Origin of the sequence: Aquidulcibacter sp. (assembly GCF_044346625.1) — a bacterium.
In the GTDB taxonomy this organism is placed as follows: domain Bacteria; phylum Pseudomonadota; class Alphaproteobacteria; order Caulobacterales; family Aquidulcibacteraceae; genus Aquidulcibacter.
The window spans coordinates 57,672-114,249 of record NZ_JBIIYV010000003.1; the positions used below are offsets into that span (position 1 = coordinate 57,672).

Genomic DNA, 56,578 nt, shown 5'->3' on the forward strand with positions numbered 1-56,578 from the left:
GTCTATTATGATCTGTTTGAAGAGCGGGAAAAGCGCGGATTGAACGATGTGGTGATCCTGCGCGTTGAACAGCTTTATCCATTCCCTGCCAAGTCGATGATTGCTGAGTTGTCGCGTTTCCAAAATGCCGATGTGGTTTGGTGCCAAGAAGAGCCGAAGAACATGGGTGCTTGGAACTTTATGGAACCCAATATCGAGTGGGTTCTTGGCAAAACAAAGAATAAAGCCAAGCGTGCGGCTTATGTTGGTCGTCCAGCTTCGGCTTCTACTGCTGCTGGCTTGATGAAGAAGCATATTCGCGAACTTGAGACCTTCCTCAATGAAGCGATGACCTACTGATCATCTGGCTAAACCCGTTTACGATCCTTACATTGGGGCCTGTTGCCCCTTCACCATTCTGACTCCGCTGGAGGTTTTATGCTCGATATCGTCGTCCCCGTCATGGGAGAATCCGTTGCCGAAGGCTCGATTGGTTCTTGGTCGAAAAAGGCCGGTGATGCGGTCAAGAAAGATGAGATTCTGGTCGAGATTGAAACCGATAAGGTCGCTCTGGAAGTCGTGGCACCTGCCGATGGTGTTTTGGCTGAAATCTTGGCGACCGACGGCGCAACCGTAACCCCCGGCATGGTGATTGGGCGGGTAGAAGCCGGGGCAGCAGCAAGCGCTGCAGCCAAGCCTGCGGTCGTCCCCATGCCAACGCCTGCCCCTGTGGCGGCCCCAGTTGCAGCGCCAGCCCCAACTGCAGCCCACGACCCGATGCCATCCGCCGCACGCGCTTTGGAAACTGCTGGCGTTGCCGCCAGCTCGGTGACGGGTAGCGGCAAGGATGGCCGGATTACGAAGGGAGACGCTTTGGCTGCTGTGGCAGCTTTAGCAGCAGCGCCTGCGCCCGCCGTGGCAGCCCCGTCGGCCCCGCGCGCTTTGGGTGCCCGTGAAGAGCGCGTGAAGATGACGCGCTTGCGTCAAACCATCGCCCGCCGCTTAAAAGACGCGCAAAACACTGCAGCCATGCTGACGACGTTCAACGAAGTCGACATGACCAATGTCATGGCCGTGCGCAACAAGTACAAGGACATCTTTGAGAAGAAGCACGGTGCCAAATTGGGCTTCATGAGCTTCTTTGTTAAAGCCTGTCTTGTTGCCCTCAAAGACGTCCCTGCGGTGAATGCCGAGATTGATGGCACCGACATCATCTACAAAAACTTTTATGACATTGGCGTCGCCGTCGGCACCGAAAAGGGTCTGGTTGTTCCGGTCCTGCGTCATGCGGAAGACCTTGGTCTTGCCGGTATTGAAAAGGGCATTGCCGATCTCGGCAAAAAGGCCCGTGATGGGGCTTTGAGCATTGATGATATGCAAGGTGGCACCTTCACCATCTCTAACGGTGGGGTTTACGGCTCACTCATGTCGACGCCGATCCTGAATGCCCCACAATCTGGCATTTTGGGCATGCACAAGATTCAAGATCGTCCGATGGTTGTCGGCGGTCAAATCGTGGTTCGCCCGATGATGTATCTCGCTTTGTCCTACGACCACCGGATCGTGGACGGCAAAGAGGCTGTGACCTTCTTGGTGCGCGTGAAAGAGTGCTTGGAAGATCCTGAGCGCATGTTGCTGGACATCTAACAAGGCCGCGCAAGTCGTGGCCGTGGCATTAGGGCTGGGATGGATTGAATGCTAACCCTCGCCGGGATCATCGTATTTCTCTATGCTGTCTCCAGCATTCTGGGACTGTGGCTCTCGTCGCAGGTCACCAAGGTGCTGGAAGGTGAGGGGGAGATCCCGGAGGCGCTTGCGGAGACACCGCAACATCACCTCGACCTCATGGCTAATTACAGCATGGGCTGGCGGGCTGCGGCATGGCGCACCTCGATTGCGGCTTTGGTTACAAGCCTGGTAGCACTGGCCTTTTCCAGCTCTCTGGCTTTTTGGGCCTTGGGTGTGGCGCTGGCGATTGATTGTGTCCTGTTCATGACCTGCCGCGATATCCGCCTCATTTTATACAAGACCACCTCAATGGAGCGCCTGGTCGATGCTGCACAATGCGTGGCGCTCTTGGCAAGCTTTACCCTCTTCTTCTGGCTCACGCTGACAGGCGCTTTGGCTTGAAGAGATTTGAACGGGGCCAATTACAGAATTTGGTCCGTCCCTATGTAGCGATTGCACCCCAAGGGGCGTAAGAGCGGTCGTTGAAACCATCCAATCAGGAGCTTTTTTCATGGCAGAACAATTTGACGTCGTCATCATCGGCGGGGGACCAGGGGGCTATAATTGCGCCATTCGGGCAGCCCAACTGGGACTGAAGACCGCCATTGTTGAAAAGCGCGGTCGCTTGGGCGGAACCTGTTTGAATGTCGGATGCATTCCCTCCAAAGCCCTCCTGCACGCGTCAGAGGCCTATGAAGCCGCTCAACACCACTTTGCGGATATGGGCATTGAAGTCACAGGCGTCTCGCTCAACCTCGCCAAAATGTTGGCGCAGAAAGATGATGCCGTCGATGGTTTGACCAAGGGCGTTGAGTTCTTGATGAAGAAGAACAAAATCACCTATTTGATTGGCATGGGCGCGATTGCGGGGCCTGGCACGGTGAATGTGACAGCAGCCGATGGCGTGGTTTCTGCCCTAGCTACCAAGAATATCGTCATTGCCACAGGCTCTGACATTTTGTCTCTGCCCGGCGTGACCATTGATGAAGAGCGGATCGTCTCTTCCACGGGCGCTTTGAAGCTGGCCGCTGTGCCAAAGAAAATGATCGTGATTGGCGGGGGCTATATCGGCCTTGAGATGGGCTCGGTCTGGCGTCGTCTGGGTGCCGAAGTGACCGTGGTTGAGTATCTCGACCGCATTACGCCCACGATGGACGGCGAAGTCTCTACCCAATTCATGCGCATCTTGAAGAAACAGGGCCTGATTTTCGAGCTCGGCACCAAGGTCACCCAAGTCGAAAATACTGGTACTGGCGTGAAAGTGACGGTAGAGCCCGCCAAAGGCGGCGACGACAAAGTACTGGAAGCCGATGTCGTGCTCGTTTCCATCGGTCGCAAACCCTATACTGAAGGCTTGGGGCTGGAGACAGTTGGGGTTGCGACCGATGCGCGCGGCTTTATCCCCTCCACCCATTGGGCCACGACCGCCCCCGGCGTTTATGTGATTGGCGATGTGACCTATGGCCCGATGCTAGCTCATAAGGCGGAAGAAGAAGGCGCTGCGGTGGCCGAGATCATGGCGGGCAAGTCTGGCCATGTGAACTTCGACGTCATTCCAGGCGTGGTTTATACCAATCCGGAAGTCGCGAGCGTCGGCAAAACCGAAGAAGAGTTAAAGGCTGCGGGGACCCCCTACAAAGTCGGCAAATTCCCCTTCATGGCAAACAGCCGTGCCCGCACCAATCACGAGACCGATGGTTTTGTGAAAATTCTCGAGCATGCCGAAACCCGCCGGATCCTGGGCGTGCATATGATTGGCGTCGGCGTTGGGGAGATGATTGGCGAAGCCTGCCTCGCCATGGAATTTGGCGCTTCTGCCGAAGATATTGCCCGCACCTGCCATGCCCACCCCACCATGTCGGAAGCCATGCGCGAAGCCAGTAAGGCCGTTGATGGCTGGGTCATGCAAATGTAGTCTGCCCGGCAGGGCTCTCTGGTTTCAGCCAGTTGAATAGAACAAGCGGGAGTTCGGCAATGGCCACGACAATGATCCAAACCCCTCTCACGCTTCCGTGCGGGGTGGTCCTTAAAAACCGACTGGCCAAGGCGGCTATGACCGAAGGCTTGGCCGACAGTCAAGGCGTGGCGACCATCGGTTTGGTTCGCCTGTATGAAGGCTGGGCGCAGGGCGGTTGCGGCCTGTTGATTACGGGCAATGTGGTCATCGATGCCGATCACTTGGAGCGGCCGGGCAATGTCGTCTTGTCAGGCTCCCCATCGCCAGAGGCCGAAACGGCGTTGCGGGCTTGGACGCAAGCGGGTACCCGCCACGGCACCCAGCTTTGGGCGCAAATCAGCCATGCCGGGCGACAAACCCAGAAACTGGTCAATCCCAATCCTAAGGCACCCTCCGCCGTGAAATTGGGCCTTCCCGGTGGTCAATTTGGCGAGCCCCAAGCCATGACCGCTGACGAAGTCGAGGCTGTTATCCAAGCCTATGTGCAAGCGGCCCTGACCTGCCAAAGTGTTGGCTTCACTGGCGTGCAAATTCATGCCGCCCATGGCTATCTTTTGTCTTCTTTCCTTAATCCCTTGGCCAACCAGCGCGCCGATCTCTACGGCGGCTCGCTCGAGAACCGGGCGCGGCCCTTGTTGGAAGTGGTGCGCCAGACGCGCGCTGCAGTCGGCCCGCGCTTTGCCATTGGCGTGAAGCTCAATTCGTCGGATTGCCAAAAGGGCGGGCTGACCACAGAGGATTCCGTGCAAGTGGCCAAATGGCTGCAAGATCTGGGCGTAGATTTGCTGGAGGTCTCCGGTGGCAATTATGAGGCTCCTGAAATGATGGGGATGGAGGGCTTGGACCCGACAGCTCCAAGACCCACCAAAAGCGCTTCGACTTTGGCGCGCGAAGCCTATTTCATCGACTTTGCCCGCTCATTGCGTCGCGAAGTGACGATGCCGCTCATGTTGACTGGTGGTTTGCGCACCTTGGCTGGCATGCAAGCCGCATTAGACGAAGGCGTCGACGTCATTGGCATCGCCCGCCCGCTGACCATCGACCTTAAAGCCGCCAATGCCTTGTTAGATGGCACGCAAGATCATTTGCCGGCTTGGGAACGACAGCTGCAGGAGCGGCCAGGCTTCTTTGGGCCAAAGTCCCCAATTAAACTCATCCGCACGATCCAGGGCTTTGCTGGTATTTATTGGTATTATAGCCAATTCTACCGCCTTGGCCGGGGGCAGCCGGCCGAGCCAAACCTGTCACCCTTGAAAGCCATGGACGAGGTGACGGGCCTGTCCAAGCGCTTGATCCAAGCCCGCCGGGGTGGACCACCGGTGTCGCCGGTTTGAGGACCGCTAGCCACGGCTGCGAAGCGCTCCTTTACTTTTTCACGCTCGCCTGCTGACGCGGGGCAGCGGGGGTCATGATGAACTCAATCTTCTCAGGATGGTCGACCCAAACGCTGGGGCCGTTGGAATTGCGCACATAGCCGCGCACGCGGATGGTCCGGCCCTGAAGCGCGAGAATATCGGGTGAGCCATCCCCCCACCGCGCGGCGATTGCCGGCATTGGTGTGAGCGCGCGCCAGACCACTTTTGCGCTAGGTCGATTGGGCCTAGACCGCCTCTTTGCCTGGGCCCTGCGGCACAAAGACATGGGCGATAGCCCGGCCACGCCGGTCGCGCCGCAGGCTATCATGGCGCAGCTCAACCTTCTTGCCCAAGACCAAGCGTTCTAGGTTCTGCATGGCCCGTGGCCCCAAATGTCAACGGGCCGGACACCGCTGGGCGCACCTCAAGCCCAGAGTCGAGAACAAAGCTATTCCCGTCGAGCACCTTGCTGACTTGGCCCGTTTCCCCGCGCTCAAGATTCCGGGCAGCAGCCGCAATTGCCAAAAATAGGCCAAGCAAACTGATCAGCGTCATAGACTTCGTCAATCTCATCACAGGCTTTGCCTCCTGCTGCGCTGCAATTGAGACGAGCCTATGTGACTGTTTTGATCTTGTCGGATCTTACTTTGGTTGATTATTACAAATTTGCTGATTTTTGGATTTAACCATATGAAATACCAGTTAATTTTTCTGACAGTGCCCAGAGGTCGCGAGCGGCATCTTGGTCCACAGCATGATCGCGCACTTCACCATGGGCTTTGCCGCCGGCAACATGGCGCACCGCGATGTCGCAATCTTCGCAATAGACCCCGCCCATGCCATCCAGTTGCGGAGACGTCGCACACCAGACGCTGGTGGCGGCACCTTGCTCTGTCGTTTTGAACAGAGGGTTTAGGTTACCTTCTTTGTCCATCCAGCCCATCGCGATCATTTCTTCTTGCGGCAAATGGCGTTGAAGGTTCGTCATGATCCCGCCGGGATGTAATGAGAATGCGCGGATGCCATGAGCCTTGCCGCGTGCGTCCAACTCCACAGCAAACAGGCTATTGGCGCTTTTGGCGCGGCCATAGGAGACCCACTTGTCATAGGGCGTAGTCTCAAAATTGGGGTCGCTCAGGTCTGGCGCGCCGATGCGGTGACCGATTGAGGACACGGAAACAACGCGTGCGCCTTTGGCTGCGACCAGATTATCCCACAAGCGGCCGACCAATTGGAAATGACCCAAATGATTGGTAGCAAATTGGCTTTCGTAGCCGCGGCTGTCGCGTGTCAGCGGGTTGGCCATAATGGCGGCATTATTGATCAGGATATGAACTGGTCCGCTCAAGTTTTCGCCAAAAGCGTCAATGCTGGTTGGGTCGCCTAGGTCGAGTGCGGTAATCTCGATCTTGCCAGCGATGCCTGCGAGTTCCGTGGCAGCCGCATCTGGGCGGCGCGCTGCAACAATCACACGGGCCCCGGCGCTGGCGAGAGCTCGAACTGTTTCCAAGCCAAGACCGGAATAACCGCCCGTCACCACGGCCGTCTTACCGGTCAAGTCAATGCCTTGGATCACATCCATCGCGGAAGACCGCATGCCAAAGCCTGAATTGAGCGGTTTTTGTAATTCTGAGATGTGTGCCACTTTCGTCTCCCTCACAGTCTATTTTCCTAAGTTTGTGGACCAACTCAGGCGCGAAGCAAAGCCAAAACGTGTGTGTCGTCTGTGCACAATGCCTGCAGTGGCCAACCACATATCCATTGGTCTGGCCGAATCGTGGTGTTAGAGTGGGCGCAACCAAGACAGGATTAGAAACTTTATGGCTGACGGACATTTTTCCCCTGCAACAGAGACGGCTCCTGCAAACCATGCAGACCGTGTTTATCAGGCCCTGCTGGCCGATATCTTGGAAAATGGCCAAAAGCGCGAGGATCGCACAGGTACGGGCACGTTAGGCGTATTTGGTCGCCAGATGCGGTTTGATCTCGCCGACACTTTCCCGCTGTTGACGACCAAGAAGCTGCATACCCGCTCCATCATCATCGAGCTTTTGTGGTTCCTGCGCGGGGAAACCAATATTGCTTGGCTGAAAGAAAATGGCTGCTCGATTTGGGATGAATGGGCTGATGCTGAGGGGGAGTTGGGCCCAGTTTATGGCAAGCAATGGCGGTCTTGGGCAGCACCAGATGGTCGCTCTATCGATCAAATTACCCAGTTAGTTGCCGCCTTAAAGGCCAATCCCTGGTCTCGCCGCCATGTGATTTCTGCGTGGAACCCCGCTGATGTGGACGATATGGCCCTGCCGCCTTGCCACTGCTTGTTCCAGTTTCACGTCTCAACCGACGGCAAATTGTCTTGCCAATTGTATCAGCGTTCAGCCGATGTGTTCCTCGGCGTACCGTTCAATATCGCATCCTATGCTTTGTTGACCCTAATGATGGCGCAAGTCACAGGCCTCAAGCCTGGCACCTTTGTGCACACTTTGGGTGATGCGCATCTTTATCTGAACCATCTCGATCAAGCGCGCCTACAAATCTCGCGGGAGCCTTTGGCCCTGCCGCGCATGAAGCTAAACCCTGACGTTCAAGACCTGTTTGCCTTCAACTATGGCGACTTCAAACTTGAAGGCTATCAAGCGCATCCAAGCATCAAGGCTGATATTGCAGTCTAAAGCGCGTTAGAAGTTCAACCAGGATTTTTTGCCAGACGGTGGTGTTTCATCCTCGTCCGCGCCGAGGCCATCGAAAGCCCCAATACCTGGATCATCGGGCACCAAAGGCTGGGCATCAGAACCCTGCGTGCCCGGTGCCAGCGTGCGCTCGGTCAAAGCGGCAAGCTCTGGGGCCACCAAACGCTCAGTATCTGACCGTTCAAGGCGGGGATGGATCAACAGGCCGCGCTCGCCATAGGATTCGATCAAGCGTGCCCAGTCGGCATCTTCATAGGCAAAGGCGCTGCCATCTGGGTCAAGGTCAGACCAATCGGGTTCGCGCGGCGCATTCGCTCCCTTGGCCAGCCATTCACGTGCGCCGGCTTCATCACCTGCGGCTTTGGCCGCCGCAGCCCGTAAGGCCAAGACACGTGAGGTCGGGCGTTCTGCCAGCAGAGGGTCTAGACCTTGAATGGCCGTCACCGCATCTTGGTTCAGCAAGGCTTGTTCGACGGCAAGAATGCGGCTTTCGCGATGATTGGGATTTAGGCGAATGAGACCATCTAGCCAGCGCGCTTGCGCCTGAGGGGTCTCTTCGCTCTTCAGGTCCTTATAGGCAATCGCCAACGCAGGGTGTGGGGCAGCCTCCCAAGCGGATTCCAAGGTGCCCGCTGCTTGCCATTGCTTGCCGATAATGGCTTGGAGCCGGGCCGCCATCACAGCGGCCGGGGCAAAGCCCGCCGCAAATTTGCTAGCACGTTGTGCCAATTCTAATGCTTGGGCTGGCTCCATCATGCGCTCTGCACGGTGGGCTGCTGCTGCCAGAACCACAGCCCGCCTGCGAGTGGCCGTCTTTTGACCAACCAAGCCACGCTTCTCCGCATCATCAAGGGCCGCCAAAGCACCATCCCAATCGGCGGCCAAGACGCGACGATTGAACAGGAATTCAGCTGGCCAAGGCGCTTTTTTCGAGCCTTGCAAGGCCGCTTCAGCGTGGGAAATGGCGGCCGCCATATTGCCGCGGTTTAGCGCCAGCTCTGCCAAACCGCGACGGGCTGCGACGCCATAGCCCGCCACATCGGTCAATTCGCCATAAAGGCGTTCGCCCGCGGCACCATCGCCCGCCACGACCGCAGACTTAGCGGCCAAGAACTTGGCACTTGCGGCATCTGGGGCAAAGCCCAACGCCTTTTGCGCCTGACGACGGGCTTCAGAAATCTCGCCACTTTCGAATGCCGCCATCGATAGGCCCAGGGTGTCCAAGCACTTTTTACGCGCATTTTCTTGCTGGGCGCGCTTCATGCGCCCGGGCAAGCTCCAAAGCCAGCCAATGATGCCCCAAGTGGCGGTCATTAAAATGGTGGCCGCCATCAGCATGGCAGCCGCTACGCCTGGGCCGACACTGACCTTCTTTACGCCGTCATTATAAACAATTTCGCCGGGCTGACTGGCCAGAAAAACAAAGCCTGCCAGCATCGCTAGTCCTAAAATGATCAGGAGGATCAGTCGGATCAGTTTCATGGCAGATTTCCTTGCTTCTGTTGGGCTGCCGGTGCTTTAGGAGAACCAACAGGGCCCGGCGCTGCAGGAATGATGCCAACAGGCGCGCTTTGCGCGGCGGGTTGCACGGCGGCGGGGGCTTGCGGGGGTGGCACGCGCGTTCCGCGCTCAACAGCGCCACGCACAGCCGCCAATCGGCTCTCAAGGGTCAGGCGGTTTTGGGCTCCTTCTATCCATTCGGCTGCGACAGCGGGAGCAGGGCTGATGGCTTTAACTTCCTCAACGGCGGCGGCTAAATCACCTTGATCGAGCTTGACCTTAGCACGCAACAAACTCGACTGCGCGCTGGTTCCATTGACATCGGCCACTTTCTCAACCCGCACGAGGTCTGTAAAGAAGCCCTTGATCCAACCCCAAAAACCGCTCTCCTTTTGTGCAGCGCGGTCGCTCGCGACAATGGCGGGCTCGAGTGCGGCAAATCGTTCTTGCAACAGGGTGCGTGTGGGCACGCCTTTGCGGGCAAAGTCTTCCAGGGCCGCCACTTCGGGCAGGCCGGGCAAAGCTGCACGCACGGTCTCAAACTCGGGCCAGAAGGGGCCGGGCCGACTGGCGGCTTCAACCAGATTTATGACGGCAAAAGTCACGCCCGGTGACGGGGCTTGTGCGGCTTGGCTTTGCAGGGTCTGGACCATAATCTTCAGACCGGCAATTTCAGCCTGAAGGCTCGCGATAATGGCCCCACCTGCACCGGTTGGGTCCAACGCTGCCAAACGGGTTTCAATTGCCGTTACGCGGCCTGAAACACCTTTAAGCTCGCCATCTAGGGCTGCTGTATCCACTGCTGGAGCAGGTGCTGGGGCTGCAGGATCAATGGGGGGCGCTGCTTGGGAAGCCGGTTTTGGCCCTTCTAGGCGGGTGACGCGGCCCTCAAGCGCGGCCAAGCGCGCTGCGACGGCGGCCATTTGCTGCCCAGCTTGGTTTGGATCGGCCTGCGTTTGGGCGACCAGCTGGCCCAACCCAACTTGTTTCATCAAGCCCGGTTGGCCAAGGGCCACTAGCGCGAGAACCGCACCACCACAGGCAGCAGCGGTCGAGAAAATCAAAACCGTGAATAGTCCAACGCCGCCACGCCGTGCGCTTGGCGTTGCCGGTGTTGAAGATGGGAAGACTGGACTGCTCGCGCTGGGCTCACTCATCTTTGCACTCGCGCTACCAGAGCCAACTGCCCGCAATTGGGCGTCCAGAAACGGGTCTGAAACAGGTTTCTTCTCGACCTTCGGCTCAGGCGTTACAGTCGAATCAAGCGGGTCTGGGGGAAGTTTTTCATCAGCCATAATCTAGTTAAACTCTGCTGCGCCCATTCACTCAAGGCTTTGTTTTTCAACTTCGTCGCGCAAAGTCGCCATCAACGCCTCTTCGTCGGGTGAGTCAGCGACATTTATAGACTTAAACCCTAATTCTTCCAGTGGTTTAATGCATGCAGATGACAGCCCAACCACATGCCAAGCGCCCAAGTTCATCACCGAATCGCTTACAGCGGCAGCAAGCCGTCGGCCGCCAGCTGGCGAGTGGATCAAGATAAACCCACTTTGGTCGGTCAGTTGCTCTGAAATACTGGTTTTGAAATCAGGATTGTCATGGGTGGCATAGACCTCAACATGGCGCGCTTCAAAGCCACAAGCACGCAGCATACCTGTGACATCACCGGCAACTTCGCGGCCACGCAAATGCAACAAGGCCCCATTTCGTGGGCTCATGCGGTCTGCGGCCAAGACGGCCAAGGTGGCCCCATCACCGCCAGCCGAGATGACGTTTTCAAAGCCCGCGGCAACAGCCGCTTCAGCGGTCGCATCACCTACCGCATAAAGTGGCAAAGCCTTCAAAGTCTTTGTGACCTGAATGGCGCGCGCGGCTGCCGCACTCGTCATCAACAGCGCTTGCACGCCTGTCAGATCAAGGGTCGCAGGGGTTATTTCGACCCGCGCTGCTGGCATGATCAACGGGGTCAGCCCAAGCCCACGCACTGCCTCTGCAGTGGCATGGGCACCTGGCTCCGTCCGTGTAATCACACAGGCTTTCATGTCATCCATGCGCCCCGGCAAAGGCATTGCCGGCCATTTCTTTGACCTTGTGGCCGAGCTCTGTTCCCAGCGCTTTTGCTGTGTCCTTTGTTGCATGGGTCAGCGTTCCGTCGCAGCGCCAGCGCTCTTGCCCATCGGCTTGGAGGGCTTCCCCGATAAAGGTCAGGGTGCCTGCAGCATCAAGGCTTGCCAATGCGCCAATGGCGGTGCGGCACGACCCGTCTAGGGCGGTCAAGAAAGCGCGCTCTGCGGCTACTTCAATCTCTGTCACCGGGTCAGCTATCTTGGCGAAAGCAGCTGCGGTTGCCGCATCGCCCGCCCGTGCCGTAATGGCCAAAGCCCCTTGGCCAATCGCCGGTGGCATAGCGACAGGGTCCAACAAGACATGCGGCACGTCGCTATAGCCCAGTCGCGCCAAACCTGCTGCGGCCAACAGGGTTGCATCGCATTGGCCAGCTTTAAGCTTTTCAAGCCGCGTGCCGACATTGCCGCGCAAGGACACGATGGTGAGGTCCGGGCGGGCATGCAACAATTGTGCGGCACGTCGCAAGCTGGCGGAGCCGATCACAGCGCCCTGCTTTAAGTCACTGAGTCCCATGCCTGCGACCGTCACCAAGGCATCACGTCTATTCTCACGCTCTGGCCCGGCCAAGAGCACAATGCCGTCTGGCAATTGGGTGGGCACGTCTTTGAGAGAGTGAATGGCGCAATCGATGCGGCCTTCTAACAGGGCGTCATCCAACTCTTTCGTGAACAGGCCTTTGCCGCCCGCTTCGCTCAAAGGCCGGTCTTGAATCCGATCCCCGGTGGTGGTGATCGGTATGATGGGCAGGCGATCTTCGATCTCTGCGCTTGGAATACCCAAAGCTTGCGCCAAAAGGGCGCGGAGTTGGCCGGTCTGGGCCAGCGAAAGAGGGGAGCCGCGAGCACCAATACGCATGATAGGTTCCAGTTCAGAGCGTTGCATCTCATACTAATCACCCCTAGTGGCAAGGCAGGTCAAGCTTCGGAGCCAGCATGAGCGGACAGATCCTCCATTCGGGTCCACAAATTGTCCTTGGACTAGAAACAAGTTGCGATGAAACGGCTGCCGCAGTGGTTGTCTTGCAGGATGGTCGTGCGCGCGTTTTGTCCAGCATCATCGCCAGTCAGATCGACGCGCACGCCCCCTATGGCGGTGTGGTTCCCGAAATTGCGGCCCGCGCCCATGTCGACGTGATTGATCATGTGATTCTGCAGGCCATGAGCAAGGCTGGATTAGGGTTTCAAGATCTGACAGGCGTGGCAGCAACCGCAGGTCCTGGCCTGATCGGTGGGGTTATGGTGGGCCTGTTGACCGGCAAGGCGATCGCTTTGGCGCGGGGTCTGCCACTGGTCGCAGTCAATCATTTAGAGGGGCATGCGCTATCGCCGCGCCTCGAAGCCGATGTGCCCTTTCCTTATTTGTTGCTGCTGGTATCTGGCGGTCATTGCCAGTTGTTACGCGTGGCGGGCCTAGATGGGTGTGAGCGTTTGGGCTCCACGATTGATGATGCCGTGGGCGAAGCATTTGACAAGACGGCCAAAGTTCTGGGCCTCGGCTATCCCGGTGGACCAGCGGTGGAGCGTGCCGCGCGGTCGGGCGATCCCAGGAGGTTCGATCTACCAAGGCCCCTTAAGGGCCGACCCGGATGCGATTTCTCATTTGCTGGCCTCAAAACCGCTGTTGCACGCGAAGCCGCCGCAATGGGCTCGTTGAGCGAGCAAGACATTGCTGATCTATGTGCGAGTTTTCAGGCCGCTGTTGGCGATGTCCTTGTTGATCGCACGCGTCAGGCGATGGCGGCGATGGTGCTGCCCGAGGGACAATGTGGCCGATTTGTCGTGGCAGGCGGTGTTGCGGCAAATCTGGTTTTGCGTAGCCGGCTTGAAACCTTGTGCGAAGAATTTGGCTGGTCCTTTTTTGCCCCGGCTTTGGCCTATTGTGGCGACAACGCTGCCATGATCGCCTTGGCGGGGGCAGAGCGCTTGGCACAAGGCATCTCAGACGATTTGGACGCGCCAGCCCGGCCACGCTGGCCATTGGATGCTGAAGCTGCCCGCGCTGCGCCCATGTATAAGACCGGGCGTAAAGGGGCGAAGGCTTAAGCCTTCTGCGCCGCGAGCTGCTTCTTTTGTGCGGCTGCCCCGTAAAGGCCAACGCGGAACGGGCCGAACCAGAAGACTTTGCCAAGCCCGCGCCACATCTTGTCATAGGCCCAGGCCAAACGGTCATGCCGCGCGATCCATAAGAGCGCGACCAAGGGGGCCAAGGCCAAGGCTTGGGCGACCCCTTTGAACATCGAAATGACCATCCGGACATAGTCCCTGTCGGCCCGATTATACCATTGGCCCGTGGTGTTATGACCAAAGGCAAAAGCGCGCTTGGTCAAATAGGCCCAAGTCGCACGGCTTGGCGGCACGTCTTCATACACCCACGCATCCTGTGCCCAGCCGAAGGTGCCACCGCTGGCAACCACTTCCCGCCACAAGATATCGTCCTCGCCACCCGTTTCATTGGCAGCAGGATTAAAGGGCTCTGCCTTTGTCAAAACCGTTTCGCGCTTCAACAGGCTGTTGCCACATCCGTAGGGGGTCTCAATCAAGCGCGTTGGCCCGTCTAGGCGGCGGGAAAAGAAGTTTTGAAAATAGGTGTGGGGCACGTTGTGCTCCGCAGGTAAGCGGGCCTCAATCGGGCCGAAAACCACATCGGCACCTGTCTCTTGTTGCGCGCGGATCAAGTTCGCCAGCCAATCTGGCTTCGCCACTTCATCATCATCCAAGAAAACAACAAACGTCCCACGGGCCAAACCAACCGCCTTATTGCGCGCATTGGCGACCCCAGCTGCGGGCTCCACGGCATAGGTGAAGGGCGTTTGGCCTGCTTCCAGTGCCAATTGGTCGGCAATGGGTTTGCAGGATTGATTGGCATCATTGTCGACCAGAATGATCTCCAGCGATGGCGCATGCGTTTGCACCAAAACAGAGCGCACAGCCGCCAAGGCACCGTCTGGGCGGTGAAAGGTGGGTATGATCACGCTGAGGGTGAGCGCTTCTGACGCAGATTTGGTCACGACAAACATGCCTTTGTGGCGGGTAGGGGCGCGGGGTAGCCCGCAGCTGGCAATCCTAATCGCACAAAAGCGTCGCTCATTTCTTACCAAGCTTTGGGTCTAGCACATGAAAATGCCGCCAAAGCATCAAGCTTTGGCGGCAGAGTAGCACGTCTGATTTGGGGGGGGAGACGTGGGGCTTGGAAAAGGGTTCTGGCAAAGCCGAGCCGGGTGGACCCCAGCTTTAACTGCTTAGTAGCCAGCTGCCCGCGCTGCCAACTCACCAATTGGGGTGAGGATAGAAGCGACGAGGAAAGTTGCGAGCATCAAGCTCCAAAAATGTGGGTTCGAATTTGTGTTGGTCATGGGGAGGATCCGTTTCTGTTTCTTTGTTTGTGCAGTCTATATAGGGAAACGCTGCACGCTTGTCAATGAACAATTTGCATATCGTTCATTAATTATTGGAAAGGTACAAATAAGCCCGGCCTTTGGGGCGCGGGCTTGTTCGATTTAGCGCTTCAGCAGGCCCTTGTAGATCAGGTCCATCGTGCCTTCGAGCTCACGTCGAAGCACATCAATGCGGAAGCAATTATAGAGTTGGGGAAAACGAAACTTCATGGTCGCGCATTGGATCATCTCTGCAAGCTCGTCGAGACTGTCGTGCTGCTCAAACAGACCCTCCGCGATGCCATCTTCTAACATACGCACCAGATAGACACGCTCAATCGCCAATCGACGATTGGAATAGGCCGGGCGCTCGCGCGAGATGGCTTGCGCCAGCTCGAAAATCTTCTTGCTCTCGTCGATCAGCTTGAAGGTGTGCTCAAGGATCACGCGATGGAATTCGCGCAGCCGGATACCGGCGGAGCAGCCAGATGCCACGATGGCTTCCATCATCGCGTCCTCGTCGCATTCATGTGCAAGGGCGTGTGCCTCAGCAATGTCGAGCTTCGAAGGGTAGAATCTGTAAAGATTCCCCGTTGACATCTTGAGATCGGCGGCGATCTCCGACATCGTGGTTTTGCTATAGCCGTAATGCTCGAAGCGCCGACCTGCGGCTTCCAAGATACGATCGCGGGTTTCTGCTTTCTCATCCATGCGAAACCCCTTAGACTGGAAATGATGAACAATCAACAAAATGTTCAGTCTTTACAAACCTGACGCCAGCGTCAAATTTACACAGGGGAAGCGGGCTTAACATGGCAGAAATTGGCATCCTTGGGGCAGGGGCTTGGGGTACGGCTTTAGCGCAAGTTGCGGCCACCGCTGGGCACGATGTCTGCCTGTGGGCGCTGGAGCCGGAAGTGCTGGACAGCATCCGTTCTACTGGCGAAAATAGTCTTTTCTTGCCGCAGGTTAAGCTGTCACCGCGCATTAGGGCCACGGGGCATTTGCCTGACTTGGCCTCTGCAGACGCCATTCTAGCGGTGGTGCCGGCCCAGTTCATGCGCCAAACCTTGACCGTGCTCGCGCCCCATGTGCGCGCAGGCACGCCCATTGTGCTGTGCTCGAAAGGCATTGAGCAAGGCACGCAAAAGCTGATGACCGATGTACTAGCAGAGGTCTTGCCCGACTGCGTTGGGGCTGTTTTATCGGGGCCGAGCTTTGCAAAAGACGTCGCTATCGGCCTGCCAACGGCAGTCACTTTGGCTTGCAGCGACCCTAGCGTTGGCGCGCGCTTGGTCGACTTAATCGGCATCTCGACTTTCAGACCCTATCTGGCAACAGATTTGGTCGGCGCAGAAATCGGAGGCGCGGTCAAAAACGTCCTAGCGATAGCTTGTGGGATGGCCGAGGGCCGGGGCTTGGGGGAAAGTGCGCGCGCGGCTTTGATCACACGCGGCTTTGCCGAAATGACCCGGCTTGGCGTCGCCATGGGTGCCGACCCGCGCACATTGGCGGGCCTATGCGGCTTAGGCGATCTCGTTCTGACTTGCTCTAGCGCCACTTCGCGCAACTTTGCTTTGGGCTATGCCTTAGGCCAGGGGCAGAGCTTCGAAGCGGCAGCAGCGGGAAAACGTAGCATTGCCGAAGGGGCCTCAACCGCCCCAGCGCTCCTCGACCTTGCCGCCAGCAAGGGCGTTGCCATGCCGATTTGTGAGGCCGTCGCTGCCATCTTGGCTGGACGCGTGGATGTGGCACAGGCCATTGGCAAACTTCTTTCGCGCCCATTCAAGGTGGAGGTAGACTAATGACTTTATTTCTTTTGACATGCTTGGATTATGAGGGTGCCTTGGATAAGCGCATGGCCACCCGCCCCGCGCATCTGGACTATGTCGGCACTTTCGGCGCTGCGGTGAAATTAGCGGGGCCCGTATTGAACGCCCCAGACGGCGGGCCCATCGGCTCGCACTTTATCTTGGATGTGGCCGATCAGGCGGCAGTGGAGGCCTTTGCCGCGAACGATCCCTATGCACGCGCGGGCGTGTTTAAGTCCCACACGATCCATCCGTTCCGCATGGTAGTGGGGAATTTGTAGGGGGCTCTCCCCTCTCCCTTTGGGATTGACCTATAGCTCGCCGTGCGCGTTGTGGAGCGTTCATGGCACGGAAAAGACCCCTTCAGTCCCTTCGGGACAGCTTCCCCACTCGCGGGGAAGCTCCGGCGAAGCCGGTGAAGGCGTGTTGGAGGGCGCATTTGAAGCCCCTCTTTTTCTGGGAGAAAGGAGTCTATAGAATTCCCCCTACCTAACCGGCATCACCTTAATCACATGCTCCGCTTCCTGCATGACCCGGGCGCGTGTCCAAACAAAGGGCACATAGCTGCCGCTGGCCCAGAGCGGGAACAGGTCGCGATAATGGGGGCTGGTCGGATCGCCGGATTGGCCGGGATTATTGATCACGACGCTATTGTCCCAAGCGCCCACATCCATCACCAAACGGACAGAAGGGCCAGCAGCGAACTTGTAATCACCAGTCCAGCTCGTCGCATTAGGCGTGGAGTTGCCGCCGCCGATGGGAAGGGGACCCACGTAGCGCTCAGAATCTCGGCCGGGGATGGACAGGGCAGGTTTGAACTCAGCGATGTGTAAGGTCCCCCAGCGCCACTGGCGTGCGTTCGGCCCCATCAGTCGTTCCGCTTCGGCCCAAGCAGCGCCAAGGGATTCCAAAAGTATATCGCTGCGCACCTTGGCAGGGTCTGCGCCAAGCAGAGTCCCCTGTTCCAGAACATGGATCACAGAGGTTGCAGGCGGTCGGCCAAAATTGGCGCGCGATGCTTCTGGAACCAAGTGCTTCACCGCGCTCTCGCCCAGATAGCGGCCAGCCCAGATCTCAAACAAAGCCGCGCTGGCAGATTCTGAGCCCAAATAACCATCCCAGCCAATTAAAAGCGAAAGGGCCGAGACTTCAGCCGGGCTTCTGCCTCTGAAGTCTTTCAGCATGCCCACAGTTCGGCGCGCAAATGGCGAGGTTACGTCATTTTGCAAAGCCATGGCATCGGTGATGGCAAACTTTGGCTTGGCGCGGATTACTTCTTGAATGCGGGCAGCCCTGCTGGCATCAGCCCATTCTAAAGCCAAGAGATGGGGATAGCCCTCAGGGACATTCATTTCGTTCGCGGTCGCGATCCAGCCCTCTTTCGGATTATGTTTGATCGGCATGAGTGCAGGATCGAGCAGGCCTGTCCAGCGATAGGTTTCGCCTGCGGGCACAGGAAGCAGACCATCGCCTGCATTGCGCTTAGGAACAAAGCCACCCGGTGCCCAACCAATGTCGCCCTTACGGTCGGCATAGAGCAGATTTAGAGGGGGTGCGCCCCAATGATTGCGTGCGACCAGAAAGTCGTCCCACGTGCGCGCCTGAAAGGCCCAAGCCGCGTTGAAATAGGCAGAGCCACCCGGCTGGCTCCAAGTCGTGCGAAGGGCGAAACTGCGTTGGGTCGCAGGGTCTTCATAGAGGATCGGCCCATCCGCGCTGAACTTTAGCGCCACTTCTTGGGGCGCTTGGCCTTTGACCTCAATGGGTTCACGGACCTCCCTAAGTGTGACTTTGGCGTCGTTGACGACCAAATCTTGTTGATCAATCGCGAAGATCGTCAGAGCCCAAGCGATTTCGCCATTATGGCCAAAGCTGATGCCCGGCAATGCAGGCTCGCCCGCACCAGCAAGTTTTAACTCGGGCGTATCGATGTGCGAGAGATAGCGCAGGTTAGGGATGGATTGCGCGCGATGGGGGTCATTGGCGAGAATTGGCCGACCGGTGGCGCTGCGTTCCGGGCCGATCACCCAATTGTTGGAGCCTTCTTGGCTCTCGGTGTCTCGGCTCGCCATCACCAAGACTTTGCCGTCAAACTTTACGTCGCTGGTGCCAAGTGTAAAGGTATCAAGGACGTTTTGCGGAATGCTGCAAGGGTCTAGGCCTTTGGGGATGGTGACTGGTGTTGCGGGCTCCAGCCTGCGCCGCAGGGGCTCCAATTTCACATCGCCGCCACAGAGCGCGCGTGCACGGGCGACTTCGCTTGTTAGATTCGAGGCCAACGCATTGGAACGAATGCGCACCACATCATCGGCCTGCCATCGCTCGGGCTTTGTACCGGTCGCCACAAATTCGAGGGGGAGCTTTTGTTGGCCGCGCTCGGTCTCCTCAATAAAAGCATTGATGCCAGCGACAAAACCTTCAGTCCAATCCTTGGCATCTGCTGGATAGGCCTTCCATTCAGCTGCCATATCGCCCCGATAAAGCAGGAGACGCGCTGCGCGATCTTGCGTTACATAGGATGGCCCAAAGCTGGCGGCGAGCCGGCCCAGCCCGCGCTTACGCCAAAGGTCGATCTGCCACAGCCGATCCCGCGCCACGGCATAGCCTTGAAGGTAAAACCCATCGCGGGCAGTGGCAGCATAAATATGGGGAATGCCGGCGCGATCAATGATGATCTCACCTGCTTGAGAGAGGCCCGGCAAATTGCGCGATTCTTGCGTCACGCTGGGCGCCAAGGTCTGCGCTTGGGCTTGGCCTGCGAACAACAAGGTCAGCAAGATTGGCCGCATCATCCAAGATTTCATCGCACACTCTCCGTTCCACTTAGGCACGCAGCCTAATCATGGTCCGGTGAAAAGACCATCCGGCATCGGCTCATTCAGTTTGAAGTCGCGCCAGACGATCTCATTCTGTTTGGTGCCGTTGTAATAGAGGCGGATGCGGCCGGGCTGAACCCACGACAGGCCGGGCTTTTGATAGAAGTTGGAATAGATGCGCTCATGCCAGCCGCGTGGCGTGGCAAAGCTAACCGAAAGAACCGCATAATCAGCGCGCGATATGCCAAACAGGGTCTTCGCCCCGGTGGGGTCTGTTACTTCGATCCGGTAAACCGGTTGGCCATCGACCAGATCATCGGGCTGGCGGGCTAAGCTAAAGCCTTGGTCCAGCGCAAAACGGATGACGCCAAAGCCAAAATTCTCCGCCCATTGCTTATCCGCAGCAGAGGGCGGCAAGACCCCGTCTGGCCCGTAGGTTCGGCTGCCATCAAAGGCTAAGAAGGTCGCGATCTTGCCATCGCGACGGCTCTCGATGCGCACTTTGCCATCGGCATTATGGGCTTGGGGTTTAAACTCTGGATACACCCGCCACATCCTGTGGCTCTCATTGATCAGAGGCGTGCCGTCTGGGGCGTAAAAGGTAGCGTAGCCTTCCAGATACAAGGTCGCAGGGCGTCGCCAACTTTCCCCGCCAGCATGAGCCGTCGCGCGTTCGACGATGGTACGTGCACTTAAGGTCGGATTTTCCATCCGCGCAGCGGCCAAGGGCTGATCCGGCCCGGGCGGTGGCAAATTCCTGGCCCAAGCCGATCCTGCCAAGACGAGCGCCAAGACGAAGGAAAAGAGCGCACGCATCAGGCGATTTCCACGACTTGAACGTCAGCTTCGGAGATCGCTTGGCGCGCTGCTTTTAGGGGCTGATACTCGGGACTATTCCAGAACGCCTCAATCGCTGCTTTGTTTGGCCATTCAGAGACCACAGCCGCAAGGCCGTTAGCGCGCGGGCCTTCAAAGCTCTCGCAACCCGGCCCGCGCACAATATATTTGCCGCCAAAGCGCGCTATCAAAGCCGCCGTCGGCTTGCCGTAAACTTCCAGAAACTGCTCGCGATCATGAACCCGCACCGTGACGATCATATAAGCTGGCATAGGTCCGTCCTCGACTCTTGGTTTGCTTGCTTCCATAATTTCCGCAAAAGATATATCCATTGCTTTATAGGGAGGAAGCAAGTGAAACTTTTGCGCGCCGCGACATTGAACGTTCGTGATCTCAAGCGGTCAGAGGCTATGTACCGCGATTGGCTGTTTTATCGCACGGTGGAAAGCGGCGTTTTGGCGCGCGACCTTGCCTGCTCTTGGGGGGCTCCCAACAGCGCTGGCTTGCCCTATGTCGTGATGCAGCCTGAGAGCGGGGCTGATATCTATCTGCGGCTGGTCCAGGATGAGCCGCATCCAGATTACGAGGCGCTGAAAACCTATGGCTGGGCCGCCATTGAAATCTGCGTCGATAACGTTTTGAAAGTGAATGAACGGATGCTGCAAAGCCCGTTTAAGATTATCGGACCGCCGCGCGAATTAGACGGCATGCCTGCTATCTTCCCCATGCAGGTTCAGGGCCCTGATGATGAGATCGTCTATCTGACCCAGATCCGTGACGATCTGCCCATGTATGATCTGCCACGTGCGACCAGCCTGATTGACCGCCAGTTCATCCATGTTTGTGCCGTTTCAGACCTGACAGGCGCGCTCACCTGGTGCCAGAACGTATTGGGCCTCAGCTTTGGGCGGGATATGGACATTGTCTATACCATGTTGGCCAATGCCTTTGGGGTGCCGTTTGAACAGAAGTTCACCATCGCGACGCTGACCCATGACCGCGATGTCTTCTTTGAGTTCGATCAATTACCGTCTGCCGCCGGGCCTCGCCCCGGCTGGAAGGGCCGGTTGCCACAGGGGGTTAGCCTCTCCACCATTGTGCTGCCCGACTTCCGTGAGCGGGTGCGAGAGCATGCCAAATGGCTGATTACGCCGCCGACTGTCCATCAAGGCGAGATTTATCAGGGCAAGCGGGCGGCCACGATGCGCGGCCCCGACGGCATTTTGTTTGAGCTGGTCGAGCTATGAAGCAAATCGTCCTGAAGCATGGCCTCACCGCCCGACCCTGCGCCGATGATTTTGCCTTGGTTGAGGCGGACACCCCGTCATGTCCTGATGGTGGGGTTTTGGTGCGTGTGGTGCATCTCTCGCTTGATCCTTATGTCGGCTCGCGCCTGCGCGGCAAACATATGGGGGAGCCAGCACCCTTGCCCGGCGTCGATGCGATCCCCGGCGCTGCAGTCTGCCAAGTGCTAGAAAGCAAGGCGGCCGGGGTCAAAGCGGGGGATTGGGTGCATTCCATGGAGGTCGGCTGGCGGGAGCTGGCGGACTTAGGGCCGGGGACCTTCCGACTGCTCAATCCAAAAGTCGCGCCTTTAGCCGCCCATGCGGGTGTGCTGGGTATGCCGGGTTTGACCGCTTGGGCGGGCATGACGCGCTTGGCTAAGGTCGGCCCGGGCGATGTGGTGCTGGTCGACGCGGCTGCAGGCCCCGTAGGCGGCACTGTTGGCCAGATCGCCCGCATCCAAGGTGCGAGGCGGGTAGTGGGTATCGCGGGTGGGCCTCAAAAATGCGCGCTCGTGACCGGAACCTATGGCTTCGACGCTTGTGTTGATTACAAGCAGGATGGCTGGGAGCAGGCCCTGACAGAGGCCTTGCCGGAGCCACCGACCGTTTATTTCGAAAATGTCTCCACCGAGATGGCGTCTAAAGCGCTGATGCGGTTGGCGCTTTACGGGCGCATGGTCTTGTGTGGATTGGTCGATCAATATCACGCCGATCAACCACCTCCCGGACTCAATGCGGGGCTGATTGTCGGCAAGCGCGCGCAAGTGATGGGTCTTGTCGTCTATGATTTCTATCCCTTCTGGGACGCCTTTGTGAAAGAGGCCAGCGCTTGGATGGGGGCTGGCACATTGGTTTTCAAGGAAGACCGCGTAACCGGACTAGAAGCCGCTCCTGCCTTGTTTGAGCGCCTGATGCAGGGCCAGAACATTGGCAAGGCCGTTGTTAGCGTCTCCGCCGAATAGCGCCGAGGGTGCGCTCTTTTGCCGCTTGTGCGAAAGGATATATCATTTAATGTGCTGACAGAGGGCTTAGGCGAGAGACTGGGGAGAATCATGGTCATCAATGAAGTCGATGTCGTGCGCTGGCTACATATTCTGGCCATGGTCTATTGGCTCGGCGGCGAGTGGGGAGTGTTCCAAACCTCCTATCACGTGACCAATCGCGACCTCAGCTTGGATGAGCGCCGCCGTCACATGGAGACCGCTTATCGCATCGATATTCTGGCACGAACGGGCATTATCATGCTGCTGCCCTTAGGCCTGCATATGGGCCATCTCTATGGCTTCACGCCCTTGTTGGATGGGATTGGTCTGGCGATCATGTGGACCTTGTCGCTGTCTTGGTTGGCACTCTGCTGGGCTGCCTTTTTCAAGCGTGAGACCGATATGGGCATAGCTTTGACGAAGCTGGATGAGAAAGTCCGCTTTGTGTTGATACCTGCCCTTTTCGCGGTGGCGATTCTCGCGTTCTTGGGCCATGGGCCACTGGCAATTGAGACGGGCTCTTACTGGTACCCCGCCAAGATGTTCACCTATGCCTTGATGCTGGTGTTTGGTTTGGGCCTGCGCTTTATCATGCGGGAATGGACGACGTTGTTCCGCGTGCTGGCTGACGGGCCGAATCAAGCCGCGCAGACCCAATTGGAAATCTCCATCGGGCGCGGGCGGATGATCGCCTATTGCTATTGGATCGGGATCGCGACGACCGCCTTCTTCGGGGCGGTAAAGCCGTTTTAACGCTGGCTAGAAACGTCAAACGCCCGACCAGGAAGGCCGGGCGTTCAGACGATCAGCGCAGGGCACGCCGGGTCTGCGCCGGGGAGAAATCCGGCGATGCGGACGCTGCACCTAGACTGAAAGCGGGGGGACGACGCCAGTCCGGATATGCTGCATCCATGAGTGGCAATATAGACACATCCAAAAACAAAAGCAAGATTAAAAGTATTTAATTGTTGCGTGTGACGCAATTGTCACAATTTCGCGAGCACTAGCTCTTGGGGTCGTATTTGCGGGTGGGACCCGGGGTGGCAAAAAGGCTCTGATTGATCGCGGCACCTGTGGCGGCTTCAACCAAGCGGACCCGCGTTACACGTCCTTGACGGTCTGCAATGGCCCATTCGCGCAATTGTTTGGCGGTATCATCATAGATGATGGTCAATTCACCATCGGCCTGACGGGCTTTGTCGCGCACCGACATGATGGTCATCCCACCGCGCTTTTCAACGCCAGTCACCAGCACGTCTTTCTCCAAGCTCACATTAGCCTTGAGCAAAAAGTACAAAGGCGTCTTGCGCAGGGGATAGCGGTCAGTGGTGCGCAAGCGCTTATCCTGCAGGCTGACCGTCGCGCCGTCGGAAATCAAGAGAAGCGGCGAGGGCGCATCATACTCAAACCGCACTTTGCCGGGCCGCTGCAACCAAAAGCGCCCGCCCACCGTGCTGCCATCAGGATTGGTTTGCAGGAACCGCCCTTGAATGCGGGTGATGGCATTGATCGACTGGGTCAGCGAGGCGATGGCCGCTGTGCGCGGCGCACCTGACAAGGCTTGCGCGAGGCCAAGGCTCGGCATCAGGCCAATGAGTCCAGCAAGAAGAAGGTGGCGTCTGTTCATGGAAGTCCTTTTGACCGCTTTGTAAGGAGATTTGAAGGCACCGGCTTGTGCGAAATCATCTTGAAGCTGAGTTTTCTGAATAGATGTGCCTTGTGGGGACCGAAGTCTCAGTTATCGGCTTCTGTCATCAAAGCAAAAGCTCGTCTTCGCACCATAGCTAAAGCCCCAGGTTCGCTTCCCAAACGTGTCGATGTGAAAGCGCTGTCGGCCCCGAGGCCCTTCATAGGACGGATCATAGTAGGCACCCAAACCGACGCTCAAGGATGTAGGGGTCGATCGCCACATCTGGCAAAGACTTTTGTACGGTTCGTGACGGGCAGTAGCCGGGGTAACGGGAATCAAGTCAAGCGCGCCAAATTGCAAATGGGCACTACGAGACGCGCCACCCATGCACGCATTGAATGTGGACGTCCGATAGCCAGACACGACTTCAACCGGCCCAATCGCAGGCTGAACTTGGTCTCTGATCACTCTGAGCGTCGGCACCAGCTTAGGCCATTGGCTTTCGGGCGGCAGAATGAACGGCTCGCTTGGGCATTTTCGCCCAGCAAAGTTGCGATCAACCCATAGGAGCGACCAAGTTGGGAGAATACCATCGACATTCTCACGTGTAAGAAAGCGCTGGAATTCGTCAAACTTCGCCGAACGACCTGCCTCGCGGGTCAACCAATAGCGGAAGATTGCCGGTTGAGCCGCACTACCGCCGGTCTCAATGTTCGGCACTGCCCTTTTGGTCACAGGCAGTGGTTTGGGTGCATAAGTGGCGAGCCCCATGCCCAAGATTACGACCATCAGGAGCGATCGCTGTCCCATCGCAAGGCCCTACCGGTCCTATGCCGCCTACCTCACCCGTGATCCGGCAATAGGATCTCGCGCTTGCCGGCATGGTTCGGTGGGCTGATCATGCCTTCTTGTTCCATCCGCTCAATCAAGCTGGCGGCGCGATTATAGCCCAAGGAGAGGCGGCGCTGGAGATAAGACGTCGAGGCTTTGCGGTCCCGCGCAACGATGGCGACGGCGCGGTCAAACAAATCATTGCCAGAGCCTGCCATGCCATCCAAATCGGCCCCATCGGCGTAAGGATTGTCTTCGTCGGCGTCAGCAGTGATCTCGTCGAAATATTCCGGCGCACCTTGCGCCTTCAGGCTCGCGACAATCTCTTCCACTTCCTTGTCGGCGACAAAAGGCCCATGCAGGCGGCGCATTTTTCCGCCTTGCGCCATGTACAGAAGGTCGCCTTGGCCCAAGAGCTGCTCGGCGCCTTGCTCACCAAGAATGGTGCGGCTGTCGATCTTGGAGGTGACTGAATAAGAGATGCGGGTTGGGAAGTTGGCTTTGATCGTGCCGGTGATGACATCCACGGAGGGACGTTGCGTCGCCATGATCAAATGAATGCCTGCTGCCCGCGCCATTTGCGCCAAGCGCTGCACAGCCCCTTCAATATCCTTGCCGGCCACCAGCATCAGATCGGCCATTTCGTCGATCACCACGACGATATAGGGCATGTGGTCGAGCTCAAAGGTCTCGGTTTCATAGATGGGCTTGCCGGTCTCGCGGTCCCAGCCCGTCTGCATGGTGCGCGAGAAGGTCTCGTCTTTGGCTTGGGCTTCCGCTGCGCGCTGGTTGTAGCCGCCAATATTGCGCACGCCGATCTTGGACATTTTCCGGTAGCGGTCTTCCATCTCGCGCACGGCCCATTTCAGCGCGGCCACGGCCTTCTTCGGGTCGGTCACGACCGGGGCGAGCAGATGGGGAATGCCGTCATAGACGGACAATTCCAGCATTTTTGGGTCGATCATGATGAAGCGGCACTGCTGCGGCGTCATCTTATAAAGGAGCGACAGGATCATCGCATTGATGCCAACCGACTTACCCGAGCCGGTGGTCCCAGCGATCAGCAAGTGGGGCATACGCGCAAGATCGGCAACAGATGGCTCGCCGCCAATGGTTTCACCCAGCGCGAGCGGCAATTCTTGGCGACCGCTCTCATAATCATTGGTGGACAAAAGGTCGCGCAAATAGACTGTTTCACGCCGCGCATTTGGCAATTCGATGCCGATGGCGTTGCGGCCAGGCACAACTGCGATGCGGCAAGCTTGTACCGACATAGAGCGGGCCACATCATCAGCCAGACCGATCACGCGCGCCGACTTTACGCCTGCTGCGGGCTCTAGCTCATACAGGGTTACGACAGGGCCGGGGCGTACATTGAGGATCTCCCCCTTGACGCCAAAGTCGCTCAACACGGTCATCAACAGGCGGGCATTTTGTTTCAGACCTGCCTCATCATGATGGGCAACCCGTGGCTTTGGCTTAGCCAAGAGGTCAAGACGCGGCAATTCAAAGTCTGCGCCTGCAGGATACATCGGCAGGACGCCTTGGGCCTCACGACCGGCGCGCTCTGATTGTCTCGGGCTTTTTGGCCGTTCGATGGGGATATCGCCAGCGGGATAACCGGGCGCTTCATAAGTCGTGGTATGGACTTCAGGCTCGCGCCAGAAATCGCGCGCTACACCCGCTTTTGCGTCCGTTGGGGCAAAGCGGGCAGCAATCGAGGCTACATCATGGGGGTCAATCTCACGGGTGGCGACGGGGCGCTCAGCCTTTCTTCGTGTAGCGGTGGCTGATTTGCGTGTTGGGGCCTTGGCTCCACCAAAGCGCTCCATCAAGCCATCCGCCGCTACCCGCAAGCTGGCCCAGCCATAGCTGGCCGCATCAATGGCGGCGTCAAGGTCGGTCCGCTTAAGCTGCATCGCGACACTGCCGCAAGCAATGGCAATGGCAAAAGCGATGACAGCACCAAAGCCCTCACCACTTTGCGCCCCAGAAAAGGGCATGGCGAAGATGTGTAGGATGCTGTCGCCAATCAGACCACCTAGCCCGGTCCGCATCGGCCAAGATGGTGCATGGGGTAGGCCAGATACGGCGGCTGCAAACATCACAACACCCAGTACTGCCAGCCAAGCGCGCAAGCGCAAGCGCGGCACACCACCGGGGCCGCGGATTAACGCGAGGAAACAAAAGGAGATGAGGGCTAGAAGTGCCGGAATGATTGCGATGCCGAGCATTTGCAACATGAAGTCAGCCAAAGTGGCGCCCGGCTCACCCAGCCAATTTGAAGTTTTGTCGCTGCCAGATACATTCCAGCTGGGGTCTTGTGCGTTGAAAGTCATGGTCGCGAGGCTCATGACAGTGCCGCCAAGGATGCCTGCACCTAAAAGCCCGTCACGCGTCACGCGCTGGCGCCAATGCAATGTATCTTGTTTTGACCGTGTGCGCGCACCCATGTCACAATCCCATAAGCCAATAGCTAAGGGCCGCAGGGGCCCAATGTCCTGAGGAATACAAAGGGTTTGCGTGGTTATCACCGAGTTAAATTAACTCTTTTTTTCTGAAATTAGAGGTCGTGAATCTCAGTTTGCCGCACAGGCGTCCATAAAGCTGGCCAATTCAACATCCAAATTCGTCACACCATCGGCATCATGGGTGGCCAGAAGGACGTGGACTTTGGCATAAACGTTGAACCACTCAGGGTGATGGTCCATCTGCTCTGCCTTCAAGGCCACGCGTGTCATCCAGCCAAAAGCCTGCTTGAAGTCGGCAAAGTTGAAGGTCTTTTCAATGGCTGCGCGCCCGGCAACTTCCTGCCAGCCAGCTAGGCCCGAAATGGCGTCTTGTGGGGTCATTTTGATCAGGTCGCGTGCCATATTCTTCTCGCAATCGGGAATGTCATCTCACAAAAAACCCCTCCCAAATCTGGGAGGGGTTGGGACTTGTTGAGGTCAAGCCGGAGAAGGTTCCGGACCTGTGGAGGTTGTCCCCCCGCTCTTCTTGCCGATGGTTGGCAAGGCAGAGGAAGGTCCCGCCGGTGGCCGCGTTACGGCGTCATCGCGCTTGATGGAGCCGCCTTCGAGCAAAGTTTTGATTTCCTCACCCGACAGGGTTTCATATTCCAACAAGCCTTGCGCCAAGACTTCCAAATCAGCCCGACGCTCGGTCAAGATACGGGTCGCTTCCGCATTACCCCACTCGACGAGGCGACGTACCTCTTTGTCGATGGTTTGCGCGGTGGCTTCCGACACATTCTGAGTGCGCGAAACGGAGTGGCCCAAGAACACTTCTTCTTGGTTTTCCCCGTAAGCAACCGTACCCAATTCGTCAGAGAAGCCCCAACGGGTCACCATGGCACGGGCCAAGCGGGTTGCCTGTTCGATATCGGACGAGGCACCAGAAGTGATGGCATCCTTGCCGAAGATCAATTCCTCGGCGACGCGACCACCCATCATGACGGCCAAGCGGCTCATCATTTGGCGATAGCTAAAGGACAATTTGTCCCGCTCTGGCAATTGCATCACCATGCCCAAAGCGCGGCCACGTGGAATGATGGTGGCTTTGTGGACGGGGTCGGTGTGGGGAACGGTCAAAGCTACCAAGGCATGGCCACCTTCATGATAGGCGGTCAGGCTCTTTTCTTCGATCGTCATCGCCATGGTCTTGCGCTCAACGCCCATCAGGATTTTGTCCTTGGCGTCTTCGAACTCTTGCATGGTGACCAGACGGCGGCCACGACGGGCAGCCAACAGGGCAGCTTCATTGACGAGGTTCATCAAGTCAGCACCCGAGAAGCCAGGGCAGCCACGGGCAATGGTCTTTGCGTCGACGTCTGACGACAAAGGCACGTTGCGCATATGAACTTTCAGCACCTTCTCGCGGCCCGAGATATCAGGCAGACCAACCGTGACCTGACGGTCAAAACGGCCGGGACGCAGCAAGGCAGGGTCCAATACGTCTGGGCGGTTGGTCGCGGCGATGATAATGATGCCTTCATTGGCTTCAAAACCATCCATCTCGACCAAAAGCTGGTTCAAGGTTTGCTCACGCTCATCATTACCGCCGCCGAGACCGGCACCACGGTGACGGCCAACGGCATCGATTTCGTCGATGAAGATGATGCATGGCGCATTCTTCTTGGCTTGCTCAAACATGTCGCGTACCCGGCTCGCGCCGACGCCGACGAACATTTCAACAAAGTCCGAGCCGGAAATCGTGAAGAAGGGGACATTGGCTTCGCCAGCAACCGCACGCGCAGTTAGGGTCTTACCAGTACCTGGCGGGCCAACCAACAGCGCGCCTTTGGGGATCTTTCCGCCCAAGCGCTGGAACTTCGAAGGGTCCTTCAAGAAGTCAACGACTTCTTGCAATTCTTCGCGTGCTTCATCAATGCCAGCTACGTCTTCGAAGGTCACTTTGTTCTTGTTTTCGGTCAGCAATTTTGCCTTGGACTTGCCAAAGCCCATCGCGCCGCCTTTACCGCCACCGCCAGACATCTGGCGCATCAAGAAGAACCATAGGCCGACCATGATCAGCAAAGGCAATAAGTTTGCGATCAGTGCGGTCAAAAAATTGGCCCGCGGCACCTCTTCAATGCGAATCTCGGCATTGGCTTTTTCCAAGCGCGCCAAAAGGTCAGTCGCAGGCGTGGGGACCACGGCGACAAAGGATTTGTCATCTTGCAGGCGGCCACGTGCTTGGGGCCCAATGATGGTGACTTCCTTCACGCGCCCATTATCCACTTCGGTCAACAGGGTCGAATAAGGCATCGTTGTCATCGAGGCCGATGGGGAAGGACGGTTCATTAAGGTGAACACTGTCACCAGTGCCAAAGCCAAAAATCCCCAGATTGCAAGATCGCGCAGCTTCATCATTATCTCTTTCTGAAATCACGACCCTTGATGAGAAGTGATTATCCACCCTGCCGCATTGTTTTGAGGCGGGTTAGACTAACATAGTCGTTCAATCCAATCATGTAAGCCCATCTTCTGCTCGAATTCGATTTTACTGGGTTACAAATTCGTGTGGTTGACGTGAAATGCCGAAAAGTCGTGCGTATTGGTTCTGTGGCCTCCGGCTTCCGACGGCCACTTGTCCGCGTCGAATCGGGGCAAGTGAAAACAAAAGTTCGTCGTGCTTTGGCGCGATAGACACCCCTCCAAGGGTTCTGCGCTGGGACGGAAATGCTAGCACACCTTCAAGCAGACGGCCTAATTTTTCGGCCTCTGGCGGGCGGTCGGCCTGGGTGAGGCTATAGATTAACCAGCCGAGGGCCCGCTCAATTAGGACCGGTTCTGCTTCCCTAAACGCGGTTGCTTTTAGCTGCCAGCCTGCTTCGACCGGGGTCAGGCTACACCGCTTCAATAGGTCCAGGGTGGCTCGTTCTTGGGCCGATCTCAGCGCATCAGCAATGGCCGCGAGACGGACAATGCGTTCTAGGTCTACCTTTTGCGCGGCCATGTCCTGCACCAGCTTACGCGTCCGAATGCGGGCGAAATCTAGATTTTGATTGCTTTCATCCTCGAGCCATTCTTGACCTTCTCCCATCAGCCATGCGCGCAAATCAGCTCGCTTTAGCCCCAAAAGGGGGCGTCCCAGCAGATTTGGGGCCTCAAGCTGGGCAAATGGATTGATCGCCACTTCTGCCATGCCGGCTAAACCGTCCAAGCCCGACTGCCGCGCCAAGCGCCAGCAAACCGTCTCAACCTGATCGTCCCAGGTGTGGCCAACGAGAATCAGTTTGGCCCCCAAGCGTCGGGAGACAGACGCTAATGCCTGATAGCGCGCTTGTCTGGCCCAAGCCTGCAGCCCACCGTGCGCGGGCCGCTCATCCAGCCGAACGACCTCTCCTGAAAGGCCAAGCGCTCGTGCCCAAGCAATGGCTTGGGCAGAATCGGCAGCCGAATTTGGGCGCAGTCCGTGATCAATCGAAGCCGCGTGGAGCGTCGCACCAGTAACCTTCGCCCAATGGCTTGCCATCCGGCACAAGGCCATACTGTCACCACCACCAGACAGGCCGATCAGCATGGGCGAGCCAAACTCTTTTTGCCATTGGTCAAGCTTTGCAAAGAATTGAGGCAGGGCCTGATCAATTGGGCCGGGCGCGGGATGTTCCGCACCATTGGCCACTAGGTGGTCGGGCATGGCGACCGCGCCACTTCGGCGTCTGCCCGTGCCTTTAACGTCGGATCTGGGTTGGGGGTGCGACGTTTAAATTCAACGAGCGCTGAGCATCGCATCTTTGCATTGCCCAACTGACCAAAGGCCCCAGCTAAGCGCACCAAGGATTCCGACGCACGCCTTCCTTGCGGAGCCGCATCCAAATAGCTCAAATAAGCCTCAGCGGCAGGGCCCCAAGCTGATTGGACAAAGCGGGCTTCACCCAGAAGCCAGCGGCCTTCAATCCCTTCAGGCGCGGTTGGAAAATTGGCAACGAGATTAGTGAGATTGCTCTCAGCGGTCAGATAGTCGCCGCGCTGCAAGGCAAGTTGGGCAGCCGTGAATAAGGTATCTGGCCCGGCTGGCGGGGCAGGGGCGGGGACTTCATCTCCGACTAAGGCTTGTGCGTCTGCCGGAGCCGCGGGGCTGCTTTCCACGGTAGTCATCTCCGCGACGCGCGAGCCGCTGACGATTACTGCCGATTGATTGGCGCGCTCCGCTTCCAGCTCTTGCACCAATCGATCTTGGCTTGCTTGCTGTTTGGCCAGCAGTGCTTCCAGCACTTCGATCCGCCCTGTCAGTTCTGCCGCTTGGCGCTCAACTTGTTCGAGGCGGATGATTAAACGAGCTGATATGGGTTCCGCTGAAATCGGGGGTACCGCAACCGGGGTTGGACCTCCCTTCTTGGGCGCTGTCACGGGCGGATTTGCGCCGCGCGCTTGTGCCCAAGCAGGTTCAGCGGTCAGCATCAAGCCGGCACCCAACGCCACAAGGCTCAACAACGACCCAAGCCGCAGGGCGCGTTTCGCCGCCCTGCTGGTTGGGGTGCCGATTTGGCTTGAGATCGTTGAGGCGACTTGAGGTGTAGCCATGATTAGTCCAGCAACATGGTTTGCGCGTTCCGGTTGACGGCCCAGCCTTCAGCACTTGGGCGCTCATCGATTGGACGTTCCTTCCCGTAGGAGACGGTTTCGATCCGATCGGTGTCGACACCAAGTCCTGCCAGGAAATCGCGTGCCGCACTTGCCCGGCGTGCACCCAAGGCCAAGTTATACTCGCGGGTCCCGCGCTCATCACAATTGCCAGCGATCAAAACGCGCTTACCGGGATTGGCTTTAATCCAGGCCGCCTGACGGGTCAGAATGGAGCGGGCTTCATCGGTCAGGTCAAACCGGTCGGTTGGGAAGAAAACACGCTCACCTGCTTCGGCCAAAGAGGCATAGGGTGAGAGGCTTTCCTGTTCTCTGGCAGTGTCAGCATTGGTCTCGTTGCCGCTAACAGTAAGGGCTGGCAATGGCGCAGATGCCACAGGTGCGCTGGTCGTGGGCGCCTCTTGGGCAATTGTTGGCGCAGCCTCGGAATTGGCGGCAGCAACAGGTGCAGTTGTATCGGCAATCGGCGGCGTTGCCGTCTTGGTGCTAGCGCAAGCCACCAAGGCAAGGCTTGAAACCAGCATCAGGGCGAGAGAACGGACTTTCAAACCAGAGGCTGGAGTGTGGCTTTGGGTAAATGTCATGGTAGGCTCCTCAATGAAGGGGTGTTTCTAGGGGTGGAGTTTTACGCGACAAGGTTGAAACGTTTAAGGCAGGGTTGCGGACCAACCTGGGTCTGAACCCGGGGCGGACCAAGGGGACTTGCGAAGATTGGTGCCCGAGACATCGACTGTCCACAAGCTTGGCGATTGACCGGGACCGCCTTCACGCTGAAACATAATGACGCGGCCATTGGGTGACCAAGTTGGGCCTTCAACCAGATAGGCCTCTGCTAGGATTTTCAAGTTTGATCCATCCGCTGCCATCACACCAATCTGAAATTGCCCACCCAATTGACGCGTGAAGGCAATTAAGTCGCCCTTGGGTGACCAAACAGCGGTAGAATAACGGCCTTCGCCAAATGTTAAGCGACGCAAACCCGATCCATCGGCATTCATGCCATATATTTGCGTGCTGCCGCCTCTGTCTGAGGTAAAAACAATCTGGCTACCGTCTGGCGACATATCCGGTGAGGTGTCGATAGCTGGATTGCGGGTTAGCTGGCTCAATTTGCCAGTCCGCAAGCTCTTAATGAACACATCCACATCGCCGTCGCGGTCCGCGCTGAAAATGATAGATTGGCCATCAGGGGTAAAGCGCGGGGCGAACGCCATATTGCCCGGAATAGCCACGGCTTCTTTCCGGCCACTCTCAATATCGACAACCCAAATTTTGATACCCCGGTCTGACAAAGCCGAGTAGACGATTTGTTGGCCCTGCGCATTAAAGCGCGGGTTGAGAACCTGTTCGGTGCCATCGGTTAGATAGCTAGGATTGGCCCCATCCTGATCCATCACGGCAAGCCGCTTGACCCGATTGGTCCGACCGCCACTTTCAGCGACAAACACAACACGGCTGTCGAAATAGCCGACTTCACCTGTCAAACGTCGGTAGATGGCATCGGAAACCTTGTGCGCAATCCGCCGCCAATTCTCGTCTGTCGTTGCGAACTCAAGGCCTAGCATTTGGCTTTCGCCATAGACGTCCCACAAGCGAAACTCGACCCGCAATCGCCCTGATGCCACCCCGCCGCGCCCAATAACCAAGGCCTCGGCTTTCGTGATGCGCCAGTCGGCAAAGCGGGGCGCGACGTTCACATCCATATCGCGTTGTAAGAAGGAGTCTGGGTTTTGAACTTGAAACAGACCAGAACGCGCAAGGTTATCGCGTACGGCACCAGCAATAGAACTCCCATGCGGGCCTGAGAAATCTGCAATCGCAATCGGCATGGGCCGCCGATGCCCCTCCGTTACACTCACATTCAATTGCGCCAGCGCTGGCGTCAGCCAGGCAAAAGCCATCAAAAGCGCGAGCAGCGACTGGCGGAGCGCGCGGGAGAGAGCCGGAAGTAGGAGGCTGAGTGCTGTCATTATCGGTTTCTTGACCCTAGAAGATGAAGATTTTGCGGCAAGGTAAGACAAATTTTTGTTACAGGCAGCTTTAGATTAAGGCCGATCAGCCTTTCGCGCGTCAAAGTCAAAATTCACTAAGCGCCATTGCGTATAGCGATCGGCAGGCAAGGAAAATGGTGCGCATTGCTGAACGGCGCGCCTCGCCGCGTCAATCGCCACCAAAAGCTTGTTATCCGCGCCGGCTTCGCTGGAAGGGCGGATTAGTTTCGGAACCTTCGCCAAATTTCCATCTGGCGTCAATTCGATTTGAAGCGTGACGATTAGGCGTGGTGAGTTCTCGGCTGGTCGCCGCCAACATTGGTATATCTGTGCCCGAAGCGCCGATTCCAGATCGCCAGCGAGTAGGGTTCCACCACCTGCCCGACCTTGCTTGGCGGACTGACCGGTTGCAGCCAGTTTGGGCGCTATCCGTCCACCTGAATTTGCGCCGCTTGCCGCTGCACTGGCGGCCGCAAAATCGAAAGTCGGTTCAGGCTTGGCTTGCACTTTTGACTTGGTGTTGGCTTTAGATGGAAGGCTTGGCGCAATTTGTGAGGGCAAAGCGGCCTTCTGCGGGCTTGCTTTTGCAGGTGCAGTGGGCGTTGGCGCAGCCTTCTGCACGCTCGTGGGGGCAGGCTTTGGCGGCGGGGCCTTTTGGACCGGCTGCGGGGTCGATGCAGCCGGAGGAGGCGGACTATCTGATGACTCTGGCACGGGGGAGGGCGCTGCATCCGCCACTGCGGAGTCTGCAATTGTGAGCTCGCTTGTCTCTTCACCCGTCCGCACCGTCTCCGCTTCGGTCTCGGGCCCAATCACGCTGGGTGTATCGGCGACTATCGCGACAGGGATCACGTCTTCCGGCGTAAACGGCGGTGGGTTCTGCCACAAGACAAGGCCCAGGGCGATAATCCCTGCATGCACAAAGGCCGAAACAGCCACGCCCGGCCCGAATGGGCTGGCGTCCTGCCACTTCAGACTGCCGATGTGGGGGTCACTGGCGCGCATGCGCTCGGGGCCTATCCTATTGCTCGACCGTATCGGTCACCAATCCCAGATTGCGATAGCCAGCAGAATTCACCCGCGCCATGACTTGCATCACAATCCCATACGGGGCTTTTTCCGCTGCGCGAATAAAGATTCTGCGATCATAGCCTTCACCAGCCAAAGCCGTCAGCCTTGGTAGCAATTGGTCATAGGCCACGACTTCATTCTGCAAATAGACTTGGCCATTGGCCAGGATCGTCACCGTCAGCGGCTCCTGCTCGCTCGGTAGGCTCTTGGCTTCCGTTTTCGGCAGATCAACCGGCACACCCACGGTTAGCAGGGGGGCAGCCACCATGAAGATGATCAACAGCACCAGCATCACGTCAACAAAGGGTGTGACGTTGATTTCGCCCATCAAGCGGCGGCTGCGTCTACCGCGTTTGCCGGCTCCGCGCCGAGATCCAATCCCGACCGCCATGTTAGGTCGGTTCCTGCAAGCGACGGGAGACCCGCGCGATCACATCATCGCTCAAAGCGTCTAAGCGGGTGGCAAAACGATCTAGGCTACCGGCCAGCCAATTGTAGAAAATCACGGCTGGGATAGCAGCTAAAAGGCCCAAGGCAGTTGCAAACAAGGCCTCAGCAATACCAGGCGCAACGACAGCTAAATTGGTGTCCCGCGATTGAGCAATGCCGCGGAAGGCATTCATAATGCCCCAAACTGTTCCAAACAGGCCGACGAACGGGGCAGACGAGCCAATGGTGGCCAGCACGCCAAGGCCACGCTCTGCGCGGGCCATTTCCCGTGCCGTTGCGGCCTGCATCACGCGCTCCATCCGTTCAATCGCCCGGCCAAGACCGGCCTCGGTTTGATTGGGAATTCGACGGGCGAGGCGGGCTTCGGCCATCCCTATGGCCACAACCCGAGCCATGGCGTCACCTGGCTTTGCGCTCTCTTCGATCGCATCCACGCCGCGCCCCTCAGCCAAAGCGGCTTCAATAATGCGTGCGCCTTCTTCCAGCTTGCGAATTTGCAGCCATTTGTCGATGGCAACCGCCCAAGACCAGACCGAGGCCAAGGCCAAACCAATCATCACCGCCTTGATAATCCAATCGGCTTTGAGGAACAAATCGAGGAAGGAAAAGCTTGTTACTGTTGCTACCGCGTCCATGCACGCCTCACTAATGGGTTCAATGGTCAGCTCTGTTCGCGCGAACAGAAGTTAGGAACGAAACTGTTAGAATCGACACCTAGTTAAGGAATACGGCCTCAGTGCGGCGATAAAGTTAATATCTGATGAGAAAGCCGCAAAAAGCGGTTGACTGGCACCAGAGGGCACCGCGGACACGTTCAACACCGGTTTGGCAGTTTGAAACCAGCCTTTGTCTTGACTTTATCTTCGCAAACCCGTATCCGCGCCCCTCTTCTGGCTGGTCCAATCCTGTCCCGGCCCACGATGGTGTGGGCAGTGGGTTCTGGGCGAGGCAGAATTCACGAATTCGCCGATGAACACTCTTATTTGAGGGTGACAAGGCTTTAGCAAGAGAGAAATCGCCATGTCGCGCCGTTGCGAATTGACTGGAACTGGACCAATGGTTGGCCACATCGTCAGCCACTCCAACATTAAGACCAAGCGTCGCTATCTGCCAAACTTGCAAGACGTCACCTTGGCGTCTGACGCCTTGGGCCGCGCCTTCAAGTTGCGCATCACGATGGCAGCTTTGCGCTCGGTCGATCACAACGGGGGCCTCGATGGCTTCATTGTGAAGATCGACGAGACCAAGATGTCGGATCGTGCGCGCAAGATCCGCCGCGACATCAAAGCAAAGCTGGCTGAAACCGCAGCTGCCTAAATTTGTGCAATGGGCAGTGGGTGACCCACGGCCCAAGCTGCACTGGCTCAAAAGCGCGACCTTTCGGGGTCGCGTTTTTCGTTTAAGCCAAACGGACTGTACCAAGCTTCTTGTACCGCTTGTGCGTCCATCCCTCGACCGACCGTCCCATGTCATGCTAACCGCCGCGGTCTCATGCGCCTGACCCAAGATCGCCTTTTCCGTGTTCTCGATCGCTTCGACGAGATTGATGCCCGTCTGTCTGTTTGCAGTGATGGCGGCGAGATCATGCGCCTGTCGAAAGAGCGGTCCAGCCTAGCCCCGGTTGCCGACGCAATCCGCGCCCTAGAAAAAGCGCGCGCGGAACGTGCTGAGCTGGAGCAAATGATCCTCGATCTGCCCAACAGCGATGAAATGGCGCAGATGGCGCAAGCTGAGCTTGAAGTCCTGCGGGAGTCTATTCCGACAATGGAGCAAGATCTGCAAATCCTCCTTTTGCCCAAGGATGCCGACGACGAAGCCGATGTGATTTTGGAAGTCCGCGCCGGAACGGGTGGCGATGAAGCAGCCCTGTTCGCCGGCGATCTTTTCCGCATGTATCAGCGCTATGCGGCCACGCGCGGTTGGCGGGTTGAAGTTGAAAGCATCTCCGACGGTGAAATGGGCGGCTATAAGGAAATCATCGCCTCGGTTTCCGGCGAAGGCGCCTTTGGGCGGATGAAGTTTGAAAGTGGCGTGCACCGCGTCCAGCGCGTACCAGCGACCGAAGCTGGCGGACGCATTCATACCTCGGCTGCCACGGTTGCTGTGCTGCCTGCGCGCGAGGATGTTGAAATTGAAGTCCATGAGAAGGATATAAGGATCGACACCTATCGCTCATCCGGGGCTGGTGGTCAGCACGTCAACAAAACCGATTCTGCTGTCCGTTTGACCCACATCCCCAGCGGCATTGTGGTGACCTCGTCGGAAAAGTCACAGCACCAAAACCGCGCCATCGCGATGCGCACGCTTAAAGCCCGCCTCTATGAGCAGCAGCGTTCCGCGCTCGCCGCTGAACGTTCAGCCAGCCGCCAATCCCAAGTGGGCTCAGGCGATCGGTCAGAGCGCATCCGCACCTATAACTTCCCGCAAGGCCGCGTCACCGATCATCGGATCAATCTGACGCTCTACAAGCTAGATACATTACTTGAAGGCAGTGGCTTGGATGAGATGATCCAAGCCTTGATCGCCGATGACACCGCCCGTCGCCTGGCCGAAGCCGAGGACTAATTGCCTGCGTATTTGATTGAGCAGCCATAAGCCGACGTCGCGCGAATGGCTGGGGCTTGTTTGTTTTTGACGGCCGTGATGGCTTCACGCACATAATTTCGGGGGACAGCCCCAGCGGGCAGGACGGCGCGGGGTTGATCGTCTATCGCCCCGGCATAAGCAATGCGGCCCGTTTCATCGATCACAAACATATGCGGCGTGGTCCGGGCGCCAAACGCCTTGCCGACGACACCGGTTGGGTCCAGCACTTTGGCGTTGGGTTTTGACCCTTTCTCCGCGGTGAAATATTCCGCGCCGCGGCTATCCTGATAGCCTTGCTTGCCGGGTGCAGAAGAGAAGATCGTCAGCCACACGACGCCGTCTTTGAGGGCTGATGTCTGCACCGCTTGCATCGAACCGCTGTTATAGTGCCGTGCGACATAGGGGCATTCATAATTCGTCCATTCAAGCACGACAATTTTGCCGCGATAGGCGCTTAGGTTAAACTTGCGCCCAGTCGTGTCTTGCATGGAGATGCTGGGGGCCATGGCACCCGGGACGGGGGGGACACCCTTGGTCTTTGGGTGAGAATTCGGCTCGGTCGGGGAATAGATGCCACCCGCCTGTGTCTCGATCCACGAGAAGGTGGCAAGGGCGACGGCGGCTGTCATCCAAACAATTCTCACCGGCACTTCTCCTAATTCAGGGCGGCTTTGATCATCTCTGCGCTCAGTAATTGCGGCAGGATTTGGGGTTCTGCCACGCCGGGCTTATAGACGAGATATAGGGGTACACCCACGCGTCCGTGGCTTGCCAGCGCTTGAGCGATCACATCATCGCGACTGGTCCAGTCGGCTACCAGATATACCGCCTTGTCGCCATTTAGAGCCTCGCGCACGGCAGGATCCGCAAAGACGGTGACTTCATTGACCTTACAAGTCACACACCAGTCTGCCGTGAAATTGACAAAGACGGTCTTGCCTTCCTGTTGCAGCGCTTCGACACGGGCAGGTGTCCAAGGCTCACCACCAAAGCTGGCGGAGGCGACGTTAGTGGCCTTTGCGGGCGCTTGGGTCACATAAGTGCCAGCGCCAACAAGGCCTGCGACTAAGATCATCAGCGCGATGGCGCGCCCCTTGTGCCCAGACCAAGTCCGCCAAATCCAAACGGCCATGCCAGCAGCCAAGACACCGCCCAAGGCGGCCAAGACGCCCGCTTGACCCACTTGGGCGCTGCTTACCCAGATTAGCCAGATGGCCGTGGCAAACATGGGAAAGGACAAGGCTTCGCGGAGGCGGCTCATCCAAGCTCCAGGCCGTGGCAAAGCCCGCATCAGGCCCGGCATTAAGGTCAGCGCGACAAAGGGTACTGCAAAGCCCAGCCCCAAGGCCGCGAACACACTCAAGGCCCCAATTGCAGGCTGAGTAGCCGCAAAACCTAAGGCAACACCCATGAAGGGCGCGGTACAGGGTGCAGCGACTACCACAGCCAAGACGCCTGTAAAGAACGAGCCTGCATGCCCACTCTTACTGGCAAGGCCTGTGCCAGCGCCTTGCAGCGAGGTGCCGATCTCATAGAAGCCCAACAAGTTGAACCCGATCAGAACCATCAACACCGCAAGGCCGACAATGATGGCGGGCGATTGCAGTTGAAAGCCCCAGCCAACGGCCATGCCAGCGGCTTTCAGGCCAATCAGTAGACCTGCTAGACCAAGGAAACTTGCGAGCACGCCAAACCCATACCACAGGCCGTGGGTGCGCGCTTCGGCCTTATCCCCGTGCGAGGCCTCCAAAAGGCCCAAGGCCTTCATGGATAGGATCGGAAAGACACAGGGCATCAGGTTCAAAATCAGACCGCCTAGAAACGCGAACAGAAGCGCTTGTAGCAAGCCAACATCAGTCGTCCCCCCTGCTGCCTTTGGGCCTGATGTGTCCATGATCGGCTCTGCTGCGATCAGCTCGGCCCCAAGGCTATAGGCTTTGGCATTTCTGCCCTCACCAAGCACCAAGACGCCTGAGAACGGTCCGACGAAGGGGTCTGGCAAAGATTTAGACTTCGTAAGGTTGAGGCCAAAGCCATCCTTGCCGCGCACAAATTCCTGCGGTGCCGCAAAGTCCACGAGCGCGCCGAGCTTGAGCTCATAGGGGAAGAAATAGGCCTTGCCGTCGGCTGGCACGCCAGTGACCACCAATTGCAAGCCACCAGCGCCCAAATTTGTCAGGTGCGCCTTGCCGGGCAAGGGTTTGGGCAGGGACGCCAGTGCCGCTTGGATAGCTGCTGCGTCGCCATTGTCGCGCTTGGCGGCTTCAACGGGCAGATTGATCGCCACACTGCCTTCGCCCGGAATACAGACATCGGCGCATTCCAACCAAGTTGCGTCGACTTTGAGCGAGAGCGTGGTGCCGGGCTTAGCCGACGCCGGAACTTGAACCTCTACCGGTAAAACCACTGATTTTGAAAAGCCGTAATTGACCAGAGGGCCAAAGGGGATGGCGGTGGGGACTGGCCATTTGATTTCGCCCGCCTTAACGCCCTCGGGTAATGTCCAGGTTAGGTAGGTAGGTTCGCCGGAATCGCCCGGATTGCGCCAATAAGTATGCCAATCTGGGGCGATTTTTTGCCGGATCGCGACATGAAAGACGTCACCGGGTTGAACCGCTGCCCGCTCGCTGATCAAAGTGATCTCAACATTTTGCGAGCTGGCGCTGATGCTAATTGGCGTAGAAATCCCGGCCGGGACTTGCGCCTGCGCGAAGCCAACCGACGAGAGCAACAGCCAGAGAGCTAAGAGCGCGCGTTTCATACATAAAGTCCTTTTCGACCGTTACTTAGCGTCCTTCGAGGTGTTGGCCAATGGTGTGGGTCTGGGTCGCGCAGAAAAACGCTGTCGAGATTGAAACTAGGGCTGGAAAAAGCGGGCGAAACAAACCACCGTTAGCGCTTCGGTCCTGAAACATCACTGGGAACGAAAACGGAAAGGACTTCTGCGTGAGCATTTTGCCGAGACAACCGGGTTGGTGGTTTGAAGACATCATCGTCGGGCGAACCTATGATTTCGGTGCAGCTTTGGTGAGCGCGGAAGATATCACCCTGTTTCACGAGCGTTTTGCTCCCAATCTACCCCTGAAAGCCAGCGAGCAAGGGCGCGAAGGGGCGGGGCCCCGCGCCGCTGAAAGCCATGTCTATGCCCTCTGGCGGCGCATGTTGTGGGAAGAAACCCGTGAATGGCCCGTGTTGCAACGCTTGGGGCAAGATGCGCTGCGCTATTATAAAGCCGCTTATGCCGGGGAAGAATTATCTGTCCGCCTGACATTTTTGGCGACCGAAGACCGCAATGATCGCGAAGGCGTCCTGACGGCCAGCCATGAAGTGCAAGATCAAGATGGCTTGCTGGTCATGAGCGTCATGACCCGCACCTTGATGGCTAGGCGACCAGCGAAAGCGGGCTGATCACTCCGTCCCGGTCACCTTGTCCCAAAAGCCCTTGGCTTTATCAAAGAAGCCTGTGTGCTCTGGGTGGCTCGTCTCGCCACATTCGCCGGCAAACTCGCGCAACAGCTCCTTTTGACGGGCTGACAGGCTGCGCGGGGTTTCGACGAACAGTTCCACATGCATATCGCCGCGAAGCGCCGATTTCAGCGTGGTCATGCCGTGGTGGCGCAGGCGGATGCGACGGCCGGTTTGGCTGCCTTCAGGAATTTCCAGCTCTGCTTTGCCGCCGTCAATCGTCGGCACTTCGATTTTCCCGCCTAAGGCCGCCGTCGTCATGGTGACGGGGATGCGGCAATAGAGTGTCGGACCGTCGCGTTCAAACAGCTCATGCTTATTGACCGACAAAAAGACATAGAGGTCGCCACGTGGGCCGCCGCGCGCGCCCAACTCACCTTCACCCGTCAAACGAACCCGTGTGCCATCTTCGACGCCAGCCGGGATGGCAACCGACAGCGTGCGATCCACTTGCTTGGTACCGTGGCCGTGGCAGGACTTACAGGGCTTTTTGATGATGGTGCCGCGCCCATGACAGGTGGGGCAGGTCCGTTGCATCATGAAGAAGCCCTGTTGGGCGCGCACTTGGCCCGTGCCGCTGCAAGTGGGGCAAACTTCAGGGCGGGTGCCAGGCTCTGCGCCAGAGCCGTCGCAGACTTCGCATACCTGATTGGTGGGGATGTTAAGCTCAGCATCCTTGCCCCGGAAGGCCTCTTCTAGGGTGATTTCAAAATCATAGCGCAGGTCTGCGCCCCGGGCTGGGCCTGCACGCTGTTGTGTGCGCCGACCGCCAAACACTTCGCCGAAAATGTCGCCAAAGACGGATTCGAAGATATCGCCTGCATCGCCCTGGAAGCCGCCGCCACCGCCGCCACCCATACCGCCATTGAGGCCTGCCTTGCCATAGCGATCATAGACCGCGCGCTTTTGTGGGTCAGACAGTGCCGCATAGGCTTCATTGATGTCTTTGAATTTTGCCTCTGCCTCGGCATTGCCGGGGTTCTTATCGGGGTGCCATTGCATGGCCTTCTTGCGGTAGGCGCTTTTCAGCACGGCCTCATCCGCATCACGGGCCACGCCCAGAAGATCATAATAATCGTCGCTCATGGGATCCCCGAATTAGAGCAGGATTGTTAGCTAGAAGTCGCTTTGTGTGTGCTCTGCGTGTTGACCACGGTCATCAGCGAACACTTGGGGCTTGGTTGAGGCGCAAGAGAGGCAGCGCATCCGTCAGCCAAGGCCCAAAGCGAACCCCTTTGCAAACTGGTCGCTAGACCCATTCGCAAAGGGGTTGTTTCGATTACTTCTTGTCGTCGGTGACGTCTTCGAAGTCTGCGTCGACAACACCGTCATCGCCGGCATCTTTTTTGGCATCGGCTTCCGCTGCACCAGCTTGTTGCTCAGCATACATGGCTTCACCAATCTTCATGGCGGCCTGCATCAGAGCTTGGGTCTTGGCTTGTATGTCTTCGACATCTTCACCCAAAGCAGCTTCCTTAGTCGCGGCAACTGCGGCTTCGATGGCTTCGCGATCAGCGACTTCCAGCTTGGTGCCAAACTCGCTCAATTGCTTTTCAACCATATGGACCGAGCTTTCAGCGCCATTCTTGGCTTCCACCAAGTCGCGCTTCTTCTTGTCGGCGTCGGCATTGGCCTCTGCGTCTTTGATCATTTGATCAATATCGGCGTCGGACAGACCGCCATTGGCCTGAATGCGGATCGATTGCTCTTTGTTGGTTGCCTTGTCCTTTGCCGAGACCGACACGATGCCGTTGGCGTCAATGTCGAAGGTCACTTCAATTTGCGGCACGCCGCTTGGCGCAGGTGGGATACCAACGAGATCGAATTGGCCGAGCGACTTGTTGTCGGCTGCCATGTCGCGCTCACCTTGGAACACGCGAATGGTCACCGCCGACTGGTTGTCATCAGCGGTCGAGAACACTTGGCTTTTCTTGGTTGGGATGGTGGTGTTGCGCTCGATCAAGCGGGTAAAGATACCGCCCTTGGTTTCGATGCCCAAAGACAAGGGCGTCACGTCCAGCAACAACACGTCTTTTACGTCGCCTTGCAGAACGCCTGCTTGGATCGCCGCACCCAAGGCGACCACTTCATCTGGGTTCACACCCTTGTGTGGCTCTTTGCCGAAGAATTGCTTCACCGCTTCTTGCACCTTGGGCATGCGGGTCATGCCGCCTACAAGCACGACTTCGTCAATGTCTGCCGCTGTCAGGCCAGCGTCTTTCAACGCGGCTTTGCAAGGATCAATCGTGCGCGAGACCAGATCATCGACCAAAGCTTCGAGCTTCGAGCGGGTCAGCTTCAGGTTCAAGTGCAGGGGACCGGTTGCGTCCATGGTGATGAACGGCAGGTTCACTTCGTATTGAGCGGTAGTCGACAGCTCTTTCTTCGCTTTTTCGGCTTCTTCCTTCAGACGTTGCAGCGCCAATTTATCATTGCGCAGGTCGACGCCTTTTTCCTTTTTGAACTCATCAGCCAGATAGTCGACGATGCGCATGTCGAAATCTTCCCCGCCGAGGAAGGTGTCGCCGTTGGTGGAGCGCACTTCAAACACGCCGTCGCCGATTTCAAGGACGGATACGTCGAACGTACCACCGCCCAAGTCATAAACAGCAATGGTGCGATTGCCGCCCTTGTCCATGCCGTAAGCCAAAGCCGCAGCGGTTGGCTCGTTGATGATGCGCAACACTTCAAGGCCGGCAATCTTGCCTGCATCCTTGGTGGCTTGGCGCTGGGCGTCGTTGAAATAAGCAGGCACAGTGATGACGGCTTGGGTCACGGTCTCGCCCAAATAGGCTTCTGCCGTTTCCTTCATCTTGGTCAGGATCATGGCCGAGATTTCAGAAGGGCTGTAATCCTTGTCGCGGCCCGTCACATAGGCGTCGCCGCTGGGACCCTTGGTGATTTTGTAAGGAACCAGATTGATGTCCTTCTTGACCATCGGGTCGTCAAACGTGCGGCCGACAAGGCGCTTGATGGCGAAGAAGGTTTGTTCTGGATTGGTGACGGCTTGACGGCGAGCTGGTTGGCCGATCAGGCGCTCCCCATCTGCAGCAAAGGCGACGACCGACGGCGTGGTGCGCGCACCTTCAGAGTTTTCAATCACTTTGGCTGTTTTGCCGTCCATGATGGCTACGCAGGAATTGGTGGTCCCGAGGTCGATACCGATGACTTTGCTCATGTTCTTCAAGTCCCTTAAAAGCGGACACCGATCTTTTTGTCCCCCACGCGGAAGCCCAAAAGAACGGCTGTGTTGTTTTGCCAGTAAACTGCCCGTGAAGGGCGCTGAGGCTCATATGGTGTCACTCTGTTGGACCGCAAGGTTAGAAGGTGAAATGCGTGCGCAACCAATTGCATTCGGGTTTTGACTTCTATCCCGCCTATCTGGATCGGGCCGCGCAAGAAGCCCTGCTGGCGGCCCTTGCGCCCTTGATTGAGCGCGCGCCCTTCTTCCGCCCGACCATGCCGAAAACCGGTAAACCCTTCGGTGTGGAGATGACCAATCTGGGTCCACTCGGTTGGGTGTCTGATCGAGATGGTGGCTATCGCTATCAGGCCACGCATCCCGTTACCGGCCAAGCTTGGCCAGCCATTCCGCACGTGCTGCTCGATCTTTGGCGGGCGGTAGCCAATTACCCGATCCTGCCGCAGGCGTGCCTCGTCAATCTCTATCGCGATGGCGCTAAGATGGGCCTGCATGTCGATGGCGATGAGCGGGATCGCGCCGCCCCTGTCGTCTCGATATCGTTAGGCGATAGCGCGGTGTTTCGCCTCGGCGGGGCGGAACGCGGTGGGCCGACCTCGTCCTTAAAGCTGACCTCTGGCGATGTGGTTATTTTGGGCGGTGCGTCTCGACACTTCTATCACGGCATTGACCGCGTCCTGTCGGGCTCCTCCACCTTGATACCGGGTGGTGGGCGGATCAATTTGACCATGCGGGTGGTTGGGTAGGGGCCTACCCCTCAATCCCCACCGCGCTCAGCTGCCAAATACTCTCGTGAGCGCATTTCATAGAGGCGTGAGGCGGTGCGTTCAAACTCAAAGGCTTGGTCGCCGATGCCATAGAGGCGGTCGGGTTCTGCCTCGGCACTCATGATCAGCTTGGTTTTATTCTCATAGAGCGCATCGATCAGCGTGCGGAAGCGGGCCGCCTCATTGCGCTTCTCGGGGCCCATGATGGGGACGCCATCGAGCATCAGGGTCTCAAACCGTTTGGCGAGCGCCAGATAATCGCTGGCCCCAAGGGCTGCGACACACAAATCCTCAAAGCTCATGCGGGCGCAACCCGCTGCGGCGCGTGCAATCTTTACCTCGCGGCCTGAAACCACCAGCGAGGTGGGGCGGGGTTGGGCACCTTGGGTGAGGGCAGCCCACGCTTGATCCATGGCGGCAAAAGCGCGGCCATCGAGCGGGCTATGATAGACGGGCTGGCTTTCAAGTCGCGCGAGGCGATAGTCGCGCTGGCCGTCAAGCGCGTGTAGCTCCAACTTTTCTTCCAGCATGGCGATGAAAGGCAAGAAAAGTTGGCGGTTGATGCCATTCTTATAAAGCTCGCTCGGATGGCGGTTCGAGGTGGCAACCACGACGACTTGGCGCATCCATAATTGCTCAAACAAGCGGCCTAGGATCATGGCGTCAGCAATGTCGGTCACTTGAAATTCGTCAAAGCACAAGAGCCACGCTTCAGAGGCAATGGCTTTGGCAACCGGCGGGATCGGGTCATCTCCCGCGCCTTTGACAAAGTGGGCCTGTTGCTTGCGCTCCTGCGTGCTCATCGCCCGCCAAGCATTCACGCCAGCATGCACTTCAGCCATGAACTCATGAAAATGTACCCGACGTTTCCTTTCAACGGGGGCCACTTCAAAGAAGAGGTCCATCAGCATGCTTTTGCCGCGCCCCACCCCGCCATAAAGGTAAATGCCTTCTGGCGCAGGCTCTGGCCTGCCAAACAGGAACCGCGCTTTACCGGGCCGCCAGTCGTTCAAGCGGTTGGACAAGACGCCCAAAAGCTCAATCGCTTGGGCTTGGGCCGGATCAAATTGTAAGATCCCGGCCTGCGCCTTGTCACGGTAAAGGGCGGCAATGGCCGACATGGGCTGGCTTATTTCATCGTCGGGATAACGAATTCAGCCGCGCCCGCGCCTTCGGGCCAGCGCGCTGTGACAGTTTTCACCTTGGTGAAGAAGCGCACGCCTTCGCTGCCATGCTGATTGGCGTCGCCAAAGGCAGAGCGCTTCCAGCCGCCAAAGCTGTGATAGGCCAAGGGCACGGGGATGGGCACATTGATGCCCACCATGCCGACTTCAACGCGGCTGGCAAACTCACGTGCCGCGCGGCCGTTACGGGTGTAGATGGCGGTGCCATTGCCATATTGGTGGGCGTTGGGCAGCGCAATGGCGCTTTCAAAATCTTCGGCGCGCGCAATCTGCAGCACGGGTCCGAAAATTTCGGTCTTATAGCTGTCCATATGCGGCTTGACCTGATCGATCAGTGATCCGCCAAGGTAAAAGCCACTCTCATAACCTTGGAACGAGACTTTTCGCCCGTCGACGACGAGTTTGGCACCTTCTTCGACGGACTTGTCGATCCAGCGGATGACATTTTGGCGATGCTCGTGGCTGATCAGTGGGCCGTAATCGACATCGGGGTCGAGGCTTGGGCCAACTTTCAAGGCTTCCACGCGGGGTTTCAGGCGCTCGATCAAAGCGTCAGCTACTTTGTCGGTGACAGGTACCGCGACCGAAATCGCCATGCAGCGCTCACCGGCACTGCCATAACCTGCACCAATCAAATCATTGGTCACTTGGTCGAGGTCAGCGTCCGGCATGATGATGGCATGGTTCTTGGCCCCACCCATGGCCTGAACGCGCTTCCCATAGGTCGCGCCCTTCGCATAAATATATTCAGCCACCGCAGACGAGCCGACAAAGCTGACCGCCTTGATATCGGGGTGCTCTAGGATGGCATCGACGACCGCCTTGTCGCCATTGACGACTTGGAAAATCCCGTCTGGCAGGCCGGCTTCCTGCAGAAGCTCGCCCAAGCGCATGGGCACGGAAGGGTCTTTTTCGCTCGGCTTACAAATGAAGGCATTGCCGCAGGCAATGGCTACGCCAAACATCCACATTGGGATCATGGCGGGGAAGTTAAATGGGGTAATGCCCGCCACCACGCCTAAGGCCTGGCGCATCGAATACATATCAATGCCGGGCCCAGCACCTTCGGTAAATTCGCCCTTCAACAGATGCGGAATTCCGCAGGCAAATTCGATCACTTCAAGGCCACGCTGAATATCGCCTTTTGCGTCTGGGACCGTTTTGCCGTGCTCGGATGATAACAGGCGCGCCAAATCTTCCATGTCGCGTTCTAAGAGGGCCTTGAAGGCAAACATCACCCGTGCGCGCTTTTGCGGGTTGGTCGCCGCCCAAGCAGGCTGGGCCATTTTAGCACCTGATACAGCCTCAGCTAAAAACTCTGCGGATGCCAGTTCGACCAAGGCTTGCACTTTGCCCGTCGACGGGTCGTAAACATTGTGAAAACGGCCCGTATTTGCCGCTTTGGATTGCCCGTCGATGAAATGATGAATTTCGCGCATGGTCCTGCCCCTTATCGTTCGATAGCCTTAGCCTGTGCTGCGCAAGAGATAAACTATGGCGGTTAAGCGTAAGTCAGGGCCTGCCAGGCGAGAGACGAAAAAGGGTTAACAAAGGTGTATTCAAAAACTGGAAACAGGACGTGAAAAGATTAACAAACATGTGTTCAAAAAACATTTACTTTTGCTGTCTTGGAGTTGACTAGCGTCGTTTCTTAGCTAGTTTTCAGATACTTAAAGTCACTGGCGTTTTGTTTGGTTTGCTAGGTTGATTTGAATTTCGGGCGTTGAAAATGAAAATTTCAAGAAAAAATTTAACGAATTCAGTGGCGGGTCTGGCCTTGGGGCTAGGCCTTACAGCTGGCGCGCCTGCAGTGGCGTTGGTGACACCGGCCACGGTCACGCCTGCTTCCGTTGTTGATACAACGAACTCCCGTCCTTATTGGGTTGGGCTTGGTATCCGTAATGAAGCCGGCAATGGCGGCGGCACCTGCACCGGTTTATTGATCAATCCGCGCACAGTCTTGTTTGCAGCCCATTGCGTCGACGACCTTGACCCCTCGGCCTATGACGGCAATTCACGTGGCAATCGTGCGCAAGTTGGCTACACAACTGACGCTACATTTGGGCGCACCAATCTTCGCAATTGGCTCTTTGGGCAGGACTTTTTGGTGCCGGCTGGTGACGGTCGCACCATGGTTTCGTCCACCATGGTCTGGTATGATACGCGCTCACGATTTGGATCTGAATCCCCTCTGGATTCCGGCGCGTTTTTGCCAGCAGACATCGCTCTGGCCGGATTTAACACACCGACTGAATTATTGGGTCGGGATGCTCAAAATGGCATCGGGCTCTTGTTCTCTCAAGTTAATGGAATTGTTCCTGTGACCATTGGTGGCTATGGAACCTCTGGAAATGGTTTAACGGGTGCGCGTACAGCCGGCACCGTGGAAGAAAGCTTCTTCCGTCGTTTAGGTCAAAACGTCGTCGATTTTCTGGGTGACGAACGCACGCTAAGCATTGGCATTTATGGCCAAGCCATCGGTGACATTTCGGAGCCCGCTAGCTTGCGCTATCAAGACTTGTACTGGTTGGATTTCGACAATCCAAATTTTGCAACTCAGCCTTTTTCCTCCAGTGTTACACGGACAGCTTCCAACACGCTCGATTACAACACCTTGGGTGGCCGAGCTGTGGCCGGAGAAGCGATCACCGGGTCAGGAGACTCGGGCTCACCTTTGGTCACGTCGGCCTTTGGACGTGAAGTTTCTTTGGGTGTGTTGAGCCAAGGCAATCGGTTGTTTTTTGACGCGGTTGGAAACCCAAATGACAACTTCGTCTTTGGACAAACGTTTTCTAACTATGGGTCGCTTGCGGGTTATAATCCACTCTTCTTGTATTGGGACCAAATTCTTATCAACAACCCGTACAAATATGTGACGACACGAGCCGGCGACGGCGAATGGACAGACAGCACGCGCTGGACCCAAGAGTTGGACCCGCTTTATTTTACGCTGGGCGCCGGCAACACGCTGGTCAATGCAGCGCCGACCACTGCGGCGCTGGGCTATAGCGCTGCTGCGCCTAACGTCGGAACTGTTAATCCCAGCCCGACGCCACCCGCACCGTGCGCCTTCCTTGGAAACTGCCCGGCGACCGGCGGAACGACAGATCCAGTTGTCTCACCAGCATTGGCTGCTCAAGCATTTGCAGGAAATCGTCTAAGCCTGCTTGATGAAACCGGCGACGCGGATCAAGGCTCCAACTATTACGGGCAGATTAGCGGTTCGACCGCAGTGGCGACAACGGCTTCCAGCGCCGTGTCCTTGGGTCAAGTCAGCGCCACCCAAGTTGCCAATGATCCCGCTCCGATTACTGGCCAAGCCATCAGCGAGGCGCAAACTACAAAGGATTGGACAACAGGTCGTATCGCCCTTAATTCAGGTGCGCTAACAGGTGTCGGCTCAACCGGCTTTACACCGAACAACACCGATGGTGTGGCAGGTTTGCAAAACTCCACCCGCTATTTTGAAGTCAACTTGCGTGCCGCTGGCACCACGTCGATGACAGGCGTCACAGCAACGATTGACCGCTTGAATGTTCGTGGGGCGCAATCTGGCCTTAACATCAAAGTGGGCAGTCGCCTCAACACGCTGATCTCATCCTTTGTCGATGCAGGGTCGCTCAACGTTGATGGCACTTTTGCGCCCCGCCAACTCAATGTTCTCGGCGGCACAGTTTCGGGGTCAGGTACCATCCTAACCCAGTCCGGCGTCTTGGTTGCAGGCGGGATTTTGACCCCGGGTGCGGTCGGTGGTGTCGGAACGATGTCTGTCACCGGGGGTGCAGGTTTCGGTGGCACAGGTATGCTGGGCATTGATTTTGCGGGCCTTACATCGGCAGACCGTCTAAATGTCACCGGCAATCTCGTGTTGGGTGGTGGCTTTGCAGCGAACTTCCTGAATGGCTATGTGCCAGACTTTGGCACCAGTTGGACGATTGCTTCAGCCACCGGCACGACCAGCGGCAGCTTTGCCATGATTGCATCGAACTTGCCCGGCGTCTTGCGTGCAACGCCACGTGTGGTCGGCAAGGATGTTTTGGTCGACATCACGGCCTTGCCTTATGCGACCTTTGCCGCATGCACCAGCGTGCAATGTTCTAGCTTGGCAACGCTCCTTGATAGCAGCCGCGCCAGCAATTACAGCGCCTTGGCTTCGGTCTACCGCTATTCAGATCGTTTGAATGCGGTCGAGGCGGGCAATTTCTTGCGATCCTTGACCCCATGGGACAATGGGCTCGCCGCACAATCCATGTTGCGGACGTCTGAATCCATGAGCGCGATGGTCATGGGCCGCGTTGCTCAAGTGCGCCAGACTGGCGCGCAAGGGGCGAACTGGGGCGGCGTGCAAATGGCTGCCATCAGCGGTGGCACAGGCGTCATGACCGACGCTGGCGATGTTCTGCCGGTATCGAGCGGTTCTGACGCGATGAAACCTGGCTGGAGCGTGTTTGGTGAGGTTCGGGGCTTGCGGGCGAATGCAGAGGCCCAGCAAGGCTTTGTTGGTGCAAGCACTGAAACAGTGACCGGGCTTGTCGGGGTCGACTACACCCAGAAGAACTATGTTCTGGGTGCCGCACTTCATCTGGCCAATGGCACCAGCAAACTGTCCAATCGCGGTGCCAAGACAAAGTCTGACGCTGTTGCGGTATCGGTTTACGGCAGTGTGTCCGGGCCTGTTCTGGCCTTGGATGCCTACGCATCACGCGGTGGCGGCAACTTGGACATGACCCGGGCTGCTGGCCCCTTGGCCGCATCGGGTTCCACCGACAGCACTTTGACCAGCTTCGGGGCGGCGCTTAGTGCCACCAATAAGACAAGCTGGGGTTCATATGTGCCCAGCGTGTCGATGGCTTATGATAAGGCTGAAATCGATGCTTACCGTGAGTCCGGCCCCATTGGTTTGAGCATTGGGGAGCGCACCGTGGAATCAATGGTCGCGCGATTGGGCGTGACGGCCTATGGCGATTTTGGCACTGCCGGTACGATTAAGCCGTGGGTTCGGGTCGCGGTTGCGCATGACTTCCAAGCTTCGGACACCGGTGCAACCGGTCTGGGCTTTGCCTCTGCCGCGAACGCAACTTTGGCAAATGTGGCAGGCTTAAGCCAGGATGAATCTTGGGGCGAGCTTGGACTTGGCGTCGAGGCGAAGGTGAAATCGGCGACCTTGGGCCTTAGCTACGAGACCACCATTGACCGCACCGATGTGCGCGTCGAGCAAGTGCGCGCCCGCGTACGCGTCGCTTTCTAATCAGCGTCACGTGTCAGACAGCCAAGCCTAGGGCGATAAACTCTAGGCTTGGCGTCAGACAGCCTTGGGCTTGCCAAGCCCCGCCAGTCCATGGCAGTTTGACTCCTCTGGCCGCCTGTGTCGTTGGACTGTCTGATGTTTGAGCAGCAAACCCATCCCGACAAGCATATCATCGATATCCTGATCGAGGAGCGGGCACCGAGTCTCGCGAAATCCGTCTTTTGGCCGATCATGCGGGCGTCGCTTAATAAGCTGCTCGACTATGATCAAGCCGTCACGATGGCAGATACGATCGCGTCTTTGCCGGGGCTGCCAGCTCTAGAAGAAGTGGCGGAGCGCTTATCCGTCCGCACGCAGACCCATGGCTTTGACCATATTCCTAAAGGCGGAAGGTGCGTGATTGTGGCCAATCACCCGACGGGAATTGCCGATGGCATTGCTGCTTGGGATGCAATCAAGCCCATTCGACCTGATTTGATCTTTTACGCCAATGCCGATGCCCACCGCGTGTCGGCTGGATTTACCGATGTGTTGGTGCCGGTTGAGTGGGAAGAGCACAAGCGAACGCGCGAAAAAACACGCGAGACCTTACGCCTGACGCAAGGCGCTTTTCAGGCAGAGCGGGCGATTTTTATCTTTCCTGCCGGGCGACTGGCGCGTCATGTGAACGGCGTTTTACAAGATCCAGAATGGATGAGTTCGGCTGTTTCCATCGCCCGTAAGAACCACGCCCCGATTGTGCCGATCCATATGACGGGCCCGTGGAGCTTTTGGTTTCATTTCTTTGATAGCTTCTCCAAGGAATTGCGCGATATCACGTTGTTTAAAGAGCTTTTAAACAAGAAGGGCCAGCTCTTCACCCTAACAGCCGGTCCCGCCATCCCGGCGGAGCATCTTTTAGGCGATGCAGCCGAAGTCACCCAGCATCTAAAGACCCATGTCGAAACGGTGATGCCGGACCAGCCAGATGCCCCCTTTGTGCCCTTGGCCGTGCATCCAACGGATTGAATCTTGTTTCCCACGAGGTCGGCGTATCGCAGCCTGAGTGGCTTGGCTTTCATTATAACGCGTTCCGCGCTAGTCTAGGTGCGTTATGAAATTCCTTGATCAAGCAAAAATCTTCATCCGTTCTGGCGACGGCGGGAACGGCTCGTCGTCCTTCCGGCGCGAGAAATATATCGAATATGGTGGTCCCGACGGTGGCGACGGCGGCCGCGGCGGCGACGTTGTGGTCGAAGCCGTGGACGGGCTTAACACACTCATTGACTATCGCTACTTGCAGCACTTCAAAGCCGACCGGGGCCAGAATGGCATGGGTCGCCAAAAGCATGGGGCTTCAGCAGAAGATCTCGTCTTGAAAGTACCCGTTGGGACGCAGATCCTGGAAGAGGATCGTGAGACCCTGATCGCCGATCTGGCCCAAATCGGCGACCGCGTTGTCCTAGCTAAGGGTGGCAATGGTGGCTGGGGTAATTTGCATTTCAAAAGCTCGATCAATCAAGCACCCGACCGCGCCAATCGCGGCCTTGAAGGCGAAGAAAAGTTCATTTGGCTTCGGCTGAAGCTAATTGCCGATGCTGGCTTGGTCGGTCTGCCAAATGCGGGCAAGTCCACATTCTTGGCGGCTGTATCATCGGCCAATCCCAAAGTTGCCGCTTATCCCTTTACCACGCTGCACCCGAATTTAGGTGTTGTGATCCTGGGGCCTGATACGCGCTTTGTCTTGGCCGATATTCCAGGCCTGATCGAAGGGGCGGCTGAAGGTGCAGGTCTTGGTACCCGCTTCTTGGGCCATGTAGAGCGCTGCGCCGCCTTGATCCATCTGATCGACGGCACCGAAGAAGATGTAGCTCTGGCTTATCGCACCGTACGGGATGAGCTTGAGGCCTATGGCGAAGACCTCGCTCGCAAGCCAGAGATTGTTGCTCTCAACAAGATTGATGCCTTGAGCCCAGAGGAAGTCGCTGAAAAGCGGGCTGCCTTGTCCAAGGAAGCGGGCCGAACCGTGCTTGCTATCTCTGGCGTGTCCAATTCAGGCGTACGCGGAGCTTTGGGTCTATTGTGGCGGGAAATTGCCAAATCGCGCGGCATTCTTTCCCCAGATTTGGATGATGTGGACTCATTCGGGGAGCCGATGGCAGAAGCCAATGAGGACGGTTGGGCACCATGACGCATCGGGCTTTGCGTCAAGCCAAGCGCATTGTTCTCAAGTTTGGTTCGTCGCTCATCATTGATCCCGCGACCGGGGAAGCCCGCACGGCGTGGCTGGCAACGGTGGCCCAAGATGTGGCCCACGCGCGAAGCCAAGGCCAGCAGATCGTCATCGTCACCTCAGGTGCCGTCGCACTTGGGCGTGGGGCCTTGGGTCTGCCTGCGGGAAAATTAAAGCTGGAAGAAAAGCAGGCCGCCGCAGCGGCTGGTCAAGTTCGGCTGATGGCCGCTTGGGGTGAGGCGTTTGCCAAGCAAGGCATTGCCGTCGCCCAAGCCCTTGTTACCCCAGACGATACCGAACGGCGTAGGCGCTGGTTGAATGCGCGCGCAACGCTCGACACCTTATTGGCATGTGGTGCTGTCCCCATCGTCAATGAGAATGATACCGTGGCCACAGATGAGCTGCGCTATGGCGATAATGATCGGCTGGCTGCCCGTGTGGGGCAAATGATCGGGGCAGACGCCCTTATTCTTTTTTCCGACGTCGATGGCCTTTATGAAGCCGATCCGCGCCAAAATCCCGATGCCGCTCATCTTGGCGAAGTCCGCGAGATAACCGACGCAATCGAGGCTATGGCAGGGGGCATCAATCAAAAGGCCGGTGTTGGCTCTGGCGGCATGCGCACCAAGATTGACGCAGCCAGGATCGCCACCGCTGCTGGCTGTAGCGTGGCGATCAAAGACGGCTTCTTAGACCATCCGTTCCGTCGCCTCTTGGAGGGCGGGCGCTCAACCTGGTTTATTCCCGCCGCAGATCGCGAGAGCGCGCGACGGGCTTGGCTGGGCCACAGCTTGAATCCCGCTGGCAGTTTCTGTGTTGATGCAGGCGCGGCAAAGGCCCTCAAAAACGGCGCAAGTCTGTTGTCGATTGGCGTAACTTCCGTTGAAGGACAATTTGAGCGTGGCGACGCCATTGCGATCAAGGATGCGGCTGGCCGCATCGTGGCCCATGGCATTTCGGCCTATTCTTCCTCTGATGCGCTACAAATCCTGGGTCGCCACAGCGACGAGATTGAAGAGATATTGGGCTATGCGGGCAGGCCGGCTTTGGTGCACCGCGATGACCTCGTGCTGGCCTAAGTCGGTACGTTAGGCGGCCCAGCGCTTCTCATTCAGTTCACGGTCTATCGCTTGGGCAAAGTCCTGCTTCGTCAAAACCAGCTTTTCAGTGGCTTGAACCTGTTTGCCGACTTTACGCGCCACATAACGCTGCAATTGCCCATCGGCGCGAATACCAGTCAGGCGCTTGAGATAATTGATTTGGGCCGTGGTTGGCCGACTGACGACCGGCAAGGGCGAGTCCTGCCGATGGGATGGGGCCACAGGCTTGGTGCGGGGGCATTCTGCCTCCAAGGCTGGCAAAAGAGATAATTGCATCGCCATTCCTTTCTGGTCTTACTGCGATTGATAAGAACAAGATAGGAACGAAAAAACGAGTCTGCAAGAGAAATCGCCAAAATAAGCGCTTGCTTGCGTCCGAATATGACGTTTATGCTCCCTCATTCAGGTTCATGGACCGTTCAGACCTTGTTTCGTATCGCCAAATAGGCCTTAAACTAATCTCTTGAGAGCCAAAGGCGCGGTAGGGAGCGGGTATGAACGAGCATATGATTGTCGGCCATGATGGGGTGAAGACTTATGTCGCGGATTTCGACCCAGTTGGGGCCTATACAGGGCCGCCTGTTCTGTGTCTGCATGGCCTGACGCGCAATCATAAAGACTTTTTGGCCGTCATCGAACCGATTCGCCGCATGGGCCGCCGGGTTTTGGCGCTTGATGTGCGTGGTCGGGGGCGCTCGGATTGGGACCCCAATCCCAGCAATTATAACCCACTTGTTTATGCCCAAGATGTTCTGACCATTTTGAACCGATTGGGTCTCAAGCGGGCCGTATTCCTTGGAACCAGCATGGGCGGCATTATCACCATGCTGGTCGCAGCCTTTTCTCAAACCACCGTGGCGGGCGCGATCTTGAACGACATTGGTCCCGAAGTGGACCCCGCAGGCCTTAAGCGCATTCAAGGCTATGTCGGCAAAATGGGGCGAGCCCAGACCTGGGATGAAGCTGCGACCATGATGTCGGTGATCGGCGAAGCCGCTTTCCCCGGTAAAGACCTTGCTTTTTGGGCCGATTTTGCCCGAAAGACCTGTATTGAGACAGCCGATGGAATTGTGTTCGATTATGACCCCGCTATCGCGCAAGTAGCCAGTTCTGGCGGGACAGAGGCCATTCCAACCCTTTGGGATCAATATGGGGCCCTGACGCCGATCCCAACAGCGGTTATTCGCGGGGCACTCTCAGATCTTTTGTCGGCTGAAATTGTCGAGCGGATGAAGCAAGCAAAGCCTGACTTGATTACAGCCGAGGTCCCCAATGTTGGCCATGCGCCAACCCTGGAAGAACCGGAGGCTT

General features: G+C 57.4%; 52 protein-coding genes (2 of these 52 only partly in view). 21 read left to right on the forward strand and 31 right to left on the reverse strand.

Translation table 11 applies throughout. The annotated features are described in order from the left end of the window. From ACIQ20_RS02105 to ACIQ20_RS02125, 5 genes are all read left to right on the forward strand, one after another. Nucleotides 1-339, forward strand: the final stretch of a protein-coding gene (locus ACIQ20_RS02105) for a 2-oxoglutarate dehydrogenase E1 component (RefSeq protein ID WP_395776954.1). It extends 2,646 nt beyond the left edge of the window; the window shows 339 of its 2,985 coding nt (coding positions 2,647-2,985); its start codon lies beyond the left edge, outside the window; it ends in the stop codon at nt 337-339. 78 nt (nt 340-417) lie between these two features. Then, a complete protein-coding gene (gene odhB, locus ACIQ20_RS02110) occupies nt 418-1,626 on the forward strand; it encodes a 2-oxoglutarate dehydrogenase complex dihydrolipoyllysine-residue succinyltransferase (protein ID WP_395776956.1) in 1,209 nt (402 codons plus the stop codon). A 48-nt stretch (nt 1,627-1,674) separates the two neighbouring features. Then, entirely contained in the window at nt 1,675-2,109 is a 435-nt protein-coding gene (locus ACIQ20_RS02115; protein WP_395776958.1) for a hypothetical protein, read from the forward strand. 109 nt (nt 2,110-2,218) lie between these two features. Continuing rightward, a complete protein-coding gene (lpdA, locus tag ACIQ20_RS02120) occupies nt 2,219-3,622 on the forward strand; it encodes a dihydrolipoyl dehydrogenase (protein ID WP_395776960.1) in 1,404 nt (467 codons plus the stop codon). A gap of 59 nt (nt 3,623-3,681) precedes the next feature. Then, on the forward strand, nt 3,682-4,998 hold the full coding sequence (locus ACIQ20_RS02125) for an NADH:flavin oxidoreductase/NADH oxidase family protein (RefSeq protein WP_395776962.1): 1,317 nt from the start codon (nt 3,682-3,684) through the stop codon (nt 4,996-4,998). A 31-nt stretch (nt 4,999-5,029) separates the two neighbouring features. On the opposite strand, the gene ACIQ20_RS02130 is transcribed toward ACIQ20_RS02125, so the two are convergent. From ACIQ20_RS02130 to ACIQ20_RS02140, 3 genes are all read right to left on the reverse strand, one after another. Then, a complete protein-coding gene (locus ACIQ20_RS02130; RefSeq protein WP_395776964.1) occupies nt 5,030-5,218 on the reverse strand; it encodes a hypothetical protein in 189 nt (62 codons plus the stop codon). 46 nt (nt 5,219-5,264) lie between these two features. Continuing rightward, nucleotides 5,265-5,396 (reverse strand): hypothetical protein, encoded by a 132-nt coding sequence (locus ACIQ20_RS02135; protein ID WP_395776966.1) that lies wholly within the window; start codon nt 5,394-5,396, stop codon nt 5,265-5,267. Nucleotides 5,397-5,701: 305 nt separating this feature from the next. Next, nucleotides 5,702-6,664, reverse strand: a complete 963-nt coding sequence (locus tag ACIQ20_RS02140) for an oxidoreductase (protein WP_395776968.1) — start codon at nt 6,662-6,664, stop codon at nt 5,702-5,704. Between the two features lie 175 nt (nt 6,665-6,839). Between ACIQ20_RS02140 and ACIQ20_RS02145 the strand changes: the two genes are divergently transcribed. After that, entirely contained in the window at nt 6,840-7,691 is an 852-nt protein-coding gene (locus ACIQ20_RS02145; RefSeq protein WP_395776970.1) for a thymidylate synthase, read from the forward strand. Between the two features lie 6 nt (nt 7,692-7,697). Here the strand turns inward: ACIQ20_RS02145 and ACIQ20_RS02150 are convergent, their stop codons facing one another. The 4 genes from ACIQ20_RS02150 to hemC are packed head-to-tail and all read right to left on the reverse strand — an operon-like array spanning nt 7,698 to nt 12,218. Further along, entirely contained in the window at nt 7,698-9,191 is a 1,494-nt protein-coding gene (locus ACIQ20_RS02150; protein WP_395776972.1) for a heme biosynthesis HemY N-terminal domain-containing protein, read from the reverse strand. Then, entirely contained in the window at nt 9,188-10,504 is a 1,317-nt protein-coding gene (locus tag ACIQ20_RS02155) for a COG4223 family protein (protein ID WP_395776974.1), read from the reverse strand. The genes ACIQ20_RS02150 and ACIQ20_RS02155 overlap by 4 nt, the downstream gene beginning before the upstream one ends. Before the next feature lie 27 nt (nt 10,505-10,531). Then, nucleotides 10,532-11,260 (reverse strand): uroporphyrinogen-III synthase, encoded by a 729-nt coding sequence (locus ACIQ20_RS02160; protein WP_395776976.1) that lies wholly within the window; start codon nt 11,258-11,260, stop codon nt 10,532-10,534. Then, a complete protein-coding gene (hemC, locus tag ACIQ20_RS02165; RefSeq protein ID WP_395776978.1) occupies nt 11,253-12,218 on the reverse strand; it encodes a hydroxymethylbilane synthase in 966 nt (321 codons plus the stop codon). The genes ACIQ20_RS02160 and hemC overlap by 8 nt, the downstream gene beginning before the upstream one ends. 50 nt (nt 12,219-12,268) lie before the next feature. Between hemC and tsaD the strand changes: the two genes are divergently transcribed. Continuing rightward, the gene (gene tsaD, locus ACIQ20_RS02170) at nt 12,269-13,378 is read left to right on the forward strand and encodes a tRNA (adenosine(37)-N6)-threonylcarbamoyltransferase complex transferase subunit TsaD (protein ID WP_395776980.1); all 1,110 of its coding nucleotides are present in this window, start codon (nt 12,269-12,271) and stop codon (nt 13,376-13,378) included. On the opposite strand, the gene ACIQ20_RS02175 is transcribed toward tsaD, so the two are convergent. Further along, nucleotides 13,375-14,343: a glycosyltransferase family 2 protein gene (locus ACIQ20_RS02175; RefSeq protein WP_395776982.1), complete on the reverse strand. Its 969-nt coding sequence runs from the start codon at nt 14,341-14,343 to the stop codon at nt 13,375-13,377. The genes tsaD and ACIQ20_RS02175 overlap by 4 nt on opposite strands. A gap of 489 nt (nt 14,344-14,832) precedes the next feature. Then, nucleotides 14,833-15,420 (reverse strand): TetR/AcrR family transcriptional regulator, encoded by a 588-nt coding sequence (locus ACIQ20_RS02180; RefSeq protein WP_395776984.1) that lies wholly within the window; start codon nt 15,418-15,420, stop codon nt 14,833-14,835. Between the two features lie 101 nt (nt 15,421-15,521). On the opposite strand from ACIQ20_RS02180, the gene ACIQ20_RS02185 reads away from it, so the two are divergent. Both ACIQ20_RS02185 and ACIQ20_RS02190 read left to right on the forward strand, forming a co-directional pair. Next, nucleotides 15,522-16,514 (forward strand): NAD(P)H-dependent glycerol-3-phosphate dehydrogenase, encoded by a 993-nt coding sequence (locus tag ACIQ20_RS02185; protein WP_395776986.1) that lies wholly within the window; start codon nt 15,522-15,524, stop codon nt 16,512-16,514. Next, entirely contained in the window at nt 16,514-16,801 is a 288-nt protein-coding gene (locus tag ACIQ20_RS02190; protein WP_395776988.1) for a YciI family protein, read from the forward strand. Before ACIQ20_RS02185 ends, ACIQ20_RS02190 begins: the two co-directional genes overlap by 1 nt. 204 nt (nt 16,802-17,005) lie before the next feature. Here the strand turns inward: ACIQ20_RS02190 and ACIQ20_RS02195 are convergent, their stop codons facing one another. The 3 genes from ACIQ20_RS02195 to ACIQ20_RS02205 are packed head-to-tail and all read right to left on the reverse strand — an operon-like array spanning nt 17,006 to nt 20,445. Next, on the reverse strand, nt 17,006-19,324 hold the full coding sequence (locus ACIQ20_RS02195) for a penicillin acylase family protein (protein ID WP_395776990.1): 2,319 nt from the start codon (nt 19,322-19,324) through the stop codon (nt 17,006-17,008). A gap of 36 nt (nt 19,325-19,360) precedes the next feature. After that, a complete protein-coding gene (locus tag ACIQ20_RS02200) occupies nt 19,361-20,152 on the reverse strand; it encodes a hypothetical protein (protein WP_395776992.1) in 792 nt (263 codons plus the stop codon). Next, nucleotides 20,152-20,445 (reverse strand): DUF1330 domain-containing protein, encoded by a 294-nt coding sequence (locus ACIQ20_RS02205; RefSeq protein WP_346382087.1) that lies wholly within the window; start codon nt 20,443-20,445, stop codon nt 20,152-20,154. Before ACIQ20_RS02205 ends, ACIQ20_RS02200 begins: the two co-directional genes overlap by 1 nt. A gap of 81 nt (nt 20,446-20,526) precedes the next feature. Here ACIQ20_RS02205 and ACIQ20_RS02210 point away from each other — a divergent pair, with 81 nt between their 5' ends. The 3 genes from ACIQ20_RS02210 to ACIQ20_RS02220 all read left to right on the forward strand — a co-directional run bounded on the left by ACIQ20_RS02210 (nt 20,527) and on the right by ACIQ20_RS02220 (nt 23,195). Continuing rightward, nucleotides 20,527-21,420 carry a VOC family protein gene (locus tag ACIQ20_RS02210; RefSeq protein ID WP_395776995.1) on the forward strand — a complete coding sequence of 298 codons (894 nt, stop codon included), beginning with the start codon at nt 20,527-20,529 and terminating at the stop codon, nt 21,418-21,420. Then, the gene (locus ACIQ20_RS02215) at nt 21,417-22,421 is read left to right on the forward strand and encodes a zinc-binding dehydrogenase (protein ID WP_395776997.1); all 1,005 of its coding nucleotides are present in this window, start codon (nt 21,417-21,419) and stop codon (nt 22,419-22,421) included. Before ACIQ20_RS02210 ends, ACIQ20_RS02215 begins: the two co-directional genes overlap by 4 nt. Before the next feature lie 90 nt (nt 22,422-22,511). Beyond that, entirely contained in the window at nt 22,512-23,195 is a 684-nt protein-coding gene (locus ACIQ20_RS02220) for a hypothetical protein (RefSeq protein ID WP_395776999.1), read from the forward strand. A 250-nt stretch (nt 23,196-23,445) separates the two neighbouring features. Here the strand turns inward: ACIQ20_RS02220 and ACIQ20_RS02225 are convergent, their stop codons facing one another. The 12 genes from ACIQ20_RS02225 to ACIQ20_RS02280 form a co-directional block, all read right to left on the reverse strand. Next, nucleotides 23,446-24,069, reverse strand: a complete 624-nt coding sequence (locus tag ACIQ20_RS02225) for an outer membrane lipoprotein carrier protein LolA (RefSeq protein ID WP_395777001.1) — start codon at nt 24,067-24,069, stop codon at nt 23,446-23,448. A 111-nt stretch (nt 24,070-24,180) separates the two neighbouring features. Further along, nucleotides 24,181-24,882 carry a D-Ala-D-Ala carboxypeptidase family metallohydrolase gene (locus tag ACIQ20_RS02230; protein WP_395777003.1) on the reverse strand — a complete coding sequence of 234 codons (702 nt, stop codon included), beginning with the start codon at nt 24,880-24,882 and terminating at the stop codon, nt 24,181-24,183. Nucleotides 24,883-24,914: 32 nt separating this feature from the next. After that, on the reverse strand, nt 24,915-27,356 hold the full coding sequence (locus ACIQ20_RS02235) for a DNA translocase FtsK 4TM domain-containing protein (RefSeq protein WP_395777005.1): 2,442 nt from the start codon (nt 27,354-27,356) through the stop codon (nt 24,915-24,917). Between the two features lie 126 nt (nt 27,357-27,482). Continuing rightward, a complete protein-coding gene (locus tag ACIQ20_RS02240; RefSeq protein ID WP_395777007.1) occupies nt 27,483-27,776 on the reverse strand; it encodes a 4a-hydroxytetrahydrobiopterin dehydratase in 294 nt (97 codons plus the stop codon). Nucleotides 27,777-27,851: 75 nt separating this feature from the next. Continuing rightward, nucleotides 27,852-29,771 (reverse strand): ATP-dependent zinc metalloprotease FtsH, encoded by a 1,920-nt coding sequence (ftsH, locus tag ACIQ20_RS02245; RefSeq protein ID WP_395777010.1) that lies wholly within the window; start codon nt 29,769-29,771, stop codon nt 27,852-27,854. Nucleotides 29,772-29,904: 133 nt separating this feature from the next. Continuing rightward, nucleotides 29,905-31,044, reverse strand: coding sequence for a tRNA lysidine(34) synthetase TilS (gene tilS, locus ACIQ20_RS02250; RefSeq protein WP_395777012.1), 1,140 nt, complete (start codon nt 31,042-31,044; stop codon nt 29,905-29,907). Continuing rightward, complete coding sequence (locus ACIQ20_RS02255) at nt 31,029-31,931, reverse strand: tol-pal system YbgF family protein (RefSeq protein ID WP_395777014.1); 903 nt, start codon at nt 31,929-31,931, stop codon at nt 31,029-31,031. Before ACIQ20_RS02255 ends, tilS begins: the two co-directional genes overlap by 16 nt. Nucleotides 31,932-31,933: 2 nt before the next feature. Further along, nucleotides 31,934-32,575 (reverse strand): OmpA family protein, encoded by a 642-nt coding sequence (locus ACIQ20_RS02260; protein ID WP_395777016.1) that lies wholly within the window; start codon nt 32,573-32,575, stop codon nt 31,934-31,936. 63 nt (nt 32,576-32,638) lie between these two features. Then, nucleotides 32,639-33,961, reverse strand: a complete 1,323-nt coding sequence (gene tolB / locus ACIQ20_RS02265) for a Tol-Pal system beta propeller repeat protein TolB (protein ID WP_395777018.1) — start codon at nt 33,959-33,961, stop codon at nt 32,639-32,641. A 75-nt stretch (nt 33,962-34,036) separates the two neighbouring features. Then, nucleotides 34,037-34,987: a TonB C-terminal domain-containing protein gene (locus tag ACIQ20_RS02270; RefSeq protein WP_395777020.1), complete on the reverse strand. Its 951-nt coding sequence runs from the start codon at nt 34,985-34,987 to the stop codon at nt 34,037-34,039. Between the two features lie 16 nt (nt 34,988-35,003). Next, on the reverse strand, nt 35,004-35,444 hold the full coding sequence (locus ACIQ20_RS02275; protein ID WP_395777022.1) for an ExbD/TolR family protein: 441 nt from the start codon (nt 35,442-35,444) through the stop codon (nt 35,004-35,006). A gap of 1 nt (nt 35,445) precedes the next feature. Then, on the reverse strand, nt 35,446-36,138 hold the full coding sequence (locus tag ACIQ20_RS02280; RefSeq protein ID WP_395777024.1) for a MotA/TolQ/ExbB proton channel family protein: 693 nt from the start codon (nt 36,136-36,138) through the stop codon (nt 35,446-35,448). Nucleotides 36,139-36,523: 385 nt separating this feature from the next. Between ACIQ20_RS02280 and rpmB the strand changes: the two genes are divergently transcribed. Both rpmB and prfA read left to right on the forward strand, forming a co-directional pair. After that, entirely contained in the window at nt 36,524-36,820 is a 297-nt protein-coding gene (rpmB, locus tag ACIQ20_RS02285) for a 50S ribosomal protein L28 (RefSeq protein ID WP_290807580.1), read from the forward strand. Nucleotides 36,821-36,994: 174 nt separating this feature from the next. Continuing rightward, nucleotides 36,995-38,068, forward strand: coding sequence for a peptide chain release factor 1 (gene prfA, locus ACIQ20_RS02290; RefSeq protein WP_395777025.1), 1,074 nt, complete (start codon nt 36,995-36,997; stop codon nt 38,066-38,068). Here the strand turns inward: prfA and ACIQ20_RS02295 are convergent. Together ACIQ20_RS02295 and ACIQ20_RS02300 are read right to left on the reverse strand one after the other, a co-directional pair. Beyond that, nucleotides 38,065-38,718 carry a redoxin family protein gene (locus tag ACIQ20_RS02295; protein WP_395777026.1) on the reverse strand — a complete coding sequence of 218 codons (654 nt, stop codon included), beginning with the start codon at nt 38,716-38,718 and terminating at the stop codon, nt 38,065-38,067. The genes prfA and ACIQ20_RS02295 overlap by 4 nt on opposite strands. Nucleotides 38,719-38,744: 26 nt before the next feature. Next, complete coding sequence (locus ACIQ20_RS02300; protein WP_395777027.1) at nt 38,745-40,850, reverse strand: protein-disulfide reductase DsbD family protein; 2,106 nt, start codon at nt 40,848-40,850, stop codon at nt 38,745-38,747. A gap of 185 nt (nt 40,851-41,035) precedes the next feature. On the opposite strand from ACIQ20_RS02300, the gene ACIQ20_RS02305 reads away from it, so the two are divergent. Continuing rightward, on the forward strand, nt 41,036-41,497 hold the full coding sequence (locus ACIQ20_RS02305) for a MaoC family dehydratase (RefSeq protein WP_395777029.1): 462 nt from the start codon (nt 41,036-41,038) through the stop codon (nt 41,495-41,497). Here the strand turns inward: ACIQ20_RS02305 and dnaJ are convergent, their stop codons facing one another. Both dnaJ and dnaK read right to left on the reverse strand, forming a co-directional pair. Continuing rightward, entirely contained in the window at nt 41,498-42,640 is a 1,143-nt protein-coding gene (gene dnaJ, locus ACIQ20_RS02310) for a molecular chaperone DnaJ (RefSeq protein ID WP_395777031.1), read from the reverse strand. It lies immediately after the preceding gene. A 193-nt stretch (nt 42,641-42,833) separates the two neighbouring features. Beyond that, nucleotides 42,834-44,732: a molecular chaperone DnaK gene (gene dnaK / locus ACIQ20_RS02315; RefSeq protein ID WP_346382106.1), complete on the reverse strand. Its 1,899-nt coding sequence runs from the start codon at nt 44,730-44,732 to the stop codon at nt 42,834-42,836. Between the two features lie 158 nt (nt 44,733-44,890). Between dnaK and ACIQ20_RS02320 the strand changes: the two genes are divergently transcribed. Continuing rightward, nucleotides 44,891-45,502 (forward strand): alpha-ketoglutarate-dependent dioxygenase AlkB family protein, encoded by a 612-nt coding sequence (locus ACIQ20_RS02320; protein ID WP_395777033.1) that lies wholly within the window; start codon nt 44,891-44,893, stop codon nt 45,500-45,502. Between the two features lie 11 nt (nt 45,503-45,513). Here the strand turns inward: ACIQ20_RS02320 and zapE are convergent, their stop codons facing one another. Then, the gene (gene zapE, locus ACIQ20_RS02325; RefSeq protein WP_395777035.1) at nt 45,514-46,644 is read right to left on the reverse strand and encodes a cell division protein ZapE; all 1,131 of its coding nucleotides are present in this window, start codon (nt 46,642-46,644) and stop codon (nt 45,514-45,516) included. A gap of 8 nt (nt 46,645-46,652) precedes the next feature. Then, nucleotides 46,653-48,146: a CoA-acylating methylmalonate-semialdehyde dehydrogenase gene (locus ACIQ20_RS02330; protein ID WP_395777037.1), complete on the reverse strand. Its 1,494-nt coding sequence runs from the start codon at nt 48,144-48,146 to the stop codon at nt 46,653-46,655. A gap of 290 nt (nt 48,147-48,436) precedes the next feature. Here ACIQ20_RS02330 and ACIQ20_RS02335 point away from each other — a divergent pair, with 290 nt between their 5' ends. The 4 genes from ACIQ20_RS02335 (at nt 48,437) to proB (ending at nt 55,246) form a co-directional block, all read left to right on the forward strand. Then, complete coding sequence (locus tag ACIQ20_RS02335; RefSeq protein ID WP_395777039.1) at nt 48,437-51,955, forward strand: autotransporter domain-containing protein; 3,519 nt, start codon at nt 48,437-48,439, stop codon at nt 51,953-51,955. A 135-nt stretch (nt 51,956-52,090) separates the two neighbouring features. Continuing rightward, on the forward strand, nt 52,091-52,963 hold the full coding sequence (locus ACIQ20_RS02340) for a GNAT family N-acetyltransferase (RefSeq protein ID WP_395777041.1): 873 nt from the start codon (nt 52,091-52,093) through the stop codon (nt 52,961-52,963). An 85-nt stretch (nt 52,964-53,048) separates the two neighbouring features. Next, nucleotides 53,049-54,125 (forward strand): GTPase ObgE, encoded by a 1,077-nt coding sequence (gene obgE / locus ACIQ20_RS02345; RefSeq protein WP_395777043.1) that lies wholly within the window; start codon nt 53,049-53,051, stop codon nt 54,123-54,125. Then, a complete protein-coding gene (gene proB, locus ACIQ20_RS02350) occupies nt 54,122-55,246 on the forward strand; it encodes a glutamate 5-kinase (RefSeq protein WP_395777045.1) in 1,125 nt (374 codons plus the stop codon). The genes obgE and proB overlap by 4 nt, the downstream gene beginning before the upstream one ends. 9 nt (nt 55,247-55,255) lie before the next feature. Here the strand turns inward: proB and ACIQ20_RS02355 are convergent, their stop codons facing one another. Beyond that, nucleotides 55,256-55,543: a hypothetical protein gene (locus ACIQ20_RS02355; RefSeq protein WP_395777048.1), complete on the reverse strand. Its 288-nt coding sequence runs from the start codon at nt 55,541-55,543 to the stop codon at nt 55,256-55,258. Nucleotides 55,544-55,761: 218 nt separating this feature from the next. On the opposite strand from ACIQ20_RS02355, the gene ACIQ20_RS02360 reads away from it, so the two are divergent. Further along, nucleotides 55,762-56,578, forward strand: the 5' portion of a protein-coding gene (locus ACIQ20_RS02360) for an alpha/beta fold hydrolase (RefSeq protein ID WP_395777050.1). The gene runs 38 nt beyond the window's last position; only the first 817 of its 855 coding nucleotides appear in the window; it begins with the start codon at nt 55,762-55,764; the stop codon falls past the right edge of the window.

Coding starts and splice junctions, on each gene's coding strand:
- ACIQ20_RS02340 (WP_395777041.1), top strand. CDS start 52,091: ATGTTTGAGCAGCAAACCCATCCCGACAAGCATATCATCGATATCCTG.
- ACIQ20_RS02230 (WP_395777003.1), bottom strand. CDS start 24,882: ATGGGACAGCGATCGCTCCTGATGGTCGTAATCTTGGGCATGGGGCTC.
- dnaJ (WP_395777031.1), bottom strand. CDS start 42,640: ATGAGCGACGATTATTATGATCTTCTGGGCGTGGCCCGTGATGCGGAT.
- ACIQ20_RS02235 (WP_395777005.1), bottom strand. CDS start 27,356: ATGGGTGCGCGCACACGGTCAAAACAAGATACATTGCATTGGCGCCAG.
- ACIQ20_RS02135 (WP_395776966.1), bottom strand. CDS start 5,396: ATGCAGAACCTAGAACGCTTGGTCTTGGGCAAGAAGGTTGAGCTGCGC.
- tolB (WP_395777018.1), bottom strand. CDS start 33,961: ATGACAGCACTCAGCCTCCTACTTCCGGCTCTCTCCCGCGCGCTCCGC.
- ACIQ20_RS02180 (WP_395776984.1), bottom strand. CDS start 15,420: ATGGATGAGAAAGCAGAAACCCGCGATCGTATCTTGGAAGCCGCAGGT.
- ACIQ20_RS02205 (WP_346382087.1), bottom strand. CDS start 20,445: ATGCCAGCTTATATGATCGTCACGGTGCGGGTTCATGATCGCGAGCAG.
- ACIQ20_RS02215 (WP_395776997.1), top strand. CDS start 21,417: ATGAAGCAAATCGTCCTGAAGCATGGCCTCACCGCCCGACCCTGCGCC.
- ACIQ20_RS02200 (WP_395776992.1), bottom strand. CDS start 20,152: ATGCGTGCGCTCTTTTCCTTCGTCTTGGCGCTCGTCTTGGCAGGATCG.
- ACIQ20_RS02300 (WP_395777027.1), bottom strand. CDS start 40,850: ATGAAACGCGCGCTCTTAGCTCTCTGGCTGTTGCTCTCGTCGGTTGGC.
- lpdA (WP_395776960.1), top strand. CDS start 2,219: ATGGCAGAACAATTTGACGTCGTCATCATCGGCGGGGGACCAGGGGGC.
- proB (WP_395777045.1), top strand. CDS start 54,122: ATGACGCATCGGGCTTTGCGTCAAGCCAAGCGCATTGTTCTCAAGTTT.
- ACIQ20_RS02335 (WP_395777039.1), top strand. CDS start 48,437: ATGAAAATTTCAAGAAAAAATTTAACGAATTCAGTGGCGGGTCTGGCC.
- ACIQ20_RS02160 (WP_395776976.1), bottom strand. CDS start 11,260: ATGGATGACATGAAAGCCTGTGTGATTACACGGACGGAGCCAGGTGCC.
- ACIQ20_RS02220 (WP_395776999.1), top strand. CDS start 22,512: ATGGTCATCAATGAAGTCGATGTCGTGCGCTGGCTACATATTCTGGCC.
- ACIQ20_RS02280 (WP_395777024.1), bottom strand. CDS start 36,138: ATGGACGCGGTAGCAACAGTAACAAGCTTTTCCTTCCTCGATTTGTTC.
- ACIQ20_RS02295 (WP_395777026.1), bottom strand. CDS start 38,718: ATGACAGCCGCCGTCGCCCTTGCCACCTTCTCGTGGATCGAGACACAG.
- ACIQ20_RS02185 (WP_395776986.1), top strand. CDS start 15,522: ATGGCAGAAATTGGCATCCTTGGGGCAGGGGCTTGGGGTACGGCTTTA.
- ACIQ20_RS02115 (WP_395776958.1), top strand. CDS start 1,675: ATGCTAACCCTCGCCGGGATCATCGTATTTCTCTATGCTGTCTCCAGC.
- tilS (WP_395777012.1), bottom strand. CDS start 31,044: ATGCCCGACCACCTAGTGGCCAATGGTGCGGAACATCCCGCGCCCGGC.
- tsaD (WP_395776980.1), top strand. CDS start 12,269: ATGAGCGGACAGATCCTCCATTCGGGTCCACAAATTGTCCTTGGACTA.
- zapE (WP_395777035.1), bottom strand. CDS start 46,644: ATGTCGGCCATTGCCGCCCTTTACCGTGACAAGGCGCAGGCCGGGATC.
- ACIQ20_RS02150 (WP_395776972.1), bottom strand. CDS start 9,191: ATGAAACTGATCCGACTGATCCTCCTGATCATTTTAGGACTAGCGATG.
- prfA (WP_395777025.1), top strand. CDS start 36,995: ATGCGCCTGACCCAAGATCGCCTTTTCCGTGTTCTCGATCGCTTCGAC.
- ACIQ20_RS02190 (WP_395776988.1), top strand. CDS start 16,514: ATGACTTTATTTCTTTTGACATGCTTGGATTATGAGGGTGCCTTGGAT.
- ACIQ20_RS02125 (WP_395776962.1), top strand. CDS start 3,682: ATGGCCACGACAATGATCCAAACCCCTCTCACGCTTCCGTGCGGGGTG.
- ACIQ20_RS02195 (WP_395776990.1), bottom strand. CDS start 19,324: ATGAAATCTTGGATGATGCGGCCAATCTTGCTGACCTTGTTGTTCGCA.
- hemC (WP_395776978.1), bottom strand. CDS start 12,218: ATGCAACGCTCTGAACTGGAACCTATCATGCGTATTGGTGCTCGCGGC.
- ACIQ20_RS02155 (WP_395776974.1), bottom strand. CDS start 10,504: ATGGCTGATGAAAAACTTCCCCCAGACCCGCTTGATTCGACTGTAACG.
- ACIQ20_RS02130 (WP_395776964.1), bottom strand. CDS start 5,218: ATGCCGGCAATCGCCGCGCGGTGGGGGGATGGCTCACCCGATATTCTC.
- ACIQ20_RS02240 (WP_395777007.1), bottom strand. CDS start 27,776: ATGGCACGCGACCTGATCAAAATGACCCCACAAGACGCCATTTCGGGC.
- ACIQ20_RS02145 (WP_395776970.1), top strand. CDS start 6,840: ATGGCTGACGGACATTTTTCCCCTGCAACAGAGACGGCTCCTGCAAAC.
- ACIQ20_RS02270 (WP_395777020.1), bottom strand. CDS start 34,987: ATGCGCGCCAGTGACCCCCACATCGGCAGTCTGAAGTGGCAGGACGCC.
- obgE (WP_395777043.1), top strand. CDS start 53,049: ATGAAATTCCTTGATCAAGCAAAAATCTTCATCCGTTCTGGCGACGGC.
- ACIQ20_RS02275 (WP_395777022.1), bottom strand. CDS start 35,444: ATGGCGGTCGGGATTGGATCTCGGCGCGGAGCCGGCAAACGCGGTAGA.
- dnaK (WP_346382106.1), bottom strand. CDS start 44,732: ATGAGCAAAGTCATCGGTATCGACCTCGGGACCACCAATTCCTGCGTA.
- ACIQ20_RS02355 (WP_395777048.1), bottom strand. CDS start 55,543: ATGCAATTATCTCTTTTGCCAGCCTTGGAGGCAGAATGCCCCCGCACC.
- ACIQ20_RS02330 (WP_395777037.1), bottom strand. CDS start 48,146: ATGCGCGAAATTCATCATTTCATCGACGGGCAATCCAAAGCGGCAAAT.
- ACIQ20_RS02255 (WP_395777014.1), bottom strand. CDS start 31,931: ATGGCTACACCTCAAGTCGCCTCAACGATCTCAAGCCAAATCGGCACC.
- rpmB (WP_290807580.1), top strand. CDS start 36,524: ATGTCGCGCCGTTGCGAATTGACTGGAACTGGACCAATGGTTGGCCAC.
- ACIQ20_RS02260 (WP_395777016.1), bottom strand. CDS start 32,575: ATGACATTTACCCAAAGCCACACTCCAGCCTCTGGTTTGAAAGTCCGT.
- ftsH (WP_395777010.1), bottom strand. CDS start 29,771: ATGAAGCTGCGCGATCTTGCAATCTGGGGATTTTTGGCTTTGGCACTG.
- ACIQ20_RS02225 (WP_395777001.1), bottom strand. CDS start 24,069: ATGAACAGACGCCACCTTCTTCTTGCTGGACTCATTGGCCTGATGCCG.
- odhB (WP_395776956.1), top strand. CDS start 418: ATGCTCGATATCGTCGTCCCCGTCATGGGAGAATCCGTTGCCGAAGGC.